Source organism: Rosenbergiella gaditana, assembly GCF_018494065.1.
GTDB lineage: Bacteria > Pseudomonadota > Gammaproteobacteria > Enterobacterales > Enterobacteriaceae > Rosenbergiella > Rosenbergiella gaditana.
In genome coordinates, this window is record NZ_JABBFR010000011.1 from 1 (window position 1) to 57,671 (window position 57,671).

The 57,671-nt window shown below is 46.5% G+C and carries 50 protein-coding genes and 1 tRNA gene (1 of these 51 running past the window's edge); 24 read left to right on the top strand and 27 right to left on the bottom strand.

The annotated features are described in order from the left end of the window. The first annotated feature begins 562 nt into the window (after positions 1–562). Both HH682_RS09185 and HH682_RS09190 read left to right on the top strand, forming a co-directional pair. Positions 563–1,888 carry an McrB family protein gene (locus HH682_RS09185; RefSeq protein ID WP_214237278.1) on the top strand — a complete coding sequence of 442 codons (1,326 nt, stop codon included), beginning with the start codon at positions 563–565 and terminating at the stop codon, positions 1,886–1,888. A 58-nt stretch (positions 1,889–1,946) separates the two neighbouring features. After that, positions 1,947–4,571: a restriction endonuclease-like protein gene (locus HH682_RS09190; protein WP_214237279.1), complete on the top strand. Its 2,625-nt coding sequence runs from the start codon at positions 1,947–1,949 to the stop codon at positions 4,569–4,571. A 281-nt stretch (positions 4,572–4,852) separates the two neighbouring features. Here HH682_RS09190 and HH682_RS09195 read toward each other — a convergent pair whose 3' ends face one another. From HH682_RS09195 to rlmE, 8 genes are all read right to left on the bottom strand, one after another. Continuing rightward, a complete protein-coding gene (locus tag HH682_RS09195) occupies positions 4,853–5,140 on the bottom strand; it encodes a hypothetical protein (RefSeq protein ID WP_250318643.1) in 288 nt (95 codons plus the stop codon). A 112-nt stretch (positions 5,141–5,252) separates the two neighbouring features. Continuing rightward, positions 5,253–6,518, bottom strand: coding sequence for a tyrosine-type recombinase/integrase (locus tag HH682_RS09200; protein WP_214237280.1), 1,266 nt, complete (start codon positions 6,516–6,518; stop codon positions 5,253–5,255). Between the two features lie 190 nt (positions 6,519–6,708). Further along, a tRNA-Leu gene (locus tag HH682_RS09205) sits at positions 6,709–6,795 on the bottom strand. A gap of 27 nt (positions 6,796–6,822) precedes the next feature. After that, positions 6,823–7,158 (bottom strand): preprotein translocase subunit SecG, encoded by a 336-nt coding sequence (gene secG, locus HH682_RS09210; protein WP_092671237.1) that lies wholly within the window; start codon positions 7,156–7,158, stop codon positions 6,823–6,825. 250 nt (positions 7,159–7,408) lie between these two features. After that, entirely contained in the window at positions 7,409–8,743 is a 1,335-nt protein-coding gene (gene glmM, locus HH682_RS09215) for a phosphoglucosamine mutase (protein ID WP_214237281.1), read from the bottom strand. Between the two features lie 3 nt (positions 8,744–8,746). After that, on the bottom strand, positions 8,747–9,580 hold the full coding sequence (gene folP, locus HH682_RS09220; protein WP_214237282.1) for a dihydropteroate synthase: 834 nt from the start codon (positions 9,578–9,580) through the stop codon (positions 8,747–8,749). Positions 9,581–9,686: 106 nt separating this feature from the next. Next, positions 9,687–11,597 carry an ATP-dependent zinc metalloprotease FtsH gene (gene ftsH / locus HH682_RS09225; RefSeq protein ID WP_214237283.1) on the bottom strand — a complete coding sequence of 637 codons (1,911 nt, stop codon included), beginning with the start codon at positions 11,595–11,597 and terminating at the stop codon, positions 9,687–9,689. 56 nt (positions 11,598–11,653) lie between these two features. Continuing rightward, positions 11,654–12,283 (bottom strand): 23S rRNA (uridine(2552)-2'-O)-methyltransferase RlmE, encoded by a 630-nt coding sequence (rlmE, locus tag HH682_RS09230; RefSeq protein ID WP_214237284.1) that lies wholly within the window; start codon positions 12,281–12,283, stop codon positions 11,654–11,656. Positions 12,284–12,408: 125 nt separating this feature from the next. Here rlmE and yhbY point away from each other — a divergent pair, with 125 nt between their 5' ends. After that, positions 12,409–12,702 (top strand): ribosome assembly RNA-binding protein YhbY, encoded by a 294-nt coding sequence (gene yhbY, locus HH682_RS09235; RefSeq protein WP_214237285.1) that lies wholly within the window; start codon positions 12,409–12,411, stop codon positions 12,700–12,702. 155 nt (positions 12,703–12,857) lie between these two features. Here yhbY and greA read toward each other — a convergent pair whose 3' ends face one another. Beyond that, positions 12,858–13,334 carry a transcription elongation factor GreA gene (gene greA / locus HH682_RS09240; RefSeq protein WP_214237286.1) on the bottom strand — a complete coding sequence of 159 codons (477 nt, stop codon included), beginning with the start codon at positions 13,332–13,334 and terminating at the stop codon, positions 12,858–12,860. A 239-nt stretch (positions 13,335–13,573) separates the two neighbouring features. On the opposite strand from greA, the gene dacB reads away from it, so the two are divergent. After that, positions 13,574–15,007, top strand: a complete 1,434-nt coding sequence (dacB, locus tag HH682_RS09245) for a serine-type D-Ala-D-Ala carboxypeptidase (protein WP_214237287.1) — start codon at positions 13,574–13,576, stop codon at positions 15,005–15,007. Positions 15,008–15,077: 70 nt separating this feature from the next. On the opposite strand, the gene HH682_RS09250 is transcribed toward dacB, so the two are convergent. Beyond that, positions 15,078–17,411 (bottom strand): TonB-dependent siderophore receptor, encoded by a 2,334-nt coding sequence (locus HH682_RS09250; protein ID WP_214237288.1) that lies wholly within the window; start codon positions 17,409–17,411, stop codon positions 15,078–15,080. A gap of 228 nt (positions 17,412–17,639) precedes the next feature. On the opposite strand from HH682_RS09250, the gene fes reads away from it, so the two are divergent. Together fes and HH682_RS09260 are read left to right on the top strand one after the other, a co-directional pair. Beyond that, the gene (gene fes, locus HH682_RS09255) at positions 17,640–18,860 is read left to right on the top strand and encodes an enterochelin esterase (RefSeq protein ID WP_214237289.1); all 1,221 of its coding nucleotides are present in this window, start codon (positions 17,640–17,642) and stop codon (positions 18,858–18,860) included. A gap of 1 nt (position 18,861) precedes the next feature. After that, entirely contained in the window at positions 18,862–22,830 is a 3,969-nt protein-coding gene (locus HH682_RS09260; protein ID WP_214237290.1) for a non-ribosomal peptide synthetase, read from the top strand. Between the two features lie 23 nt (positions 22,831–22,853). Here the strand turns inward: HH682_RS09260 and HH682_RS09265 are convergent, their stop codons facing one another. The 4 genes from HH682_RS09265 to fepB are packed head-to-tail and all read right to left on the bottom strand — an operon-like array spanning position 22,854 to position 26,605. Next, a complete protein-coding gene (locus HH682_RS09265) occupies positions 22,854–23,645 on the bottom strand; it encodes an ABC transporter ATP-binding protein (protein WP_214237291.1) in 792 nt (263 codons plus the stop codon). Beyond that, on the bottom strand, positions 23,642–24,625 hold the full coding sequence (locus tag HH682_RS09270; RefSeq protein ID WP_214237292.1) for a FecCD family ABC transporter permease: 984 nt from the start codon (positions 24,623–24,625) through the stop codon (positions 23,642–23,644). Before HH682_RS09270 ends, HH682_RS09265 begins: the two co-directional genes overlap by 4 nt. Continuing rightward, positions 24,625–25,644 carry an iron chelate uptake ABC transporter family permease subunit gene (locus tag HH682_RS09275; protein WP_338049330.1) on the bottom strand — a complete coding sequence of 340 codons (1,020 nt, stop codon included), beginning with the start codon at positions 25,642–25,644 and terminating at the stop codon, positions 24,625–24,627. Before HH682_RS09275 ends, HH682_RS09270 begins: the two co-directional genes overlap by 1 nt. Before the next feature lies 1 nt (position 25,645). Further along, positions 25,646–26,605, bottom strand: coding sequence for a Fe2+-enterobactin ABC transporter substrate-binding protein (fepB, locus tag HH682_RS09280; protein WP_214237293.1), 960 nt, complete (start codon positions 26,603–26,605; stop codon positions 25,646–25,648). Between the two features lie 165 nt (positions 26,606–26,770). On the opposite strand from fepB, the gene HH682_RS09285 reads away from it, so the two are divergent. The 5 genes from HH682_RS09285 to HH682_RS09305 are packed head-to-tail and all read left to right on the top strand — an operon-like array spanning position 26,771 to position 31,665. Next, positions 26,771–27,961 (top strand): isochorismate synthase, encoded by a 1,191-nt coding sequence (locus HH682_RS09285; protein ID WP_214237294.1) that lies wholly within the window; start codon positions 26,771–26,773, stop codon positions 27,959–27,961. A gap of 16 nt (positions 27,962–27,977) precedes the next feature. Further along, the gene (locus HH682_RS09290) at positions 27,978–29,597 is read left to right on the top strand and encodes a (2,3-dihydroxybenzoyl)adenylate synthase (RefSeq protein WP_214237295.1); all 1,620 of its coding nucleotides are present in this window, start codon (positions 27,978–27,980) and stop codon (positions 29,595–29,597) included. 37 nt (positions 29,598–29,634) lie between these two features. Further along, on the top strand, positions 29,635–30,483 hold the full coding sequence (locus tag HH682_RS09295) for an isochorismatase family protein (RefSeq protein ID WP_214237296.1): 849 nt from the start codon (positions 29,635–29,637) through the stop codon (positions 30,481–30,483). 12 nt (positions 30,484–30,495) lie between these two features. After that, on the top strand, positions 30,496–31,242 hold the full coding sequence (gene dhbA / locus HH682_RS09300) for a 2,3-dihydro-2,3-dihydroxybenzoate dehydrogenase (protein WP_420826201.1): 747 nt from the start codon (positions 30,496–30,498) through the stop codon (positions 31,240–31,242). Positions 31,243–31,245: 3 nt separating this feature from the next. Further along, positions 31,246–31,665 (top strand): hotdog fold thioesterase, encoded by a 420-nt coding sequence (locus HH682_RS09305; RefSeq protein WP_214237297.1) that lies wholly within the window; start codon positions 31,246–31,248, stop codon positions 31,663–31,665. Between the two features lie 38 nt (positions 31,666–31,703). Here the strand turns inward: HH682_RS09305 and cgtA are convergent, their stop codons facing one another. The 3 genes from cgtA to rplU form a co-directional block, all read right to left on the bottom strand. After that, complete coding sequence (gene cgtA, locus HH682_RS09310; protein WP_214237298.1) at positions 31,704–32,879, bottom strand: Obg family GTPase CgtA; 1,176 nt, start codon at positions 32,877–32,879, stop codon at positions 31,704–31,706. A 240-nt stretch (positions 32,880–33,119) separates the two neighbouring features. Next, on the bottom strand, positions 33,120–33,377 hold the full coding sequence (gene rpmA / locus HH682_RS09315) for a 50S ribosomal protein L27 (protein WP_048911377.1): 258 nt from the start codon (positions 33,375–33,377) through the stop codon (positions 33,120–33,122). A gap of 15 nt (positions 33,378–33,392) precedes the next feature. Further along, positions 33,393–33,704 (bottom strand): 50S ribosomal protein L21, encoded by a 312-nt coding sequence (gene rplU / locus HH682_RS09320; protein WP_029686306.1) that lies wholly within the window; start codon positions 33,702–33,704, stop codon positions 33,393–33,395. A gap of 329 nt (positions 33,705–34,033) precedes the next feature. Here rplU and ispB point away from each other — a divergent pair, with 329 nt between their 5' ends. After that, entirely contained in the window at positions 34,034–35,005 is a 972-nt protein-coding gene (ispB, locus tag HH682_RS09325) for an octaprenyl diphosphate synthase (protein ID WP_214237365.1), read from the top strand. A 19-nt stretch (positions 35,006–35,024) separates the two neighbouring features. On the opposite strand, the gene HH682_RS09330 is transcribed toward ispB, so the two are convergent. Further along, positions 35,025–35,633, bottom strand: a complete 609-nt coding sequence (locus HH682_RS09330) for a fumarylacetoacetate hydrolase family protein (protein ID WP_214237299.1) — start codon at positions 35,631–35,633, stop codon at positions 35,025–35,027. A 299-nt stretch (positions 35,634–35,932) separates the two neighbouring features. On the opposite strand from HH682_RS09330, the gene HH682_RS09335 reads away from it, so the two are divergent. Next, positions 35,933–36,232, top strand: a complete 300-nt coding sequence (locus HH682_RS09335) for a helix-turn-helix domain-containing protein (protein ID WP_214237300.1) — start codon at positions 35,933–35,935, stop codon at positions 36,230–36,232. 74 nt (positions 36,233–36,306) lie between these two features. Here HH682_RS09335 and murA read toward each other — a convergent pair whose 3' ends face one another. The 7 genes from murA to mlaF form a co-directional block, all read right to left on the bottom strand. Beyond that, positions 36,307–37,575: a UDP-N-acetylglucosamine 1-carboxyvinyltransferase gene (murA, locus tag HH682_RS09340; RefSeq protein WP_214237301.1), complete on the bottom strand. Its 1,269-nt coding sequence runs from the start codon at positions 37,573–37,575 to the stop codon at positions 36,307–36,309. Positions 37,576–37,643: 68 nt separating this feature from the next. Next, positions 37,644–37,898 (bottom strand): BolA family iron metabolism protein IbaG, encoded by a 255-nt coding sequence (gene ibaG / locus HH682_RS09345; protein ID WP_092671174.1) that lies wholly within the window; start codon positions 37,896–37,898, stop codon positions 37,644–37,646. A gap of 100 nt (positions 37,899–37,998) precedes the next feature. Next, entirely contained in the window at positions 37,999–38,298 is a 300-nt protein-coding gene (gene mlaB, locus HH682_RS09350) for a lipid asymmetry maintenance protein MlaB (protein ID WP_214237302.1), read from the bottom strand. After that, on the bottom strand, positions 38,295–38,960 hold the full coding sequence (gene mlaC / locus HH682_RS09355) for a phospholipid-binding protein MlaC (RefSeq protein WP_214237303.1): 666 nt from the start codon (positions 38,958–38,960) through the stop codon (positions 38,295–38,297). The genes mlaB and mlaC overlap by 4 nt, the downstream gene beginning before the upstream one ends. An 11-nt stretch (positions 38,961–38,971) precedes the next feature. Further along, positions 38,972–39,508: an outer membrane lipid asymmetry maintenance protein MlaD gene (gene mlaD, locus HH682_RS09360; protein WP_214237304.1), complete on the bottom strand. Its 537-nt coding sequence runs from the start codon at positions 39,506–39,508 to the stop codon at positions 38,972–38,974. Between the two features lie 4 nt (positions 39,509–39,512). Beyond that, positions 39,513–40,295: a lipid asymmetry maintenance ABC transporter permease subunit MlaE gene (gene mlaE, locus HH682_RS09365; protein ID WP_214237305.1), complete on the bottom strand. Its 783-nt coding sequence runs from the start codon at positions 40,293–40,295 to the stop codon at positions 39,513–39,515. A gap of 3 nt (positions 40,296–40,298) precedes the next feature. Continuing rightward, positions 40,299–41,114 (bottom strand): phospholipid ABC transporter ATP-binding protein MlaF, encoded by an 816-nt coding sequence (gene mlaF / locus HH682_RS09370; RefSeq protein ID WP_214237306.1) that lies wholly within the window; start codon positions 41,112–41,114, stop codon positions 40,299–40,301. A 205-nt stretch (positions 41,115–41,319) separates the two neighbouring features. Here mlaF and HH682_RS09375 point away from each other — a divergent pair, with 205 nt between their 5' ends. From HH682_RS09375 to npr, 10 genes are all read left to right on the top strand, one after another. Next, a complete protein-coding gene (locus HH682_RS09375) occupies positions 41,320–42,303 on the top strand; it encodes a calcium/sodium antiporter (protein WP_214237307.1) in 984 nt (327 codons plus the stop codon). Positions 42,304–42,313: 10 nt separating this feature from the next. Further along, complete coding sequence (gene kdsD, locus HH682_RS09380) at positions 42,314–43,300, top strand: arabinose-5-phosphate isomerase KdsD (protein WP_214237308.1); 987 nt, start codon at positions 42,314–42,316, stop codon at positions 43,298–43,300. A 17-nt stretch (positions 43,301–43,317) separates the two neighbouring features. Next, positions 43,318–43,881: a 3-deoxy-manno-octulosonate-8-phosphatase KdsC gene (gene kdsC / locus HH682_RS09385; RefSeq protein WP_214237309.1), complete on the top strand. Its 564-nt coding sequence runs from the start codon at positions 43,318–43,320 to the stop codon at positions 43,879–43,881. Then, on the top strand, positions 43,878–44,441 hold the full coding sequence (lptC, locus tag HH682_RS09390; protein ID WP_214237310.1) for an LPS export ABC transporter periplasmic protein LptC: 564 nt from the start codon (positions 43,878–43,880) through the stop codon (positions 44,439–44,441). Before kdsC ends, lptC begins: the two co-directional genes overlap by 4 nt. Further along, a complete protein-coding gene (lptA, locus tag HH682_RS09395; protein WP_214237311.1) occupies positions 44,425–44,976 on the top strand; it encodes a lipopolysaccharide ABC transporter substrate-binding protein LptA in 552 nt (183 codons plus the stop codon). The genes lptC and lptA overlap by 17 nt, the downstream gene beginning before the upstream one ends. 5 nt (positions 44,977–44,981) lie before the next feature. Then, complete coding sequence (lptB, locus tag HH682_RS09400; RefSeq protein ID WP_214237312.1) at positions 44,982–45,707, top strand: LPS export ABC transporter ATP-binding protein; 726 nt, start codon at positions 44,982–44,984, stop codon at positions 45,705–45,707. A gap of 43 nt (positions 45,708–45,750) precedes the next feature. Continuing rightward, positions 45,751–47,184, top strand: coding sequence for an RNA polymerase factor sigma-54 (rpoN, locus tag HH682_RS09405; RefSeq protein ID WP_214237366.1), 1,434 nt, complete (start codon positions 45,751–45,753; stop codon positions 47,182–47,184). Positions 47,185–47,343: 159 nt separating this feature from the next. Then, the gene (gene ptsN, locus HH682_RS09410) at positions 47,344–47,829 is read left to right on the top strand and encodes a PTS IIA-like nitrogen regulatory protein PtsN (RefSeq protein ID WP_214237313.1); all 486 of its coding nucleotides are present in this window, start codon (positions 47,344–47,346) and stop codon (positions 47,827–47,829) included. A gap of 46 nt (positions 47,830–47,875) precedes the next feature. After that, positions 47,876–48,736, top strand: a complete 861-nt coding sequence (rapZ, locus tag HH682_RS09415) for an RNase adapter RapZ (RefSeq protein ID WP_214237314.1) — start codon at positions 47,876–47,878, stop codon at positions 48,734–48,736. Next, on the top strand, positions 48,726–48,998 hold the full coding sequence (npr, locus tag HH682_RS09420) for a PTS phosphocarrier protein NPr (protein WP_214237315.1): 273 nt from the start codon (positions 48,726–48,728) through the stop codon (positions 48,996–48,998). Before rapZ ends, npr begins: the two co-directional genes overlap by 11 nt. Before the next feature lie 5 nt (positions 48,999–49,003). Here the strand turns inward: npr and mtgA are convergent, their stop codons facing one another. Continuing rightward, positions 49,004–49,726, bottom strand: coding sequence for a monofunctional biosynthetic peptidoglycan transglycosylase (gene mtgA / locus HH682_RS09425; protein ID WP_214237316.1), 723 nt, complete (start codon positions 49,724–49,726; stop codon positions 49,004–49,006). Positions 49,727–50,455: 729 nt separating this feature from the next. After that, the gene (arcB, locus tag HH682_RS09430) at positions 50,456–52,783 is read right to left on the bottom strand and encodes an aerobic respiration two-component sensor histidine kinase ArcB (RefSeq protein WP_214237317.1); all 2,328 of its coding nucleotides are present in this window, start codon (positions 52,781–52,783) and stop codon (positions 50,456–50,458) included. 630 nt (positions 52,784–53,413) lie between these two features. Here arcB and gltB point away from each other — a divergent pair. After that, a protein-coding gene (gene gltB / locus HH682_RS09435; protein WP_214237318.1) for a glutamate synthase large subunit crosses the window boundary here: on the top strand, positions 53,414–57,671 show its 5' portion. Its footprint extends 209 nt past the window's final position; 4,258 of the gene's 4,467 nt are visible here — the first part of the coding sequence; the start codon lies at positions 53,414–53,416; the stop codon falls past the right edge of the window.

The following is a 57,671-nucleotide window of genomic DNA, read 5'->3' on the forward strand; positions in this document are numbered from 1 at the left end:
ACAATGAACAGTAACGCTGGCCATGAGAAAACCTCAAAGCGATGATTATACATCAATTCAACTAATTGGATACATCAACGATAAGTCATAGCATGAATTTTGCGATGAAAACCTGATATCTCACTAGTTATTGATAACTTTGATCACCCTGAGTAGGCTGTTCATCTGAGAAGATCATGTTTTTTAGATGTAGCACATTATTATTTTTCAAATAGTAGGAAGATTATGTGTGAGAATTGAAGGCTTTCTAAATATCGATTAACTGACCATTGAAGGAGTTGGCCAGTAATCGGTGACTTACTCCTTATGTATGGATTTTACAAAAGTTTGGATGAGACCACTGAGTAAGTACGGATGCGAGTTTTTATATCTAAAATTAAAGATTAAAATAATTTAAACAATACTCCTCACAGGATGCCTAGATGAAACATTTAGGTTATTTATATTATTATAAAGAAGTTATCATCTAACCACACGGTAATGATACCAACTTGTTGATTCCGAGTTTTTACTGACATCAGGATCACCTGATGTTACAAGGATTGAATGACTGCAGATTCAAATGGCTATCAACAGGTTGGCAGCATCACCAAAAAATGTTAAAAATGAGCCCAACCATAACCGTTATAATGTAATTAATAAACCCTTTCTCATCCTAGCTGGTATCTCAGGCACAGGTAAAACTCGTTTTGTTCGAGAACAAGCAAAAACATCAGGGCAGTTTCCTGAAACCTACTGTTTAACTTCAGTTCGTCCAGATTGGCATGAGCCCAGCGATTTACTCGGGTATATATCTCGCTTAAATGGCTCTGCTGAATATATCACTACGGATGTGTTGCAGTTTATAGCTAAAGCATGGCGTGGCATTGTAAAAAGTGGTTTAAGTATTGAAGTGCAGGATATCGAAGAACAAGGAGAACGTTTGGTAGTGAAGGGGGATAGTAGTACCCTTAAACACGTATTGCCTTACTGGCTATGCTTGGATGAGATGAATCTCGCTCCCGTTGAACAATACTTTGCCGATTATTTGTCAGTATTAGAAACCCGCGAATGGAATTGGACTGGTGATAACTTTACTTACAGTAGTGATGCGTTATTAAAATGCACTACAATTAACGAAGTCGCTGATAAAAGCAAGTTACGTTGTGAGTTAGGTTTTGAAGCGTCTGAGTATGACGAGCTATGGCTGTCAATTTGCCAATATGGTTTGGCAATTCCGTTTAACCTGATAGTGGCAGGCACGGTGAATATGGATGAAACCACCCATGGTTTTTCGCGTAAGGTTATTGACCGTGCGTTAAGCTTTGATTTTGGAGCATTTTTCCCTAATGATTATCAAACGTTCTTTTCGCCAACCAGTTGTAATAAACGCTTAAACTATCCAATTTGGTCACAAGCTAGTGAAACAGATTTAGCCAATACCTTCGATACTGATGGTTCGCAGACAGTAGCGTTTTTAATGGCTGTCAATGAGGTGTTAAAAAACACATCCTTTGAACTCGCCTTCCGCGCACTCAATGAACTACTACTTGCTGTTGTGAGTAACCAACCCAAGAATGATCTAGCACTAAAAGCTGTGTGGGATGATTTTTTGATGTGTAAGGTGCTACCACGTATTGAGGGTGATAACGATAAACTCACCACAACAGATGGCAAAGAACTGTTAGCTGAATTGAATACGGTACTGGCTGCTCAATTACGCCCTATTTGGCAAGCCGATAAAAACGATAGTGCAAATCAGCGCCCTGATTTATATCGCGAAAAAGTAGTGGCAGAGGGCGCACTAGAAGATGAAAAAATACTGTGCATTCCATGCCGTTCAAAAGATAAATTAGCATGGATGCAACAACGTTTAGTGAGCGCCACCTTCACTAGTTTCTGGCCTTAATATATTGGCTTTCTTTTATGAATATAAGGCTAAAAAATTGCAATAGGAGTGCTAAGGAATGCCAGAGTTAATAAGATTACAGACACCCGACTTTGAGTTTTCTGTATGGGCAAATGATATTAGCCAACGGGTTAAAACGTACCATACTACGGTAGCAAACAGAATTAGTTCAACGTCTAATGCTGATGCTGATGCTGATGCTGATGGTCGAGTCGGTACTCTTAATTTCTGTGCTAACACTTCGAAGCTGAGTTACTTATTGCGTTTTTCTCCCCCAGTTCAATTGGACAATATTAATATTTTTCCTAGCAACAACAATCAACAGAGTAATATTGAACAAAGCAACAGTACTGAAAAAACAATTGAAGCCACACCAAAAGATTTAGTTGATGCAGCAAGTACAGATAAGTGCACTGAATTTACATTAACCTCACCGCTGTTTTTCGAAAATACCCAGTACCAATTTGAATGGGTGTTTTTTGGTGAAGTAACAGCAGCATGTTTAACACACCGAAACCAAAATGTGAATGACGCGTTTCGTTTTTCCACAGAAATGAAGACAGTAAGGGGCGTAGTGCCTGCCCGATTAACCGGCACCATTAATACCGGTAATGATGTGGGTTGGTTGCGTTTACCACTCTTCTTTGAGCTTAACGGCAAAACACATACTCAGCATATTGCATTTGAAGTGTTGCCAACTAAAATGGCACTACACCAAGACTTGCCCACCATGTACCAAGCTATTGATAAGGTTTATCCGCTTTGGCGTTTTAGTCTGGTAGAAAAAACTGAGCAAGATGCTGCGACCAGCCAACAACGAGGTCATTTCCCACTCATGTGGATGGCAAATTTTGCGGTGCTAAGAGAACGCTTTGAGCAAGGTTTAAAAGTAATTTGTGCCGCACCGCATAGTCGATTGCAACCAACGATCACCAACATTAAAGCGGCTAAACTAAAAGGCCCCTTGCCACATAAATTAGCAGAGCAGATCAAGCAAGATTTTGCTAATGGTCAATACGATAAACGCTATAGGATGGAAAAGAAGCAACTGAGTGTAGACACACCAGAAAACCGCTTTATTAAAATGGCTGTGGAACGAAGCAAACGACAATTAGCAGAGTTTGAAACTAGGCTACGGCAAAGCAACCAAGCACCAGAGCACCAACGGTTATCTGATTCATTTTTAAATGAGCTAAATAGCTGGCAACAACCGCTACAGAAAATATTAAGCCAAAGTTTTTTAAAAGACGTCGGTGGGTGCACAGGCTTATTCCGCGAATCGTTAGTGCTACAGCAAAAAACTGGCTACAGCACTGTGTATCGTGTTTGGCAGGAACTAAAATTTTATTTGGATATATTTGGCAGCCAGTCGAGCATTTCGATGAAGTCAGTGGCCGAAATTTACGAAGTGTGGTGTTTTTTGTGTCTGAAACAGATTTTAGAGCAAGATCTTGGTTTTGAATTGCTAGAAAACAATACCGCTAAGCTCACACAAAATGATTTTTTTGAATACCAACTAAAAGATGGTTTTGCTGGTGCATTTCGCTTTAAACGCTCAGATGGTGTGACGGCAAAACTGGCACATGAGCCTAAGTTTACAAAAAAAGGTAAATCAATACGCTCGTACTTGGTTAACCAAGAACCGGATATTGTTTTGGAAGTGACACTTCCTAAAAGCATAAACCCAGACTCAGGTTCATCGGAAAAGAAGCAATTTATTTGGTTGTTTGATGCTAAGTACCGCATTAAGACAGATAAAAACCGCTTTGATGATAGTTGCGAAGATATTGAGAGCATCGATTACGTACCAGACGATGCTATTAACCAAATGCACCGTTATAGGGATGCTTTAATTCGCTTATCTGAGCCGTTATCAAGTTCAACAGCTAGCCAACCCGCAAAGAAAAGCCGTCCTGTATTTGGCGCTTTTGCCTTATACCCAGGTTTTTTTGATCAAGCCACAAAACAAAACCCATACGCGACTGCGATAGATGAAGTTGGCATTGGCGCATTTGCATTGCTGCCTAGCCAGACTGAGCAGGATTATTCCGGTCGCCAGTGGTTGGTTGAATTTTTAAAAGTCCAAATAGGCATAATGCCAGACATACAAACAAGGCAAGCCAACGAGACCACGTACTCTATAGCTGGTATGGCGGAAAAGATCTACGTACAAGAAGCTGCGCGGATACCATATCACGGCATGCACCAAGTACTGTATACAGATTTAGTAATGACAGTAGCATTGGGGGGGCAACGTGGCCGTGACAATAGCTACTTTAAGGGATTTGACCAAGGTACGGCACAGTGGTATCACTTACCACAAAGCACATTTTTGCAAAAATTTAAGCAGCATGTCGCCGAGGAAATCCGCTATTTAGCGTTGGCATCAACCTCAGATATCCAAAGTTCAACCAAGCAAATTGACAAAATTTGGCCGATTAAACGTGTGACGGTGTTACCACGCTACGTCTTTACAGAAGCGCAAGCTGGTAAGAAATCAGACTCTACCGATCTTTATTATTTGTTTGAGTTAGGCAAGCCCCTATCACTTCAAACTGCAGTAACAAACGTACCACATCGCCCAATGAAAAATTCGATGAAACTTACAACACTAACTCGCCTAGAAAGCGTGACGGAATTTTCTGGAGTCGAAAAAGTGTACGAAGAAGCGATAGTATTGTAAGCGGTAAGTATCCCTACAGAAAGAACCATTCACTTTTAGAGATCTTCCGACATACTAAATATGTCTCCAGAAGAGATCACCATGCGTAAAGTGCGATTTACTGAATACCAGATTATCGCCGTTTCGAAGTTTGTCACACAGTCAACGATGCCTACCGTGAGACTGCCATTTCAGAAGTCAGCTATGATAACTGAAAAACGAAATATGGCCGTACGTCATCATGACCGTAAAACATGAAACTGTTGCCGAAACAGGCATCCCAAAGATGCCTGTTTATAAAATTAATCAAACGTATACTCGCAGTTCACACACTCATAGCGATCAAACACCACCCCATCTAAAGTAGCCCCCGACACAGCTCCAGCAACAGCCCCTGCAACAAACTGCCCAAATAACGCTCCTACCGCAGCACCAGTAATAGTTCCAACAACAGGAATCGCTGAACCGATAGCAGCCCCGCTTAATGCGCCTGAAACACCACCAGCAACAGCACCGCCCTTTTTACCAATATGACGTTCACGAATACGTGATGAATCGCAGATTGGGCAACAAATGTAATTTTCCATCATGATTTCCTTTTAGGTTGATAAAAAAGCAAAAAAGCCCCTGTCCGTGAGGACAGGGGCTTCAGTGGTATAGTTTTATTGAATAAGACGTATTACAATAAAGTTTTAACGATGATTATTTAAAAGGGTTATTCACTTTCGCATAATCAAAAGGTGAGATAGCTTTTTCTCTATTTGCATCAAGAAAATCAGCCCACCATTGCAGCATCAATCTACGCTCGTCGATAAATTCAGCTTTATGAACATAGGCCGCTCGCACACCATTACGTTCTTGGTGGCTCATTTGACGCTCAACAGCATCTCTAGACCATAGACCTGATTCAATTAGAGAACTACATGCCATAGTACGGAAGCCATGACCACAAATCTCTGTCTTTGTATCATAGCCCATCGATTGCAGTGCCTTATTTATAGTTGTTTCACTCATCGGCTTTCTTGACGAATGATCACCAATAAAGATAAGTTCATACTGACCACTTATACGTTGTACATTTCTGAATAACTCTAGTGCTTGACGAGACAAAGGAACTAGATGAGGTGTGTGCATTTTTGCTCCTCGTTCAGAGTATTTCACTCCGGGAATAGGTTCACGCTTAGGAGGAATAGTCCACATCGCTGACTCAAAATCAATTTCAGGCCATCGAGCAAAACGCATTTCACTAGAACGAACAAAAAGCATTAAGTTAAGATTGATAGCCCACTTGGTAAATTCTCTACCCTTATAATTATCAAGTCGGTTGAGAAACTCAGAGAGACGACTCAACGGTAACGCGGGGCGATGCTCAACCTTCCCAGCTAAAATGGCACCAGCCATGTCTTGAGCTGGGTTATAGTCTATCCACCCATTCTGCACAGCATACGTCATTATGGCCGTTGTACGTTGTTTTAAACGCATCGCAACTTCTAAACGCCCTGAGCGCTCAACGGCTTTGATGGGAATGAGGAGATCCTTGGTTTTAAGATTAGTGATCTGTATATGACCAATGGAGGGGAAAAGCTCAGATTCTAATCCTCTCAAAATACGATCACTATGCAGCTCTGACCATTTCTTATTTCCTGCATGCCATTCCCTCGCTACTGCTTCGAAGGTTCTAGCTTCCTCTTCCTGCTTTTCTTGTTCAGCTTTCTTGTGCTGACTAGGATCAATTCCACCAGCAATCAATTTTCTAGCATCCTCTCTTCGTTGACGAGCATCAGCGAGAGATACTTCAGGATAAACACCTAACGCTAGCATCTTTTGTTTACCGTCAAAGCGATATTGCAAACGCCAATATTTTGAACCGTTAGAGTGAACCAAAAGGTGCATCCCATCACCATCAGATAGCTTTATAGGTTTATCTCCAGGCTTAGCAGTTCTGACCTTTACATCCGTAAGTGGCATGGTAACTCCTCCTTCTGTTGGTACAAATTTATGCTAGTGGAGTCTGTACCAACATTTATACCAACAATGAGTACTTGATGTCGATTGAATTAGGTTGACGTCGGAAGAGTATGAGATAGGGTAAAATGCAGTAATGACGAGGCTTTCACAAACAAAAATGGACGTCAGTTGACGTCCATTCTATAAATATTGGTACCGAGGACGGGACTTGAACCCGTAAGCCCTATTGGGCACTACCACCTCAAGGTAGCGTGTCTACCAATTCCACCACCACGGCACTGCTGATCATTACAATCAGTTGGCGTTATTGCGGGATATCACTCGCTGGCGAAGAGGTTTTCGCTGGCTGTTGAGTTTGCTCAGACTTAGCTGGTGCGCTCAAATTATCCCACTCACTGCCTTTATGTGTTTTATTACTGTTTAGATTACCAAGCACCAGGCTAATAATGAAAAACAGCGCAGCAAGAATACCGGTCATGCGTGTCAGGAAATTACCTGAACCGCTTGAACCAAATAATGTTCCAGAGGCACCTGCACCGAAAGATGCTCCCATATCAGCGCCTTTACCTTGCTGTAACATCACCATAGCGATTAACGCAATAGCGACCAGAAGGAAAATAACTAAAAGAGCTTCGTACATAATTAACCTGTTTCCTTGTACATAATCGTACATTTAAAACGCATCTACCTTCACGAGGAAAGAACTCCCCTGAAGTGGATGTGAATACTAACCAAAGGCAACGCACTCTGCAAGTGCAATTTACGTTGCAGTATTTGATCGCGGAAAAAAGCAGCAACCGTATCAAGAGGCTATCAGTATTGCGCGCAAAAGGCCACTCAACCAGCCAAGGCACTGAGTCGCCGACGACTTGCTGCTACACGAAATAGCGTTATAAACGCTTCACAATTTCCGCAATAGACTGAGCCAGTCCAGTCACTTCCTCTTTATTTTCCCCTTCAACCATCACACGGATTAAAGGTTCAGTCCCAGATTTACGTAACAAGACGCGACCACGGCCTAAAATTTGCTGCTCAGCATGATGCAATGCGGCCAAAACGTCAGGATGTTGGAGTGGGTCACTGCCCGCTGAGAAGCGCACATTGACGAGAATCTGCGGTAAGAGTTTCATTCCACTGCATAAATCATGAAGGGATAGTTTGTTACCGACTACCGCCGTCAAAACTTGTAGTCCAGCAATAATACCGTCACCGGTAGTCGTTTTATCGAGTAATATTACATGCCCAGAATTTTCAGCCCCGACAACCCAACCGCGTTCTTTGAGTTTTTCCAACACATATCGGTCACCGACTTTAGCGCGTTCAAAGGGGATACCTAGCTGCTTAAGTGCTAGTTCCAGTCCCATATTACTCATCAGCGTCCCGACTACCCCACCACGTAGGTTACCTTGACGTAAACGTTCGCGGGCAATGATATAAAGGATTTGATCTCCATCGACTGCCTGCCCAAGATGGTCAACCATCATGATACGATCACCATCGCCGTCAAGGGCAATGCCGAGATCTGCCTTTTCAGCCACCACTCTCTTTTGAAGTTGGCCTAAATCGGTAGCGCCGCACTCTTTATTGATATTCATCCCATTCGGCGATGCACCAATAGTTATAACCTCCGCACCTAGCTCGCGTAGTACATTCGGCGCAATGTGGTAGGTTGCACCGTTTGCACAGTCGACCACGATTTTTAGACGGTTTAAGCTGAGCTCGCTTGGGAAAGTCCCCTTACAGAACTCAATGTAACGCCCTGCTGCATCAACAATACGGCTCGCTCGCCCCAGTTCCGCTGAAGGAACACAGGTGATTGCCTTTTCAATTTCGGCTTCGATCGCGGCTTCAACCTCATCAGGGAGCTTAGTACCCTCGGTTGAAAAGAATTTTATCCCGTTATCATCAAATGGATTATGAGACGCTGATATCACTACACCTGCTTCGGCACGGAATGTCCGTGTGAGATAGGCAATCGCTGGGGTTGGCATTGGACCCGTGAAGGCAGCGGATAACCCCGCTGCTGCTAAACCAGCTTCTAGGGCAGATTCCAGCATATATCCCGATATACGGGTATCTTTACCGATGATGACTATTTTTGAACCTTGTCCGGCAAGAACCTTGCCCGCTGCCCAGCCTAATTTTAAAACAAAATCAGGGGTTATCGGCGATTCACCCACCTTTCCCCGAATACCATCGGTACCAAAATATTTACGTTCACTCATGGATTATCCTTTTGCTCTGAGAGTCGCTTCGACTACGCGTATCGCCTCAACACTTTCTTTAACATCGTGCACTCGAATGATTTGTGCTCCCTGCATCGCGGCGATAACTGCACAGGCCAGACTACCACTCAACCGCTGAGTTGGCCCGACATTAAGGAGTTGACCAATCATAGACTTTCGAGACATCCCCACTAATAACGGCAAATCAAAATGGTGAAAATGTCCGAGATTAGCCAATAATTCATAATTATGTTGGAGGTTTTTTCCAAATCCGAAACCCGGATCAATAATAATATTTTCGCGACGTATTCCCGCTGCCACACAGTGCTCAATTTCGGTGGTTAAGAAGGTGTCGACTTCTGCAACAATCTGCTGATAGCTCGGGCTATGCTGCATCGATTTAGGCTCTCCCTGCATATGCATCAGGCAGACAGGTAGATCAACTTCAGCTGCGGCTTCACGCGCACCGGGTTCATTTAATGAGCGGATATCGTTGATCAAGTGTGCGCCTGCTGACGCGGCGGCACGAATGACCTCCGGTTTAGAGGTATCCACCGAAATCCATACTTCGAAACGTTGTGCTAATGCTTCCACCACAGGGATGACGCGCACCAATTCTTCTTCTACTGATACCTCATCGGCACCCGGACGCGTCGATTCTCCTCCAATATCGAGGATTGTCGCACCAGCAATAACCATTTCATTAGCATGGGTAATCGCATCGATCAGCGTTTTATGGCGGCCACCGTCAGAAAAGGAGTCTGGGGTCATATTTAAAATTCCCATTATATGGGGGAAAGAGAGATCTAACTCACTCCCTCGGGCGCGCAATTTCATTCAGTATCCTCTTTAACGCTTTATCGATGTGATGCAAAAAAAAGCCCCGCATTAGCGGGGCTTTATTGTAGCGCGAACTGACACTATTTATCGAATGATTCAGACATTACATTGGGTTGCCTGGATCGTTATTCTCTGGTGCATCGACAGGACGAGCTGCTTGCGGTGGCGCTACAGACTCTTCTTCTTTCACTGGCGACTCCGTCCAACCTGCTGGAGCACGAACTTCTCGACGCGCCATCAAATCATCAATTTGAGGGGCATCAATGGTTTCATACTTCATCAGAGCATCTTTCATCGTATGGAGGATGTCGATGTTCTCATTTAACAGTTGGCGAGCACGTTCATAGTTATTATCGATCAAGTGCTTAATTTCTTGGTCGATAATACGTGCTGTTTCGTCTGACATATGTTTGGCTTTAGCAACGGAACGACCTAAGAAAACTTCACCTTCTTCTTCCGCATAAAGTAGAGGACCTAATTTCTCAGAAAAGCCCCACTGGGTAACCATATTACGCGCGAGGTTAGTCGCCACTTTAATATCGTTGGATGCACCCGTAGAGACTTTTTCTGAACCGTAGATGATCTCTTCTGCCAAACGCCCACCATAAAGCGTCGAAATTTGACTCTCTAATTTCTGACGGCTAGCACTGATCGCATCACCTTCAGGTAAGAAGAAAGTCACACCTAGCGCACGTCCACGAGGAATAATCGTCACCTTGTGCACCGGATCATGTTCCGGTACGAGACGACCAATAATCGCATGTCCCGCTTCGTGATAAGCCGTCGACTCTTTTTGCGCTTCCGTCATGACCATTGAGCGGCGTTCTGCGCCCATCATGATCTTGTCTTTAGCCTTTTCGAACTCAACCATCGACACGACACGTTGGTTGCTACGCGCAGCAAACAATGCCGCTTCGTTAACGAGGTTCGCTAAGTCAGCACCGGAAAAGCCTGGTGTTCCACGTGCAATAATCGCAGCATCAATGTCTGTCGACAAAGGAACGCGACGCATATGCACTTTTAAGATTTGCTCACGACCACGTACATCAGGCAGTCCGACGACGACTTGACGGTCAAAACGGCCTGGGCGAAGTAGTGCTGGGTCAAGTACGTCAGGGCGGTTAGTTGCCGCAATAACAATAATCCCTTCATTACCTTCAAAACCATCCATCTCAACAAGCATTTGGTTCAACGTTTGCTCACGCTCATCGTGACCACCGCCTAACCCTGCCCCACGTTGACGTCCAACAGCATCGATCTCATCGATAAAAATGATACAAGGAGCCGATTTCTTCGCTTGTTCGAACATATCACGAACACGTGAAGCACCCACACCAACAAACATTTCAACGAAGTCTGAACCCGAAATTGTGAAGAATGGGACTTTAGCCTCTCCAGCAATTGCCTTAGCCAGTAATGTTTTACCGGTACCTGGAGGGCCCACCATCAGTACGCCTTTAGGAATTTTCCCGCCTAGCTTTTGGAAACGCGAAGGTTCACGGAGGTATTCCACCAGCTCGCTGACTTCTTCTTTCGCTTCATCACAACCTGCGACGTCGGCAAAAGTGGTTTTAATCTGATCTTCGGTCAACATACGAGCTTTGCTTTTACCGAAAGACATGGCACCTTTGCCGCCGCCTCCCTGCATTTGACGCATAAAGAAGATCCACACACCAATCAGCAGCAACATTGGGAACCAAGAAATAAAGATAGAGGTCAGTAGACTTTGACCTTCTGGTGGTTCACCAACAACTTTTACCTTCTTAGATAAAAGATTTTGCAGTAATTGCGGGTCATTGACAGGAATATACGTAGTGTATTTATTGCTATCGTTAGTGGTTACGTTAATCTCACGCCCATTAATACGCGCCTCGCGAATCTGATTTTGATTCACTTCTGTCACGAAAGTAGAGTAATCGACTTTCTTGCCATTTGACTCGCTGGGCCCAAAGCTTTGGAACACGGTCATTAGCACTACTGCAATGACTAACCAAAGAATTAGGTTTTTCGCCATGTCACTCAAGGGATTAACCTCTTATTTACAACGATGTTAACAGAAAGCGTAGGGAGCTATATTTTGCGCCCAGTCGCTACAATGTACACTTCGCGAGAACGTGAACGCGAAGCGTCTGGCTTACGAACTTTTACTTTCGTAAATAAGGAGCGGATTTCGCGTAGGTAATCATCAAAACCATCTCCCTGGAACACCTTTACTACAAAACTACCACCTGGTGCCAAAACATCGCGACACATTTCAAGTGCGAGTTCTACGAGGTACATCGCGCGAGGGATATCCACCGCGGGAGTGCCACTCATATTTGGTGCCATATCTGACATTACTACCTGCACCTTACCGTCACCGACACGATCGAGCAACGCTTTTAGTACAGCTTCTTCTCGGAAGTCACCTTGAAGAAAGTCTACACCAACAATTGGATCCATTGGCAAGATATCACATGCGATAATTCGGCCGCTTGCTCCAATCTGTTCAACCACATATTGTGACCAACCACCCGGCGCCGCACCTAAATCTACAACCGTCATGCCGGGTTTGAACAGACGATCACCTTGTTGCATCTCATCCAGTTTAAACCATGCTCGCGAACGTAGACCTTTCTTTTGTGCTTGTTGCACATATTTATCGCTAAAGTGTTCCTGTAACCAGCGGCTTGAGCTGGCTGAACGCTTTTTTCCCGTCATACTTTTTCCAACATTTTTGTATCGCAGCGATAAATCATTACGCAAAATGCTGCGTTGATTTGGCGATATACCAGAGATGGCGGTACAATGACCTGTTTTCAATCCCTGAGTAAGTAAATAATACGATGAATCTAAGTACTAAACAAAAACAGCACCTAAAAAGTCTCGCCCATCCACTGAAGCCAGTCGTGATGTTAGGCAACAATGGATTAACCGAAGGTGTTCTCGCTGAACTTGATCAAGCTCTAGAGCATCACGAACTGATCAAAGTGAAAATCGCGACTGAAGACCGTGAAAACAAAGCTCTGATTGTGGCAGCAATTGTTCGTGAAACCTCAGCGGCTGAAGTTCAGGTTATCGGTAAGATACTGGTGCTCTATCGTCCTTCTAAAGAAAAGAAAATTTCTTTACCACGGTAATTCTGGAAGAAAATATCACCATTTTACCTCCAGTTAAAAGGCTGTTTTACAGCCTTTTTCTTTTCTTAAGATATATTAGCACGGTTAAACCAGCTTGCGGGACCGAAATGGCGAAAAGCCCACTCCGAGTATAACATATCGTCGTATTCTGATAATTAGAGGTACTCGACCTTAATCACTTCATACTCAACATCTCCACCTGGCGTTTTCACAACCGTGACATCATCCACTTCTTTACCGATTAAACCCCGGGCCATTGGGGAATTCACAGAGATCAGATTTTGCTTAAAATCTGCTTCGTCATCTCCGACAATACGATAGGTCGATTCTTCTTCCGAATGTGTATTATAGACAGTCACCGTTGCACCAAAAATGACACGACCCGTCGCAGCCATTTTTGTCACGTCAATGATTTGAGCGTTAGATAATTTTGCTTCAATTTCTTGAATACGCCCTTCACAAAAACCTTGCTCTTCGCGTGCAGCATGGTATTCCGCATTTTCCTTTAAATCTCCATGCTCTCTCGCATCCGCAATAGAAGCAATAATACGAGGGCGCTTAACATTTTTAAGCTCATTAAGCTCTTCACGCAGCTGTTCTGCGCCGCGAAGGGTCATAGGAATCTGGCTCATCTTGTACTCCTCATTAATCTGTTATTCAGTCAATCATCCTGATTCGATACGAGCTTAACCGATTAAGCTGCACCTAAATTTGAAACAAAACAACCCCGCCTCAGATAGTTTGCTATCCAAGGCGAGTAAATTTTCAGTTTGATACATATTTTACCCGAGAGTTCCGCCCGGATCATCGTTTACTTTGCCCCTCAAGGGGACGTAGTATTGCGGGCTCAACTGTTAACGACGCCGAGATTATGCGACTTTCAAGACTCATTACAGCACTCACCTTTGCAGTAACGCTTCAAGCTTCTGCCACGCCAGTCGAGGATTATACCCAATACCTCCCTGATGGTACCAATCTCGCGTTCATGGCGCAAAGGGTAGGCGATACCACACCGATTGTCGATTATCACGGAAAACAAATGGCGCTGCCTGCCAGTACGATGAAAGTGTTCACTGCGCTTGCTGCACTATTGGAACTTGGCAAAGATTTCCGCTTTCAGACGACCTTTGAAAGCCACCAAAAAATAGCGGGTGATACCTTACAAGGTGATTTAGTCGCACGGTTTGGTGGCGACCCCACGTTTACCCGTCAAGACTTACGCAATATGGTGGCGCAGCTCAAACAAAAGGGTGTCACCCACATTCAAGGTAACTTAGTCATCGATACCTCGGTTTTCGCGAGCCATGATATGGCCCCTGGCTGGCCGTGGAATGATTTAACCCAATGCTTTAGTGCGCCGCCGGCAGCAGCTATCGTCGATAAAAACTGTTTTTCCATCTCGCTCTATAGCGCGAAAACGCCAGGCGAAAATGCCTTTATCCGTATCGCTTCTTACTATCCTGCGCATATGTATAGTAAGGTGAAAACGCTAGGCCCTAACTCAGGTGAAGCGCAATATTGTGAACTTGACGTGAACCCAGGTGAATTAAACCGCTACACCTTGACTGGGTGCCTGCGTCAGCGCAATGATCCTCTACCTCTCGCCTTCGCCGTACAGGACGGTGCCGCTTGGGCCGGGGAGATTTTACGCGATGAGTTACAAAAAGCCGATATCGACTATCGCGGCCATTTGGTAAGACAAACACAACCTAGTGAACCCGGTACTGTGCTGGCGATAGAACAATCCGCCCCACTCCATAGCCTGTTACATACGATGTTGAAGAAGTCAGATAATATGATCGCCGACACCGTTTTCCGTACTATTGGCCACCACTATTTTAACGTGCCCGGTACATTCCGCGCAGGGTCGGACGCGGTACGCCGTATCCTTCGTGAAAAAGCGGGTATGGATATGGGTAATACTATTCAAGTCGATGGTTCAGGATTGTCACGACACGATTTGGTTGCACCGGACACCATGATGCAAGCGCTACAGTTTATCGCTAAGAATGACAGTAGCCTCGATTTTATTAGCATGCTCCCTCTAGCGGGCTATGATGGCACTTTGCAATATCGTGGTGGTCTGCACGAAGCAGGGGTGGATGGAAAGCTTTCCGCGAAAACCGGATCGCTCCAAGGCGTGTATAACTTGGCGGGCTTCTTAACCACTTCACGTGGAACGCGTATAGCCTTCGTGCAATACCTTTCGGGATATGCGGTACCGCCTGAAGACCAGCGAACCCGACGAGTTCCCCTCGTCCGGTTTGAAAGTCGGCTCTACAGCGATTTATATCGGAATTATTAGCCATAAAAAACTGCACCTTACTCAGTTGGCTATCCAACTTTTGGGGTGCAGTCCATTACGCGGTTTTTTATTAGAAGTGCGTATTCAAACTCATATAGAAGGTTCGGCCTGACTCATTGTAAGTATATGCACCGGCTCCGTATAGGCTGCTTGTGATGCCTGTTTTCGAATTCAGAGTCCCTGTTGTTTGTGCGTTACCTTCGCGGAAGTGACGTTTATCAAAGAGGTTATCAATCCCTGCCGTGACACTGACATTCTTGGTGGCATCCCATGTCGCGCTAGCGCCAAAGATACTGTATGGGCTGACTTCGCGGGTATCAGGATAGCTAACAGTATTACCTTGATAATTACGGCTCTTCGGTTTCTGCTTACCGTACCAGGTCCACGTCGCTTGAACCGATAGGTCTTGGCGTATCTGCCATTCCACGTTGGAGTTAAGGGTAAATTGCGGGATAACGGAGAGACGATCATGGTTCGTCTTATCCTTACTTTGCAGCATCCACGTCATATTGTTATTCCACGTAACGGTATCAGTTACCGGTACATTGAAAGTTCCCTCTAGACCCTCAACCACCGCGCGCGGCACATTCTCCCATTGATAAACTCGGGTACCACTGCTATTTGTTGAAGTAACATCGTTACCCGATTCGATTTTATTATGGTAGTCATTGCGGAAGTAAGTGAGGCCAGCCTGCAGTCCAGCAAGGTCTTTATACTCCAAGCCAATCTCTTTGTTCACACTAGTCTCTGCTTTAAGGTCGCTATTACCTTGTAAATAACATCCAGTGCTGGAACTACCGTAACAACCTTGTCCTTTACTATAAAGAATATAGTTTGGATTGGTTTGATACAGATTTGGCGCTTTATAGGCACGGGCAATCCCCATCTTTAACGTCCACTCATTGGTGAGCTGCTGAGTCAAGTTAAGTGATGGGCTCCAATTGGTTCCAACAATGGAGTGGTGATCAAAGCGAATTGCCGGTGTCAGGACCGTGGAATCGGTAAGATCCATATTATCTTCAGCAAACATAGAGAAGATCTGCGCTTGGGAATAAGGAGAACGTGTACCGGTGCCGACGCCACTGATCGCCCCGCCGGTATTGGTGCCGGTAAGTGCTTGACCGGTCGAGGTACCATCTTTCATCTTCTGCTGGTTCCACTCAGTCCCCAAGGTGAGGTCCTGCTCCACCCAGGCAGTGAAAGGAATACTGACTTCGCTGTGCAACAGCACATCGCTGAGATCGATATCAGAGAACCCAGCATTATTATTGAAGATCCCCTCGGTTCCCCCTGCTAACCCTTCAGTAACCCTTGAGTTACGCGTTCGTTCATATTGTGCATAGGTGTTGGTAGTGACCCCGTTATCCCACACCCCAGTCCAGGTTAAGGCGTAATCTTGGCGGTAAATGCGGTTAGTTTCATCACCATATTTGCTTTTCACATAGTTTGACGTATTGGTATTCTGCGTATCGCCCGAATAAATATTCCCTTGTCGACTCGTTCCTGCTTCGAATTCAAGGTGCTGATTATGCGCAAATTCCCAATTCAGTTTACCGTGGAGGTCTTTATCTCTGATCCCTTCACGGCCAGCTGGAAAACTACCTATGTTCGTGCCTGTACGTTCCATAGTATGATTTTGGTTAATATCGTAAGCATCTGCTTGTGTCTTATCGATATTTCCCCAAATGCTTAATGTTAAGCTATCGGTCGCAGGGCCCATTAAACTGAAGTTAGTACGCTTGGTGGAGCCTTCAGATTTATGCTGAGGAACGTTGTAATACGTATTCCATGAACCATGCCACGCTGTGTTCGCTTGTTTGGTGATGATATTGACCACCCCGCCCATCGCGCCGCTACCATAACGTGCCGCAGCAGGTCCACGAATCACTTCGATGTGGTCAATCATTTCAGGCGGTACCCAGTTGGTATCACCGCGTGAATCTCGTTCACCCCGCCACCCATAGCGCACGGAGTTTTTACTGCTGACCGGGCGGCCATCGATCAGGATTAAAGTATTTTCCGGGCCCATGCCACGAATATCGATCTGACGATTATTCCCGCGCTGACCGCTGGTCGAGTTACCCGTTAAATTTACGCCAGGCATGGTACGAATAATTTCCGAGACATCACGAGCCGGTGGATGTTTACGAATGGCTTCGGCTGAAATAGTCGATACGCCTGGCGCTTGTAGCGTTTGTTGACGTGCCGTAACGACGATAGAATTGTGTGGACTGTCCTCGGTAGACAACGCCTTGTCGCCAGAGGTTTGGCCTGAGGTTTCATCTGATGTCGGGGAGTTAACGGTGACATCTGTTTGTGCCGCTGAAACCGGCACGCAATAAATAAAAAACGAGCTACCAAGCTCAAGGCAAATTGCAGCAGAAAGAAATGATAATTTTTTCATTTGTTATAATCCCAGTTCCCTAGGTCAATGCTGTGTATGTGTGTGTATTAATCCCAAGATCCCTTCAGTATTTGTTACTATTTTGCAATCAACAGAGCAATAAATGACAAACTACGTAAAGAGAGATTGCAATCTATTGCAGATGAAAATAATTATCAATACTATTATCAACAAATCTCGCTTCTAATGGCTATTCGCAGATAGCTTCTATAAAAGATAACTTTGCAAATGCTTATTCCTGAATGGTTTACCTCTGATACCGGTTCTGATCTGTGGTGGCAAGCGCAGCAACAGCAGGGTATTCCGCGTATTGAGCGAATTGATCCGCAGCAATGCCGCGTGACCTTTCTTTGGCGTCAACCCACTGATGCGACACACTCACAACAGGTACAAGCGGTATGGATCAACATTACGGGGATCACTGACCACCACCAGCCAAATCCCCCTACATCCTTGGTGCATTACTCCGCTACCGATGTCTGGTATCTCTCACTCACACTTCCTGCTAATTGGCGAGGGAGTTACTGCTTAATCCCTGATTCAAAAAAGGATGTGGGCTTACTAAGCCAAGATATCTTTCAACGTCGTGAATGGTGGCGAGAACAATTCCAGCATGCGCAACACGACAGCCTGAACATATTACGATCTTGGTCTGCTGGCCGGGGGATGGCGGTTTCCCCGCTTCACCTTCCTGATGCGCCGCCCCAAATCGAGTGGCAAGCATGGGATAAGGGTGAACAACAGCCCTTACCACTCAAGGTCATCACCTGGAACAGTACTCGGCTGGGTAATGAACGTCGAGTTTGGTGCTACAGCACGGCGAAGGGCGAAGCCGTGCCACATCAGTACTTGGCCGTGTTACTCGATGGTCAATTTTGGGCCAATACGCTACCTATCGCCGCGCCTTTGCAACAATTAACGGATAACGGCCAGCTTCCCGCTGCGCTCTATATCATGCCTGAGATTATTGATCGTGAGCATCGGGGACGCGAATATCCCTGTAATGCCGATTTTTGGCAGGCTATTAATGAAGAGTTACTCCCGTTAATCAGACAAACGTTTAATTGGCAACATGACCCTGCTCGTACCCTTGTCACCGGACAAAGTTTTGGGGGACTGGCTTCTGTCTACGCCTGTCTTAATTGGCCGGAATATTATGGTAAAGCGTTAAGCCTTTCGGGATCATTCTGGTGGCCGAACCGAGGCCAAGCTTCAGGTTACCTTCTTCAACAGTTACAGCAACAGGCCCCATCTATTGCCCCTCGACACATTATATTGGAGGCCGGTTGTCGCGAAGCATTAATTTGCGAGGCCAACCGTGAAATGGATAAATGGTTAAGTCACTACCATATCCCTCATCGTTTACGCTATATCGAAGGCGGGCACGATGCACTGTGGTGGCGGGGAAGTTTATTGGCTGGATTACAAGCGTTATGGCAGGACGAATAATATGATAAATATCGATGATAGCGTAGAACAACAACCTCTCAACGCTGAGCGTACCGCACCCTCATCTCGATTTAAGACCCGTCGATTACCGCTGGTGGCGGCACAACCGGGGATCTGGATTGCCGATCAGCTCTCCCCGTTTCATAATGCCTTTGCGGTAGCCCACTCGATTACTCTACCGGGAAGCCTTAACCTTGAGATGATGCAACATGCTATTCAGCAAGGTTTGGCAGAAGCTGACACCGTCAATTTCCGGTTTAAAGAGTGTGAGGGAGAAGCTTACCAATATGCAGATCCTGATACCACTTTTACGATTGAATGTATTGACCTACGTGAAGATCCTCAGGCTCTCGCTACCGCTCATGCCTTGATGGAGACTGATCTACAGAGCCCTTTACGTATTACCGATAATGGCGCTGCAGTTAGGCAAGTTCTGATGCGTATCAGTAATGAACAATGGGTGTGGTATCAACGTTATCACCACCTGATGGTCGATGGCTTTAGCTTTATTGCCCTCACCAAACGGATCAGCGAAATCTATGCGCATCTATGCCAACAGCAGCCGTTAGCTGCTACGCCTTTTACTTCGTTTGATGAAGTGGTTGAAGAGTATCTTGCCTATCAACATAGCGCGACTTACCAAAAAGATAAGCGCTATTGGCAAGAAAAAGTCTCGCAACTGCCTGATCCCTTGAGTCTTGCGCAAGCCCCGCTTAACGGAGAAATCGCCAGTCCACAGGTAATCCGCCACGCAATACATTTTTCTAGCCAGCAGCTTGCACCGCTGACCCAACACCTCGCTGAAACTGGCCTCACGCCTGTCGAGGGTGCCGTTACGCTGGTGAATACTTGGCTCGCGCATCTCACTGGTCAGCAGCCATTTAGCGCTGGCTTTATTTTTATGCGCCGGATGGGATCGGCAGCACTCAGCGCAGTAGGCCCTGTCATTAATGTCTTACCCATGAGCGTTGGGTATCAACCCACGTATAGGTTCACAGAGTTTGCCAGTCTGCTCAGCAAGGAGATTAAGAAGAATCGACGTCATCAGCGCTACGATGCGGAACAAATCAGTCGTGACTTAGGGATGACGGGGGATAGTGCACCGCTATTCGGCCCGGTATTAAACGTCAAACTTTTCGACTATCAATTGGTGTTTGAAGGACAAGAAGTCCACACCACTCATCTTGCCTCAGGGCCAGTTCGAGATATTGAAATAGCGTTAATACTGGATACTCAAGGTGCCTTAACCTTAGAGTTCTCAGCCAACAAAACGCGTTACGATGAACAAGCGCTGTTGACTCATATTCAACGCTTACCGCTGATTATCGAGCAATTAACCGCTCAGCCAGATTTACCGCTATGTGAACTCAATCTTCTTAGTGAGCAAGAACAGCATCAGCTCACGGCTATCAACGCTACAGAGGTGGAACTGAAAGACGATACCTTATGGTCGATGGTCGCAGAACAATGCCGACTCACCCCGGAAAATATAGCGCTCGCCGATACGCAGGCTGCGCTTTCGTATGCGCAGATGCAACAGCAGGTTATAGCCTTAGCGGCCACACTCCAACAGCAGGGTGTAGAAGCTGGCGATATCGTAGCCGTCGCGCTACCTCGTTCAATATACCTGTCACTGGCCCTCCAAGCGATTGTACGACTGGGCGCTATCTGGCTGCCGCTGGATACCGGCTATCCTGATGACCGCTTAGCTATTATGCTTGAAGATTCGACGCCTCGTCTGGTGATCACGGAACAGGCGTTAAGCGAAAGGTTTACACAGATCAGTGAAACGCCACACTATTATTATCAATCACTATTCACCAACGTCCCGTCACTTTCTGCACCCCTGCCCTTATCGACACAAGGGGCATACTTGATTTACACCTCGGGTTCGACTGGAAGACCAAAAGGCGTTCTGGTCGGCCATCAGGCTATTGTCAATCGCTTGAAATGGATGCAGAACCATTATCCGCTTCACCAACAAGATGTTGTCATTCAGAAAACCCCGAGTAGCTTCGATGTCTCAGTATGGGAATTCTTCTGGCCGTTGATGACCGGGGCAAAACTGTTTATGGCTCCCCCCGAATGTCATCGCGATCCTGAATGGTTACAGCAAGTAATGGTCGATCAACAAGTGAGCGTTACCCACTTTGTACCGTCAATGTTAGCCGCGTTCTTAGAGAGCCTCACTGAAACGACCATCGCAACTTTACAACAACGGTTACGCTTAGTCTTTTGTAGCGGCGAAGCACTCCCTACCGCCCTTGCACGCCAATGGGAACAGGACGTCACTATCCCTTGCCACAATTTATATGGCCCCACTGAGGCCGCCGTTGATGTCAGCTGGTTCCCCGCATTCGGCCCAGAACTCGCCGCGGTAGAAGGCCATAGCGTCCCGATCGGCTGGCCAGTCTGGAATACCCAACTCCATATTCTCGATAGCCAGCTCAAACCCGTCGCCTATGGTATCGCGGGCGAACTGTGGCTGGGTGGCGTACAACTGGCAGAGGGATATTTAGGTCGTCCAGAGCTTACCGCCGAGCGTTTTATCCCAGCGCCTTGGGATACTACGCAACGCTTATATCGTAGCGGTGATGTGGCGCGCCGGCTCGCCAAAGGTGAAATTGAATACTTGGGACGAAACGATGATCAACTCAAGATCCGTGGGCAACGCATAGAACTCTCTGAAATCGATGCAGTCCTGCTTTCGTTACCCGGAATTAAGCAAGCGGCATCTGTCGCCGTGAGTTTGAACCAACAATTGTCGGGACTGGCTGATGACCGACAATTGGTTAGCTATATCATTGTAGAAAGGCCACAAGAGACTGATCTCATCCGACAGCAATTGGCCGAACGATTACCGGCCCATATGGTGCCCGTCATTATCATCCCAGTGGACGCATTTCCCCTCAGTAGTAACGGTAAGTTAGACCGAAAAGCCTTGCCGGTCCCACAACTTGATGACCACAATAATACTCGTGAGCCTCAAGGTCAGTTAGAGATTCAATTAGCCGCCCTCTTTGCTGATCTATTGCAGTTACCCCATGTCGCGGCGAACCAAGACTTCTTCGCGTTGGGGGGACACTCACTCTTAGCGATGCGCTTAGCCGCGCAAATCCGCAAGCAGACAAATTACCCACTGACTGTTGGCCACGTCATGGTCAATGCCACCGTCGAAAAACTCGCGCAGATTATTCAACAGAGCCTCGAACAAGTGAATAGCGGTTTACAGACGCTGCTACCACTGCGCCAGACACAGGGGCCTCGCCTCTATTGCTTCCATCCGGCCTCTGGATTCGCCTGGCAATTTAGCGTATTACAACGCTATCTCGACCCGACCTGGTCGATTATTGGTATACAATCACCTGATGAGCAAGGCGCTCTGGGCGATGCCCAACATATTGACGATGTGTGTGAACGGCATCTTGAAACGCTTTTGGCAGACCAACCCACGGGGCCCTATTACTTTATCGGCTACTCGCTTGGAGGTACCTTAGCTCAAGGTATCGCCTCGCGGCTCGAAGCACGAGGTGAAGAAGTGGCGTTCTTAGGCTTGCTTGATACTTGGCCGCCTGAAACCCAGAATTGGGATGAGAAGCAGGGAAAGAATGTCTTGGATGTGCAAGTGATCGAAGAAGTTAACCGTGAGCGCGAGCAATTTGTTCAAAGTCAACGCCAACAAGCAGGCGAAGAACTGTCCCATCTTTTTGATCAGGTTGAAGCGAATTACGGCCACTCCGTGCGTTTATTGACCACCGCACGTAGTCGTAAAACCCGGGGACAAGCAACGCTCTTTTCTGCGCTAAAAACACAACAACCCGCCTTAAGCGCACAGCAAGCGTGGGCACCCTTTATTCAAGCTTTGGAGATTGTTCCCCTCGACTGTGCGCATGTGGAGATTATTTCAGCACCGATGTTTGAAACCATTGGACCTGAAATCAACCGTCGTTTAATGCGTCTACTCGGCTAACCTTTGAGGAGGCTTAGGCCTCCTCACTTTCCCACCGGCACGATCATCGGCGACCCTGCAATAGGGTCAGCGATGATCACCGCTTTCAATCCATAAACCTTTTCAATCAACTCTGCGGTAATGATCTCACTGGGTTTCCCTTCAGCAATGATCTCACCGGCACGCATCGCGATAAGATGGCTGGCATAGCGGCACGCTTGGTTCAGTTCATGCAGTACCACTACTAGGGTACGGCCATAGCATTGATTAAGCTCACGCAACAGTTCCATTAGCTCAATTTGATGAGTGATATCTAACCAAGTGGTGGGTTCATCTAGGAGTAACAGGGGGGTTTGTTGCGCCAGTACCATTGCAATCCAGACACGCTGCCGTTGTCCGCCGGAGAGCTGCTCGACCGGACGATCAGCCAGATGTTCGATATTGGTCGCAGCCATCGCTTGGGCCACAGCTTGACTATCCTCAGCACGCCAACCTCCGAACAGTGATTGATGAGGATAACGTCCTCGTCCGACTAAGTCAGCGACTGTGATCCCTGCCGGGGTGTGGCTATTTTGTGGAAGTAAACCGAGTTGTCGTGCCACCTCTTTCGCCGGTAATTGGTGGATTGCCTGCCCATCGAGGATAACTTGGCCTGCTACCGGTTTAATCACCCGGCTTAGCGCCTTTAAAAGCGTCGACTTACCACAGGCATTCGGACCGATGATCACCGTAAATTCCCCATCAGGAATAGTCACTGACAGTTGCTCTGCCACGGTTTTATTGTCGTAAGCCAGTGTGAGGTCTTTGGCTGCAAGACGGGAAGGAGATGAATTCATGAACGTCTGGCCTCTCTAACCAAAAGTGACAGCAGATAGATGCCGCCTACACTGACAGTAATCACGCCAACAGGCAGTTGATAGGGAAGGAAAGCGTGTTGCGCCAGATAATCGGCGGCCAACAATAATAGACTGCCACATAATGCCGTATTCCATAAAACGCCTGAGGGACTATGAGCCAGGCGCCGCGCAATTTGTGGCGCAACCAGTGCAACAAAGGAGACTGGGCCGATAACGGCTGTCGGTACGGCGGTCAGTAATATTGCTAATAGTAGAAGTCCTAAACGTGTTCGCTCAGTTCGGATACCCAGCGCACACGCCAAGTCGTCGCCCATTTCCAACAGTCCCATCCGTTTCGCTAAACTTGCGACGCCAAGCAATGCGATCACCACTGCGGGAAAAACCATCGATACACTTTGCCAATTTACACCATTCAACGACCCAGCACTCCATAATCCGGCGCTCATCGCGGTACTTAAGGAGGTTGACGTCATAACCCAGCCGTTAAAAGACATTAATAGTGCGCGAATGCCGATACCTATCAGGATTAATCGATAAGGTGTAATACCTTGACGCCACGCCAAGAGATAAATGATTACCCCGGTCAGCGCAGCGCTAATCAAAGATGCCAAGGCCATCGCAAAAAGGTTACTGGGCCACAGTAGCATTATCGCTAAGACCCCAGAAAAGGCGCCTGCATTGAGGCCCAGCACATCAGGGCTGCCGAGTGGATTGCGCAAAATAGACTGAAAAATAGCACCACTTATCCCTAGCGACGCGCCACACATTAGCGCGATCAGCACGCGCGGTAATCGCCACTCGACCACGACTAATCGCAAGCCTTCCGGTCCTTTTCCCCCTAAGACTTGCCACAATTCTTGTAGAGATAGGGGGATCGCACCACGACACAGTGCACAAGCCATCACAGTACTGACGGCGATCAATAAAAAGCAAAAAACAATCAGTGGACGTGTCTTCATTACATACCACGCCCTATCCGATGACGAACGAGAATAATTAATATGGGCGCACCAATCAGAGCAGTAATAATCGATACTCTAATCTCTCCCGGCGCAATGCTACGGCCAATAATATCCGCAAGTAGCAAGACTGCCGGAGTAATCAGTACCGTTCCAGGTAAAAAATAACGATGGTCGCTACCCAATACCCCACGCGCAAGATGGGGGGCAACGAGACCAATAAAAGCGATAGGGCCTGTCAGGGCGGTGGCGGAAGCAGATAATAATGCAATAAGCAGTAATCCAAGCAATTGCACAAGCCCGACTCGTGTCCCTAGGGTTCGAGCCAGATCTTCGCCCATACTGATCGCATTTAATGAACGGCTCAGCCCCAAGGTAATGAGGGTAGCCGCTGCTATCAATGGGCCAAGCAGTGTAAAGATCGTCAGTTGACGCACATCTAAAGACCCGGTCTGCCAGAAGCGCAAATGGTCGTAAATATCTGGATTTAACAGAGAAACTCCACTGGTGAGCCCTTCTAAAATCGCTGCCAACGAAACACCCGCTAACGTCAGACGGATTGGATTCAACCTTCCTCCTCGTCCTGCACCGGTAACCGCCACGATTATTGCCGCCAGAAGCGCCCCTAAGAATGCCAGGGAAAAACTCTGCCAAAAGGAAAGGGTTCCCCAGAAACTTAACCCTATCACGGTGACAAAACTGGCCCCCGAGTTAACCCCCAATAGGCCAGGATCGGCGAGAGGATTACGAGTGAGGGATTGCATCAGCGCGCCCGCCAGGCCAAGCGCACAGCCTGCCGCTAAGCCAGCCAGCGTACGGGGAAGCCGTGAAAATCGAATGATATCGCAATTCTCATTGTGGCAAGTATGCCACGGTGAGAGGCTTGTCCAGCTTTCTGATAGGGAAATCGTTTTTGCTCCCGTCAGTAAACTCACCATCACTAATCCGAGTAATACGATCAGCAGCACGGGGAACAGGCCAAACGAATTAGGCCACGCAGAAAATTGAGCCTTTTTCACCTTAATGCACAAAGCGTTTTTCTAATATTGCCAAGGTATGCGTCGCGCTGTAGTAATCTAAACGGAAATTGTCATTACCCAGCGGGTAGACATGTCCCTGCTTGACAGCCGGCGTCTGTTGTAAAAAACGATCGCTATTAACTTGGTTAACCGTATCCTCATCCGCCACAAACATTAACCAGCTCTTACCACTCAGTCCCTCACTCATTTTTTCACCTGAAAGCTGAATAATGTCTTTGCGCTGGCCCATACTATGGCTGGTCGCAAGTTGAGTAGGAGTTGGCGCTAACGTAAAGCCAAGCTGTTGAAGCAGTTTTCCTTGAGCAGAGTCAGCCGTCCAGAGATTCACTTCTTTCCCTCCGCCATTCCAGACAAAAGCAGAAACAGGCTGAGGCGGTAATTTAAGCGCCGGTTTTAATGCTGTAACACGCTGATCGAACTGATAAATAATGGTTTGTGCTTGGTCTTCATGCCCTGTTGCTTGACCTAAGAGAGTGACAACCTGTTGCCAACTCTTATCGTCGTAATTGACAACAATAACTGGCGCAATACTCGAGAGTTGATTGACCAGCCGTAGAGCACTGTCATGCCCGGTGGCACTGACAACAATTAAATCGGGGGCTTGTGCCGCAACCATCTCAGCATTGGCTTCACCAATATATAATCGTTGGACATGCTTTTGCTTAGCCACTGCGCCCCATTGGCTAAAAAATCCTTGGCTATCCGTAAAACGGCTATTGGGAACACCGGCTCCACTGGCAATGACTGGCGCATCAATCGCGAGTAGCGACCCGGTGAGCGTGACGCTGGTTGACACGATTCTTTTTGGCGCGCTTTTTAGGGTAATCGTTCCATTATCAGTAACCACTTGCCTTGGCCACCCCGCTGCTTGACTCAGCCCTGCTAAAGGTAATAACACACTGACTAAGAGAATATTTAGCAGTCTTGAGCTTCGGATCATAATGGCTTTCCTATATGAGCATCTAGTGCGTAATCGTAAGGTCGACATGAGAAGTTAACCTTAAGCTGGCTTCATCAGTTGACAGGTAAGGGAGTTAAGCGTAGCTTACCGCCAAAATTCAAATGATAATCATTATTAATTATCTTATCATTTAATGGTGCTATTATGGTCGAAATCACTGCCGTTGAAAATATTCTACACCGTAAAATTCAACAACAGAGCGCATTAAACGAACGTTTTCTGTTTACCTCTCCAGAAACTAGCCTGCTTACTGATGGCTGCTTTAAACGTATCACTCAACCTCTGCTTGATAGCGAAGGAAGCCAAGATGCTTTCCAGCAAACACTCCGTGAGCAATTTCGTCTTGCTCGCGCAGTAGGGATCAAAGACCCACTAGTCGTTGGGGCGATACCTTTTGATTCACATCAGCAGACAGCACTGTTTATCCCCCAACAAGTCATCCGTACCGATCGCAACCAGCTGGCCACAGAATTAATGCCTTATCAGCAGATGCCATTGACGCCAATTATCAGTCAGCAGCCTCATCCTGATAAACCGCAATTTATGGCGATGGTTAATGATGCCATTGCGGCGATGAACCGTGGTGAGTTAGATAAAGTCGTCCTCTCAAGACTGCTTAAACTGACGACCCAAGACAGCATCAATAGCACAACGCTGATGAGCCGTATCATGGCGCAAAACCCGGATAATTATCATTTCCATGTGCCCCTTACGAATAACGAGGTACTGCTGGGAGCAAGCCCTGAACTCCTCCTGCGCAAGCAGAAGAACCAATTTAGCTCTCGTCCCTTAGCCGGTTCGGCAAAACGTCAGGCAGACAGTGATGAAGATCATCGTGTAGGCCAGTGTTTACTGGCATCGACCAAAGATCGTCATGAACACCAATTAGTGATTGATGCGATGGCTAAAGTATTAGGCCCCGTCGCCGATCATTTGCAAGTCCCGCAGTCACCCGAACTGGTCACGACATCACAACTTTGGCACCTTGCGACCACCGTTCAAGGGACAATTAATAACGCTGAAGAAAATGCCTTAGCACTGGCGGGATTACTCCATCCCACCCCTGCGCTAAGTGGTTACCCGCATCAACTTGCTTGTCGTCTTATTCAACAGTTAGAGCCTTTCCCCAGAGAATTATTCGGTGGCATGGTTGGCTGGTGCGATGACAAAGGGAATGGGGAGTGGGTGGTGACGATTCGTTGTGCTCAACTAAGCCAACAACAGGTCACCCTGTTTGCCGGGGCAGGAATTGTCCCCGCTTCGGACCCGCTTTCGGAGTGGCAGGAGACCGGTACCAAACTCAGTACCATGCTAAAAGCTTTTGGTTTACATTAATTTTAGGTAATCATTCATGAGCATTTCTTTTACGCCTTGGCCCGCAGAGCTGGCGGCACGTTATCGTGAAAAAGGCTATTGGTTAGATAAACCTCTGACTGAAATTAGTGATCGCCACCGTGACAGCGATCGACCGGCAATCATCGATCCCGTGCAAACGCTCAGCTATCGACAATTGGCGCTATACAGTGACCAACTGGCTGCACAACTGCAAAAACGCGGCGTTATGCCCGGTGATACGGCATTAGTCCAGCTGGGTAATGGTTGCGAATTTTATATTGTCTTTTTCGCCCTGCTAAAATTAGGTGTCGCACCTGTCAACGCCCTCTTCAGCCATCAGCGCAGTGAATTAAATGCCTATGCTGCACAGATTAAGCCGCAGTTATTGATTGCTGACCGACAACATCCGGTATTTACCGATAATCGCTTCGTCGACGAACTGAGTGCGCACTATCCTGAGCTCCAACATCAACTCTGGCATAATCCCTTAGAAAACGAGAGTGGATTATTATCGCTCTATACTCAGAAAACCGAGGAGTTTGCACCGACGCCAAGTGCTGCCGATAAGGTCGCTTTTTTCCAACTGTCGGGAGGCAGTACAGGGACACCAAAGCTTATTCCTCGCACGCACAACGACTACTATTACAGTATCATCGGCAGTGTCGATATTTGCCGATTCACCGAGAATACTCGTTATTTATGCGCGCTACCGATTGCCCATAACTATCCCATGAGTTCACCCGGTATTTTAGGGGTTTTATACAGTGGCGGACTTAGCGTCTTAGCCCCCGACCCGAGCCCTACTACGTGCTTTAGCTTAATTGCTAACCATCTCATCAATGTCACGGCCCTAGTTCCCCCCGCGGTCAGCCTATGGTTGCAATCGATGCAAGAGTGGAACTGTGCGCACCAGCTCAGTTCGCTCCGTTTACTGCAAGTGGGTGGCGCGAAGTTAAGCGAAAGTTTGGCGGCTCGTATCCCCGCAGAAATCGGCTGCCAATTACAACAAGTCTTTGGTATGGCGGAGGGCTTGGTGAACTATACACGGCTCGATGATGATCTGCAGACCATCCTTACCACCCAAGGTTGCCCGATTTCTCCCGATGATGAAGTATGGGTTGCCGATGAAGAAGGCCATCCACTGCCAGTCAATACTACAGGTCGTTTAATGACGCGAGGCCCTTATACTTTCCGCGGTTATTACAATAGCCCTGAGCATAATGCTGCTTGCTTCGACCAACAGGGATTTTATTGCTCGGGTGATCTGATTTCAATTGACGAACGCGGCTACATTACCGTTCAAGGACGTGAAAAAGATCAGATCAATCGTGGAGGTGAGAAGATTGCAGCCGAAGAGATTGAAAATCTTTTACAACGACACCCAGACATTATCCACGCCGCACTAGTATCGATGAGTGATGAGTTATTAGGTGAAAAAAGCTGTGCCTATATTGTCGCAAAACAAGCAGTGAAAGCCGTACAACTGCGCCGTCATTTACGTGACCAAGGGATAGCCGAATTCAAATTACCAGATCGATTTGTATTCACTGACGCCCTGCCCCTAACTCCCGTTGGGAAAGTGGATAAAAAATTATTGCGTCAGCAACTTTCTGAAGATAATAAGAAAAATGCTTAATTCACCCTATTTATAGGGTATCGACTTTGGAGTTGTAATGAGTATCCCTAAATTAACGGCCTATGCATTACCTACAGCCGATGAGTTACCGAATAACAAAGTGAATTGGACCTTTGAGCCACAACGGGCAGCTTTATTGATTCACGATATGCAAAACTATTTTCTCAATTTTTGGGGAGAAAAGAGTGAATTTGTCGAGACTGTTGTGGCGCATATCGCGGCATTACGCCAACAATGTAAAGCATTGGGCATCCCGGTGTTCTATACCGCTCAACCGAATGAGCAAAGTGATGCAGACCGTGCACTACTGAATGATATGTGGGGACCGGGTTTAAACCGCCATCCAGAGCAACAAAAAGTGACTGCAGCTTTAGCCCCTGATGAACAGGATATCGTCTTAACCAAGTGGCGTTACAGCGCTTTTCAGCGATCTGATCTTGAGCAACAACTCAAGACGATGGGACGGGATCAATTAATTATCACCGGTGTTTATGCACATATTGGCTGCATGACCACGGCAACCGATGCTTTTATGCGTGATATTAAACCCTTCATGGTCGCCGATGCCTTAGCCGATTTTAGTCGAGAAGAGCATCTCATGGCGCTGACCTATACCGCCGGTCGCAGTGGCAAAGTGGTCATGACAGAGGATCTATTATTACTGCCAGCCTCTAAACAAGCCTTACGTGATGCGATCCTACCGCTACTTGAAGATGATGATATTCCTGAAGATGATGAAAACCTCATCGATTATGGACTTGACTCAGTACGAATGATGGCGCTGGCTTCGCGCTGGCGTCAGGCTATCCCCGGCATGGACTTTGTCACCCTAGCGAAAACCCCCACTTTCGATGCTTGGTGGTCACTACTATCAGGGGACAACTAACTGATTATGAATATGGATTTTCACGATAAATATGTCTGGGTTACCGGTGCAGGCCAAGGTATCGGTTACGATGCAGCCTGTGCTTTTCATCAGGCAGGTGCTGTGGTTATCGGCTTTGATAAACAGTTTCCCGGCGATCACTATCCTTTTAGCTGCCTAGTGATGGATGTGGCAAATCCGCAGCAGGTTACTGAAGTCTGCCAAGCCCAATTAGCGCTGCAGCCACGTCTAGATGTGTTAGTCAATGCCGCTGGTATCCTGCGTATTGGCACTACCGATGCCTTAAGCTTTGAGGATTGGCAAGCTTGTTTAAACGTCAACGCGGGTGGTGCCTTTAACCTCTTTTCACAAACGCTCCCCCTATTCCGTAAGCAAAGGTTTGGTTCTATCGTCAGCGTCGCCTCCAATTCCGCCCATGCCCCACGTCTCGGTATGTCTGCGTACGGCGCATCAAAAGCAGCCCTACGTAGTCTTTGTCAGACAGTTGGATTAGAGATGGCTCCTTACGGTGTGCGCTGTAATATCGTTTCTCCCGGATCGACAGATACCGCGATGCAACGAAGCTTATGGCATACCCCTGAAGCCGAACAAGAAATGATTAATGGATTCCCTGACCAGTTTAAATTAGGGATCCCTTTGAAAAAGATCGCTAAACCTCGCGAAATTACTAATGCGATCCTATTCCTTGCCTCGGATCTGGCGAGCCATATCGTGTTGCAGGATATCGTCATTGACGGTGGCGCAACCTTAGGCGCATAGCTCATGCAGACAATTTGGAAAAAAACGACCGATGTCGAGTCCCTAAATCAGATGGGGAAAAACTGTCTGATTGAGCATCTCGGTATTGTATTCACCGCGATTCATCCAACGCATCTCGAAGCGGAAATGCCAGTAGACAGCCGAACTTGTCAACCTTTTGGCCTACTGCATGGCGGAGCCAGTGTGGTGCTGGCTGAGTCGATGGGATCGATGGCTGGTTGGATGACCTGTCGCGAGGAACAAAATGTGGTCGGTATCGAAGTGAACGCTAGCCATCATCGTGCCGTGGCGAGCGGTAAGGTCATTGCGATATGTCAGCCTCTACATCTCGGCGGTCAGATACAAGTTTGGCAAATAGAGATCAAAAACCTACGGGGTAAACTCTGTTGTAGCGCTCGACTAACCGTTACCGTGCTGGGATAACATAAAACGGGGCAACACTTGGTTGCCCCGTTTTTTCATCAACGTTGATAGATAATTTCAACGCCTTCTTCATCTTCATCGTCCCAGTCATCCCAGTCTTCGTCATCTTCTTCTTCGACGGCATGCTGTTCGAGGGTTTCACGGTGATAGTCGTCCCACATAAATTCGACTTTTTCTGCCGCTTTCTCTGCCTTGGCTTCTTCTTTTGGCTGAGAATTAATAAACTTCATCACATCCCAACAGAGATCTTTAACACCTTGCTGGCTCGCTGCGGAGATCAGATAGTACTCACCTTCCCATCCCAGATCGTCAGCGATCTGTTTTGCTCGTTCAGCAGCTTCTTCAGGATCGAGTAAATCTACTTTATTGAAGACTAACCAACGCGGTTTTTGATAAAGTTTATCACTGTACTTTTCAAGTTCGCCAAGAATAATGCGAGCATTATCTACGGGGTTACTTTCATCGATCGGTGCAAGGTCGATAAGGTGAAGTAGGACACGACAACGCTCAAGGTGTTTCAGGAAGCGGATCCCGAGACCAGCACCATCTGCAGCACCTTCGATCAAGCCTGGTATATCGGCGACCACAAAGCTCTGCTCGTTATCCATGCGTACCACACCTAAACTCGGTACTAAGGTGGTGAAAGGATAGTCTGCAACTTTAGGCTTAGCCGCCGACACTGCACGGATAAACGTGGATTTACCGGCATTAGGTAACCCTAACATGCCAACATCAGCCAGGAGCATTAACTCCAGCTGAAGATCACGTTCTTCACCGGGTGTACCATTCGTTTTCTGACGTGGCGTTCGGTTAACGGAAGATTTAAAGCGAGTGTTTCCAAGACCATGCCAGCCGCCTTTTGCGACCATCAATGTTTGGCCATGCGTGGTCATATCCCCAAGTGTCTCGCCTGTACCTTGGTCGATCACGCGGGTTCCCATCGGGACCTTTACTGTCACGTCTTTACCGCGTTTACCCGTACAGTCACGACTTTGGCCGTTTTGGCCACGTTCCGCTCGAAAAGCTTTTTCGAAACGGTAATCAATTAAGGTATTTAGGTTTTCATCCGCGACTAGCCAGACATCACCACCATCACCGCCGTCGCCACCATCTGGGCCGCCTTTAGGGATATATTTTTCGCGGCGGAAGCTGATACAGCCATTCCCGCCATCGCCGGCAACGACAAGGATCGTTGCTTCATCAACAAATTTCATTTCTTCTCTCCGTCATGCATACGCCGTCCAGAATCAGGTCGGCGGGTCCGCCAGGGTCATATCAGCTGACCGGCAGCGGATCTTAGTGTTTGATCTCAATAATAGTGAGCAGGAATAGGCGATCAAACAAGGAATTCGTTCGTGTACTCAACGATCTTTTACAACAGAATGTAAAAAGCCCCGCAAAGCTGCGGGGCTTTAATTCTTCAGTCCTACAGGAAAACCTGCAGAGAGAACCAATTATTCAGCAACGATGCTGACGTATTTACGGTTTTCTGGACCTTTAACTTCGAATTTGATTTGACCTGTTGCGGTTGCAAACAGAGTGTGGTCACGACCACAACCTACATTGTTACCCGCGTGGAATTTGGTTCCACGTTGACGAACAATGATGCTACCTGCTAGTACAGTTTCTCCGCCAAAGCGTTTTACGCCAAGACGTTTAGCATTTGAGTCACGACCGTTACGAGTCGAACCACCAGCTTTCTTGTGTGCCATTTGTTAAATCTCCTCTTAAGCGCTGATGCCAGTAATTTTCACATCAGTAAACCACTGACGGTGGCCTTGCTGCTTACGATGGTGTTTACGACGACGAAACTTAACAATTTTAATTTTCTCGCCACGACCATGAGCTACGACTTCAGCTTTGATAACACCACCAGAAACTAACGGTGCACCAATAGTCACTTCTTCGCCATTAGCAATCATCAGAACCTGGTCAAACTCAACAGTTTCACCGGTTGCAATGTCTAATTTTTCCAAGCGAACGGTCTGACCTTCGCTTACTCGGTGTTGTTTACCACCACTTTGGAAAACCGCGTACATATAAACTCCGCTTCTGCGCTAGCCTTTTAGGTTAAATAGGCGGCGCGATAAAATATTCACATAGGGCGCGAATTCTACGCAACTATCCTGCAGAAAACAAGTTAACTTTTCAGGTATTGCAGAAAAAAAAGCCAAGTCACGCTCCAAGGTTTCGCAATACGAAATTTCTAGTACAATAAGTTTATTCTTAGTGATCGTTATTGATAAATAACCCTCGATTAGAGTGTTACACTAACTCTTTGGCGTGGTTCTGGACACCAGCAGAATTTCCGCGACTTTTACCCGAAATGCCGTTGAAGATGGCTCACAGAGATAAACTGACTAATTGTATGAATTTAGAGCAGATAACAGAACTTACCGCCCCAGATATGGCTGCGGTAAATCAAAATATTCTCAAGCAGCTTGATTCAGATGTAGTACTCATCAGTCAGCTAGGCCATTACATCGTTAGCGGTGGCGGTAAACGAATTAGACCAATGATTGCGGTACTCGCTGCACGAGCACTGAATTATGAGGGTGAGAAACATATCCTCAATGCCGCTCTGATTGAATTTATTCATACCGCAACCCTACTCCACGATGATGTCGTGGATGAATCTGATATGCGACGGGGCAAAGCCACTGCTAACGCAGCATTTGGTAATGCCGCAAGTGTGCTAGTCGGAGACTTTATCTACACCCGTGCCTTTCAGATGATGACTCAGCTAGGATCCTTAAAGATCCTTGAACTGATGTCAGAAGCGGTGAATGTGATCTCTGAAGGTGAGGTATTGCAGTTAATGAACTGTAATGATCCGGATATCACTGAAGAGAGCTACCTGCGCGTGATCTACAGCAAAACGGCACGGTTATTTGAAGCGGCCGCGCAAACTTCAGCGATTTTAGCGGACGCCACCCCCGCAGAAGAAAAAGCACTCAAAGATTACGGGCGTTACCTTGGCACCGCCTTTCAACTGATTGACGATCTTCTCGACTACAGCGCCGATAACGAAGCGCTAGGTAAAAATGTCGGTGACGATCTGAGTGAAGGCAAACCCACTCTTCCCCTGTTACACGCGATGCGCAATGGCACTCCTGAGCAAGCAGCCATGATCCGCAGTGCGATCGAGGAAGGTAATGGCCGCCATTTGCTGGATCAAGTACTTGAAACCATGCAGCAATGCGGCTCCCTTGCATGGACGCAGCAAAAAGCCGAAGAAGAAGCCGATAAGGCTATTCAAGCACTGGCGATTCTACCGGCGACTCCTTGGCGTCAAGCTCTCGAAGCCCTTGCACAAATGTCGGTGCAGCGCGACCGATAGCCGGTCATGAGCTACAAGCCTAATCAACTTGTAGCTCAGCCATCATCTCACCTTCCAACGATAGCCTGAGCTTGTCTCCCGTCTTAAGCTTACCAACGCCTTTAGGCGTTCCAGTAAAAATAATATCGCCAGGCTGTAGAGCAATATATTGACTGATAAACGCAATGATATACTTCATGCTGAATACCATTTCGCTGCTCACTCCTTGCTGAACCTTCTTACCATTAATCTCCAATGCAAAATGAATCGGCTCCGGTACTGCCTGTTTAGGCACAAAATCACTGACATAACAGGAGCCATTAAAACCTTTGGCCAGTAACCAAGGTAGTTTTTTATTTTTTAATTCGGCTTGCAAATCACGAGCGGTAAGATCGAGCCCGACAGCGATTTTATCGAAACACTCTTCTGCTTGATCGATATCGATCTGAAAAGCCGGGGCGGAGATCCTTATCACAATCTCTGTCTCGTAATGAACATCCTGGGAGAAACCAGGCAAGGTGATGGTATTGTCCGTGATTAATGAGCTATTCGGTTTACTAAATACCACAGGATCTTCTTCAACGCGATTACCCAGCTCTTGGGCATGCTCAGTATAATTACGGCCAATACAGTAGATGTTGTTGATCATTTATCGACTCCCGTTGAGGTGATAGAGCAGATTACCGACATTTTCCTGCCGCTTAGGTCTGAACATAGCAGAACAGCGCGATCCTTTCCTTACTCTTCTGCACCATAACAAGTAATAACTTCTTTTTTTTGGAATTAATAGGAATACTAACACCTTGCAGTAATTACAATAATTTTGAGACGTATTCTGCATCTATAAGTAAACCAATCATATTTATATGGAATTTTTAGGTAATTTTCTGCTATAAATTTCTATAGCATAAGAATTAAATGAATAATTCAAATAGCATGGAGAATGACATGGAAAAGTTAAAAAATGACTGGCACAGTGCAGACATTATTGCAGCATTACATAAGAAAGGTACTTCATTAGCCGCGGTATCGAGAAACGCAGGCCTCAGTTCTTCAACGCTTGCCAATGCCCTTTCGCGTCCCTGGCCCAAAGGCGAATTATTAATCGCACAAGCAATCAATATCCATCCAGCCGAAATATGGCCTAGCCGTTATTATCATCCCGTTACGAAAGAATTATTGGATAGATCACAATTGATTCGGACAAAAAGAAAAAAGAAGCGTAGCGAGCCAGACGTTAGCCCTTAATTCTCAGAACAACCTAGAAATAAAAAAAGCCCCGACACCTACTCGTGTTCGGGGCTTATTCTTAAATCACACCGCTATTCGTTGTCGCCGGGTACGCGATCGATCGTTGCACCCAATCCACGTAGTTTATCTTCGATATGTTCGTAACCCCGATCGATATGATAAATACGCTCTACGTAGGTCGTCCCTTCAGCGATACATCCAGCAAGGACTAAGCTTGCTGACGCACGCAGGTCAGTTGCCATCACCTGAGCTGCAGACAGTTTTTCAACACCGTGGCAAATCGCAGTGTTACTCTCAATCTCAGCGTGCGCACCCATACGAATTAACTCAGGGATATGCATGAAACGATTTTCAAAGATCGTTTCAGTAATGATCCCTGTGCCCTCAGCCACCAGGTTGAGCAGCGTAAATTGCGCTTGCATATCGGTAGGGAAGCCAGGATGGGGAGCGGTGCGGATATTGACAGCCTTTGGTCTACGCCCATGCATGTCCAACTTAATCCAGTCTTCGCCCGTCTCAACGGATGCACCTGCATCACGGAGTTTAGCCAAGACCGCATCCATCGTATCTGGACGTGCTTTCTTACACAGAATCTTTCCGCCAGAAATTGCCGCCGCGATAAGGAAGGTTCCCGCTTCAATACGGTCTGCAACGACGGTGTAGGTGCCTCCACCAAGACGTTCAACCCCTTCAATCGTAATTTTATCGGTACCCGCACCACTAATTTTCGCGCCCAGCGTCTTTAAAAATTCAGCCGTATCCACAATTTCTGGCTCACGTGCGGCATTTTCGATAATCGTGGTGCCCTCGGCGACAGTCGCTGCGCTCATAATAGTGACGGTTGCGCCAACGCTCACTTTATCCATGACGATATGTGCGCCCTTCAAGCGTCCATCGACCGTCGCTTTGACATAGCCTTCTTCAAGCTTAATCTGTGCACCCAGCTGCTCAAGACCTGTAATGTGTAAATCGACAGGACGAGCACCAATAGCGCAGCCGCCGGGAAGAGAGACTTGCCCTTGACCAAAACGCGCGACTAACGGTCCGAGCGCCCAAATTGATGCACGCATGGTTTTTACCAATTCGTACGGGCCGCAAAAGATATTCACTTGGCTCGCATCGACCAGAACCGCACCATTTTTGCGCTCGACCTTAGCCCCTAATTGGGTCAATAACTTCATCGTCGTATCGATATCACGCAGTTCAGGAACATTTTGGAGTGTTACAGGTTCCTCAGCGAGCAAAGCGGAAAATAAAATGGGTAGCGCCGCATTTTTTGCGCCAGAAATAGTGACTTCACCACTTAAACGTGAAGGCCCCTGTACTCGAAATTTATCCATTGATACGGTTCTCAATTAACACTCAATATGCAGGATAATGACCGCGGGTAATCCGCCATCATCATAGTTTAGAAGCCATTTAATTTGCGATCACGCGCCCATTCAGCTGGGGTGTATGCTTTAATTGAAACTGCGTGAATACGGTTATCTGCAATGTATTGCATTAAGGGCGCGTAAACAGCTTGCTGCTTCTTAACACGGCTAAGTTCTGTAAACATCTCGCCTACCGCTATCACTTGGAAGTGACTGCCATCGCCGGTGACATGTACTTCATCTAGCGTCAGTGCTTGCTCTAGCACCGCTTGGATTTCATTAGTTTCCATTGCGCTTTCCTACTCCTCAATTTAGGGCCGTTATCTTAGTCCAATTTGCCCTCATCATAAACAAGGAAAGCTCCTGAATCTATCAGCCAAATTTATTTGTCTACGCACTGACCTCATAGGGTAAAAGCCCTTGTAGGTTATAAAGTACAATCAGTGAGTGCAATGCTGGCTGTACACCTTGCAGCATTACTGAATCTTTCGCGTCATGAGACGATGAAAAGCGCACTAATAAAGCAAGTCCTGCTGAATCGACACGTGAAAGCTGCGAAAGATCGATAAAGCGGATCCCTTTTAATACCTGATGGCGCTGCTGCCATAAGTTAGCTAACGAGTTATGCACTAATTCGCCTTGTAAGGAGAGTATGCCCTCCTTACATTGCCAATGGAGTGTCTGGCTCATTTAGCGCCCTGACCTAAAGTAATAGGTTGGTTGGCATAGACTTTTAATTGTGCAGTGAGCCCATCAATTCCCTTAGTCCGCAGTAGATCTGCCCACTCATTTTGCTTAGTGGTAATCATACTGATACCTTCTGCAACCATATCGTAGGCTTGCCATTTACCACTTTGCGTATTCTTACGCCATTGGAAGTCTAAGCGAACCGGAGGACGACCATCAGAATCGATAATAGATACGCGGATCGCCAGCATTTTCGCATCGCCAACCGGTTGGGAAGGCGCAATTTGATAGGTCTGTCCATGGTACAGCGCCAACGCTTGACCATAAGCTTGTGCCAAGTAATCACCAAAAGCGTTAAAGTAGGCTTCTTTTTGCGCGGGTGTCGCTTGGCTGTAGTAACGGCCCAATACTAATGCCCCTGCATATTTTATTTGTACATAAGGCAGTAATTCTTGGCGCACAATATCGCGCAGATAGTTTGGATTTTGCTTAATCTTAGGCTGTTCGTCTTTCAAACGATTGAAGGTTTTCGCCGCAGCCTGATTCATTAAGGTGTAAGGGTTAGTTTGATCCACTTGCCCTTCCGTCGGCGCAGCAGCATAAACAGAACCTATTGTCATCGGCATTACAGCCAGTACGCCTGCTAGAAGTAGTGATTTAGACATCTTATTTCCTCTTAGTGAGCGACAGGAGTCGGTTGGGGAGCGGCATTATCTGACGCATTATTGTCAGAAGCTTTATTATCGTTACTCTTGTACAGGAATTGACCTATCAGGTCTTCAAGCACCATCGCCGATTTAGTATCCGTAATTTTCCCGCCATTCTGTAACATACTGGTTCCCAATTCAGGATCGCTAAACCCTAAGTTTAGCGCAAGATATTGCTCTCCCAGTAAACCTTGGGTTCGAATCGCCAAACTACTGCTGTCTGGGATCTTATTCAGGTATGGCTCATCAATCGCCAAGGTCACTGTAGGCGTTAATGTGGCATCAGCGAGAGAAATATGAGTAACCCGGCCAATAACAACACCGCCAATTTTGACGGGTGAGCCAGTTTTTAATCCACCAATATTGTCGAATTCAGCACTTAATGACCACGTCGGTGCGCTGTGCCAAGCGGTAATATTCGCGACCCGTAAGCAGAGAAATAACCCTGCAAGGATGGCCAATAATAGAAATAAACCTACCCAGATTTCACTTTTTTTATTTTGCATAACCTTAATTCCCAAACATCAGTGCGGTGAGCACAAAATCTAGCCCAAGGACTGCCAACGAGGCATGCACAACGGTTCGTGTTGTTGCACGGCTAATCCCTTCAGAAGTCGGTGTGGCATCGTAGCCATTGAACAGCGCTATCCACGTCACCGTGATAGCAAAAACGATACTTTTGATCACGCAGTTGACTAGGTCGGTCTGAAAATCGACACTACTCTGCATCGCCCCCCAGAAGAAACCCGCATCAATACCTTTCCATAGGACGCCGACTAAAGCCCCGCCTAGGATCCCCACGGCAGTAAACATGATGGAAAGAAGCGGCATACTGATGACACCCGCCCAAAAACGTGGGGCGACCACTCTACGCAGTGGATCCACCGCCATCATTTCCATACTGGATAGCTGTTCGGTGGCTCTCATTAAGCCCACTTCGGCAGTTAATGCTGATCCTGCGCGGCCAGCAAATAATAATGCGGTCACCACTGGCCCTAATTCTCGGAGTAGCGAGAGCGCAACCACCATGCCTAAACTCGTTTCGGCTCCATAGGTTTTCAATACCATATAGCCTTGAAGGCCGAGTACCATACCAATGAAAATACCGGATACGAGGATTATCAATAATGATAAAACCCCTAGACTGTAGAGCTGTCGGAGTAATAAACGGCCTTGTTGTAAAGGTTCAGGTTTACCAATAATGGCGTGGAACAGCATTAATCCGGCGCGGCCAAACGCCTGGCAGCGTGCAATTCCCCAGCGCCCAAGCCTCGCAAATACAGTTAATACCATGGTTTAAACACTCCTCGTTCCAACTAAATCTGTCAGATAATCTCCGGCAGGATAGCGGAAAGGTACCGGCCCATCAGCTTCTCCATCGATAAACTGTCGAACTTGCGGATTATCATTCGCGCGTAAGTCAGCCGGCGTTCCTTGGGCAACAATACGCTCCCCTGCCACGATATAAGCATAGTCAGCAATACTTAACACTTCGGGCACATCATGCGAAACCACGATACAAGTCACCCCTAAGGCTTGATTAAGCTCGTCAATCAACTTCACTAACACACTCATAGTGATGGGATCTTGTCCGACAAAAGGTTCATCGAACATGATTAAATCTGGCTCTAAGGCGATTGCGCGCGCGAGTGCAACGCGGCGAGCCATCCCGCCTGATAACTCTGCCGGCATCAGGTTTTCCGCTCCCCGTAAGCCCACTGCTTCCAATTTCATCATGACAGTTGTATGCAGTAATGCTGGCGGTAATTGCGTATGTTCACGTAACGGCCATGCCACATTGTCGTAAACGGTCAAATCGGTGAATAATGCCCCCGATTGAAAGAGCATACTCATTTTTTTTCGGGCTTGATAAAGCTTACGTCTTGATAGGGTCGGGATATTCTGGCCATGAAATAATATCTGTCCAGAATCGGGGGTTAACTGGCCACCAATTAAGCGTAACAAGGTGGTTTTACCAATTCCCGATGGCCCCATAATCGCGGTGACTTTCCCTTCAGGAACCGTTAACGAAATATTATCGAAAATAGTCCGGTTTCCCCGCTTAAACGACATATTACGAATATCCACAATGGGAGTTTGCAACTGCACCATAACGACCTCATTTCATGGATAGTGGTGATTAAGGCTAGCGTAATTTTAGCTAGATGAACGAATTCTACCGAAAGGAAAAAAATTTTTTTAATTAATTACGGCTTAAAATTTACTTTTAGGCAAAGTACCTTCAAAATTCTTAAAAATTAACCCGCTAAACGCTGCCATAACCCTCTCTTTTGTTTGCGCTTACCAAGGAATATTGATGTTAATCTCAGCCATGCTATTTATTGTTGGCTTAATTTTGCTCGCATATGGCAGTGATCGATTAGTCTTTAGCGCAGCGGTGTTAAGCCGCATGATGGGAATTTCTCCCTTGATCATTGGCGGAGTTATCGTTGGACTGGGTACTTCACTCCCCGAAATCATTCTCTCTTTTTCAGCATCACAACAGGGATTGAGGGAGTTAGCCGTCGGGCTTGCGCTAGGCTCAAATATTACCAATGTTTTATTAATTCTAGGTATTGCTCTGGTACTCCGCCCCATATCCCTATGCTCGGCGTTATTACGTCATGAATTACCTTTGATATTATTGGTGACCCTGCTCGCGGGTCTCGCACTGGTCAACCATCACTTAACCGTTTGGGATGGCGTAGCCCTGCTATTCGTCGCCATAGTGTACCTTTATGGCATGCTACATCTGATTAAACGAACCTCAACCGTTACGCCCGACCAACTCACCCGAGAACAACTTTCTGTCTTACCCGACCAGCAAATCTCTTTCACCGTTGCGCTATTATGGTTGGGTGTTGCGCTAATTCTATTACCTATTGCAACCCGTATGATTGTTGATAACGCCTTGGTGGTGGCAGATTTTTTTGGATTAAGCCAACGAGTTGTCGGACTTCTTTTCTTATCAGTAGGGACCAGTTTACCCGAATTAGCAACCGTTATTGCAGGCGTGACCCGTGGACAACAACATTTAGCAATAGGGAATTTAGTCGGCGCGCATATTTATAATCTCGCCATTGCTTTAGGATTACCTGCTGTACTCGACCCTGGCATAATTTCCGAAAAAACCGTTAATCACGATTTTTGGCTAGTATTTATCGCCAGTTCACTATTAACTTTACTTTGCCTTAACCAAAATAAAATTAATGGGCGTATCATAGGGGTAATACTGCTAACTGGATTTTTAGTCTGGGCATTTTGGCTATGCTGTCCACTAATGCCAGCGATGACATCTTAAGGATAATACTATGGGTTTTCAGCCTGAACAAAAAAACATCAATTTTATTGATGCGGGCAAGAAAGTGCTGCGTATTGAGCGAGAGTGCTTAGAGCAACTGGAAGAATTTATTAATCAAGAGTTTGCCATCGCCTGTGAAATGATTTTCCGCTGTTCGGGAAAAATCGTTGTAATGGGAATGGGAAAATCTGGTCACATTGGGCGAAAAATTGCTGCCACGCTAGCCAGTACCGGTACCCCGGCTTTTTTTGTTCATCCTGGCGAGGCCAGTCATGGCGATTTAGGAATGATTAGCCAAAATGATATCGTATTGGCGATTTCCAACAGTGGAGAATCACAAGAAATCCTTTCCCTGATCCCTGTAATTAAGCGATTAGCTATCCCTTTACTCTCCATGACAGGTAGGCCTGAAAGTACTATGGCGCGTGCTGCACAAGTGCATCTTTGTATTAAGGTCCCTTTTGAGGCTTGTCCATTGGGACTCGCCCCTACCAGTAGTACGACAGCCACCTTAGTCATGGGTGATGCCCTCGCGGTTGCCTTGTTAGAAGCAAGAGGATTCACGCAAGAAGATTTTGCGCTGTCACATCCAGGCGGGGCTTTAGGGCGAAAACTACTGCTTCATGTCAGTGATATTATGCACTCGGGCGATGAAATCCCCATCGTAACGGAACAGGCCTCCCTGCGAGATGCGCTTTTTGAGATTACGCGAAAAAAAATGGGAATGACCGTGATTATCCATGCTGATGGGCACATTGCCGGTATTTTTACGGATGGTGATTTACGCAGAGTGATCGATATGAATATCGATCTACAATCTACCCCTATCGCTCAAGTAATGACTCATGGGGGGGTTCGCGTACCTCCACAGATATTGGCGGTGGATGCACTGAATATCATGCAACAAAAAAATATTACCTCTCTACTCGTTGAGGAGCAGGGAAAGTTGATGGGCGTTGTACACTTGCACGATATGCTGCGTGCTGGCGTTGTATAAACAGGACAAATTATTTAATGAATGTAGAAAGCCATTTCGACTCATGCTACGGCCCCATTTCCCATGACGTTATGGAACGCGCAGCGGAGATAACCCTTCTGATCTGTGATGTGGACGGCGTTATGTCTGATGGCAATGTCTATCAAGGAAATTCTGGTGAAGAACTCAAAGCCTTTAATGTTAGAGACGGCTATGGGATTCGCTGCCTGTTAACCAGTGAGATTGAGGTTGCGATTATTACTGGGCGAAAAGCAAAATTACTCGAAGACCGTTGCGCCACCCTCGGTATCCAGCATTTATATCAAGGGCAATCCAACAAAGTTATTGCCTATCAGCAGTTATTGGAAAGTCTTCAGTGCGCACCACACCAAGTCGCTTACATCGGAGATGATCTGATCGATTGGCCAGTCATGAAGCAAGTGGGATTAAGTGTTGCGGTTGCCGATGCTCATCCGCTGATTCAACAACGTGCACACTACACAACAGGTATTGCCGGCGGACGGGGCGCAGTCAGAGAACTTTGTGATATCATCCTTATGGCACAAGATAAATTTGAACAAGCCGAAGGGTTATCAATATGAGTAACGCGCGTAAATGGATAATAGGTCTTCTCGCGGTGATCGCACTGGTTCTAATCGGCTGGAATATTACTTCATCGGATAATAGAAATACGTCCAAGGCCGTTAACGATCAATCCCCGACCTATACCAGTGAAACATCGAAAACGACTGTCTATAATCCACAAGGGACTTTGGCGTACCGGTTAGTATCAAAACAAGTCGAATATTATGACGCACAACAACTGACTTGGTTTACACAACCCGAACTAACAACGTATGACGATACAAAGCGTGCTACTTGGATATTAACCGCCGATAAGGCAAAACTCACGCAAGACAGAATGCTCTATCTTTATGGGCATGTTGTCGTGCAATCTCAACTTTCAGACTCGCGCTTACAACGTCTTACTACTGATACCGCCCAAGTTAATTTAGTGACCCAAGATGTCACCTCTAATGATAAAGTGAATCTTCAAGGCATTGGATTTGAGTCTAACGGAATGAAATTACGCGGTAATTTACGCGCTAAAACAGCCGAGTTGCTTGAAAAGGTAAATACTTCTTATGAAATTCAAAAATAAATCTTCATTAAATCTGCTTCTAGCTAGCGGATTGCTCGCGCTGAGTCTCCCTGCATTAGCCGTTACTGGCGACTCAGATCAGCCTGTTCATATCAACTCTATTAATCAATCCTTGGATATGGACGGTAATATTGCCACCTTCACCGGTAATGTCGTCATCACGCAAGGGACAATTAAGATCCAAGCCGATAAAGTCGTGGTCACTCGCCCTGGTGGTGATAGCAAGAAAACCTTAGTCGATGCTTACGGTAACCCAGCAACGTTCTACCAAATGCAAGACAATGGTAAACCGGTTAAAGGTAGTGCCAGCAAACTTCACTATAATTTAGCCGCTGACTCAGTCGAACTGACGGGCAAAGCCCACGTTCAACAGCTTGATAGTAATATCAATGGTGATCGCATTACTTATTTGGTTAAAGCGCAGAAAATGCAAGCTTCCAGCCAAGGCCAATCAAAACGTGTCACTACGGTGTTGATTCCGTCTCAATTACAGGATGACAAAAAATCCTCCACCCCTAAAACCAGAGGTCAATAAGTCCTATGGCAACGTTAACTGCAAAAAACTTAGCGAAGTCTTACAAAGGCAGACAAGTGGTGGGCGATGTCAGCCTAGACGTCAAATCGGGTGAAATCGTCGGCTTATTAGGGCCAAACGGTGCAGGGAAAACCACGACATTCTACATGGTTGTCGGCATTGTCCAGCGTGATGCCGGGCGAATCATTATTGACGATGAAGATATTAGCTTGCTGCCTTTACATGCGCGCGCACGTCGTGGGATAGGTTACCTTCCGCAAGAAGCCTCAATCTTCAGACGGTTAAGCGTTTATGATAATTTAATGGCCGTGTTACAAATTCGCGACGACCTGAATAATGAACAGCGTAAAGCGCGAGCCGAAGAGCTTTTAAAAGAGTTTCATATCGAGCACTTAAGCAAGAGCTTAGGCCAATCATTGTCCGGTGGTGAGCGCCGTCGCGTAGAAATCGCTCGTGCATTAGCAGCTAATCCTAAATTTATTTTATTAGATGAACCCTTTGCAGGTGTTGACCCGATCTCGGTGATTGATATAAAAAAGATTATCGAACATTTACGTGATAGCGGCCTAGGTGTATTGATTACAGACCATAACGTGCGAGAAACCCTCGCGGTGTGTGAACGTGCCTATATAGTAAGCCAAGGACAACTGATCGCTCACGGCACTCCAGAAGAGATTCTCGAGGATGAGCAAGTAAAACGGGTTTATTTAGGAGAGGAATTCCGACTGTAGTCTCAGGCTGTTTTTTTACTTTCTGGCAATTGGGTCTATGATGATGAAACAAAGTCTGCAATTCAGACTCAGCCAGCAGCTGGCGATGACTCCACAGCTGCAGCAGGCGATTCGCTTGCTGCAGCTCTCTACTCTTGAGCTGCAACAAGAACTGCAACTCGCCTTAGAGAGTAATCCATTGCTTGAGCAAACCGACTCTCTCTCGGAGATTGATGCGGTAGAAGATTCAGAAAGTGCCTCGCTCGATACGCGTGAAGCTTTAGAGCAGCATGATATGCCATCTGAACTTCCTCTTGATACCGAATGGGATTCTATCTATACCGCGGGCACCCCTTCCGGTACAGGGAATGATTATCATCAAGATGAACTGCCCGTGTACCAAGGTGAAACCACACAATCTCTTCAAGATTACCTGACGTGGCAAGCAGAACTAACACCTTTTACCGAAACAGACCGCGCGATAGCCACCTCGATTATTGATGCTATTGATACTACTGGATATCTCACCCTTCCACTTGACGATATCTTAGAAAGCTTGGGTATCGATGACTGTGATATTGAAGAGGTCGAGGCAGTTTTAAAACGTGTCCAACACTTTGATCCGATCGGCGTTGGCGCACGCAACCTACAAGAGAGTCTACTGATACAGTTATCACAATTCTCAGCCGATACACCTTACCTCGTTGAAGCGCGTAGTATTATTCAACAACACCTCGACCTCCTCGCCAATCACGATTTTAGAGGTTTGATGCGGGTAACCCGGTTAAAAGAGGAGGTACTGAAAGGGACTATGCAACTGATTCAATCACTGGATCCTCGTCCAGGTCAGTCGGTAAACACCGGCGAGTCAGACTACGTTATCCCTGATGTATTGGTCAAAAAAATTGGCAAAAAATGGGAAGTCGACCTCAACTCGGACAGCCTACCGCGCCTAGGAATCAATCAGCACTACGCATCAATGAGTGGCGGATCCACTAACGAGATTGATAATCAATTTATCCGTAGCCACCTACAAGAAGCCCGTTGGTTAATTAAAAGTGTGGAAAGTCGTAACGAGACCCTACTTAAAGTCTCTCGTTGTATTGTCGAACAGCAGCAAGCTTTCTTTGAGCTAGGAGAAGAGCATATGCGTCCGATGGTATTAGCCGATATTGCCGAAGTTATAGAGATGCATGAGTCGACAATTTCGCGAGTCACTACACAGAAATTTTTACACAGCCCCCGAGGCATATTCGAGCTTAAATATTTCTTCTCAAGCCATGTCAATACGGATAATGGTGGAGAAGCCTCATCGACGGCCATTCGAGCGCTAGTCAAACGCTTTATTGCCGACGAAAACCCGGCTAAGCCACTCAGTGATAGTCGACTGACCACCTTACTGTCTGACCAAGGGATTATTGTCGCCCGCCGAACTGTTGCAAAATACCGTGAATCCTTGACTATCCCTCCCTCAAATCAGCGGAAACGATTAGTCTAAGCATATTGCGCAACGTTTATAAAAAGCGCATAGTGATCTTAGCTATGTAAATTATTTGCCTGCATTAAGTGTTCTGTTACCATGCAGGCCAATCAATGATCGTCATTAACCACGGTGTATGTGTCTGGCTCATCGTCAAACCGTCAGCAAGTGAATACTATGAATAGCGACCTCCCTTTAGAATTAGGTAATGTGCTAACGCTTGATTGCACACGCAATAATGTTAACTGCCAAAGTAAAAAACGAGCGTTAGAGATAATTAGCGAGATTGCGGCGAGCCAGCTTAATCTGCCTCATCAACTTATCTTTGAAACGATTCTCAATCGTGAAAAGATGGGGAGTACTGGAATTGGTGGTGGGATCGCCATTCCTCACGGTAAACTTGAGCAAGATACGTTACGCTCAATCGGCGTTTTTATTAAGCTCGAACACCCCATTGCTTTTGATGCTGTGGATAATCAACCCGTCGATCTGCTTTTTGCACTATTGGTTCCTGCAGGACAGTGCAAAATACATCGTCATACACTATCGTTAATCGCTAAACGCCTAGCGAATAAAGCCGTCTGTAGACAACTTCGTCAAGCCGAGAGCGATGATATGCTCTATCAAATTTTGATGGGCGGTGTGGAAGATGAAGAGTTATAACCCCTAACCCAGATTGACTCGTAAAGGTTCGCAGGAGAAAAAAGTCATGGCACTGATGATCGTCAGCGGTCGTTCCGGCTCGGGTAAATCGGTTGCGCTACGCGCATTAGAGGATATGGGGTTCTATTGCGTCGATAACCTCCCCGTTGAACTCTTACCGGGACTTGCGGCAACCTTAGCCAAAAGAGAGATTTCTGCTGCGGTGAGTATCGATATCAGGAATATGCCAGAGTCGCCGCAGCTATTTGAAGCCGTATTAGATCGGCTCGAGTTGGAATTTTCTCCTCAACTTCTGTTCTTTGATGCCAATACCAATACGTTGATCCGTCGCTATAGCGATACCCGCCGACTGCACCCTTTAACCGCGCGTAATCTCTCGCTGGAAGATGCCATTCAACACGAGTCCGAGCTGCTCGAACCTTTACGGTCCAGAGCCGATCTTGTTGTCGACACGTCAGAAATGTCGGTCCATGAACTCGCTGAGATGTTACGCACTAGGCTTTCAGGCAAGCCTGAGCGAGACCTCACTATCGTGTTTGAATCCTTTGGCTTTAAGTATGGTTTACCCGTCGATGCAGATTATGTGTTCGATGTAAGATTCCTTCCTAACCCTCACTGGGATGCAAAACTTCGCCCGATGACTGGATTGGACCGTCCTGTCTGCCAGTTTTTGGAACGCCATACGGATGTCCATCAGTTCATTTACCAAACGCGTAGCTATCTAGAATTATGGCTACCGATGCTGGAACGGAACAACCGTAGCTACCTTACTGTAGCAATAGGCTGTACCGGAGGAAAACACCGCTCCGTCTATATTGCCGAACAACTCGCCGATTACTTTGCCTCTCGCGGTAAAAATGTTCAACGTCGACATCGTACCTTGGAAAAGAAAAACCATGACCGTTAAGCAAACTGTTTCAATTCAAAATAAGTTGGGCATGCATGCGCGTCCTGCAATGAAGCTGTTTGAATTAGTTCAGAGCTTTGATGCTGACGTCCTATTGCGAAACGAGGCGGGTACCGAGGCTGAAGCAAACAGTGTCATTGCCCTACTGATGTTGGATTCAGCCAAAGGAGGTAAGATTGAGGTTGAAGCCAGTGGCCCACAAGAAGCTGAAGCCCTGCAGGCCGTCGTAGAACTCTTCGCCTCAAGGTTCGACGAAGAGTAACCCTTTTAGTTAAGATGATGCTGTGTTAAAAAAGACTGCCCACCCAGTTGGTGCATTTGACGCATAATCCATTGCTGTCTCATTTGTATATAGCGTGAAGGGGTTTGTGCTTTATAGCGCAAAGGTGAAGGGAGTACTGCAGCGAGTAGAGCGGCTTGCCCTTCTGTCAGTTGCCTAGCCGGCTTATGGAAATATGCTTGCGAAGCGGCTTCCACCCCAAATATTCCTGGACCGAATTCAGCCACATTAAGATACACGGTGAGAATTCGCTTTTTACGCCAAATCGCCTCAATACCGAGGGTCATACCGGCTTCTATCGCTTTACGCATCCAACTTCGACCCTCCCACAGAAACATATTTTTGGCCGTCTGTTGTGATAATGTTGAAGCCCCACGTAAATGAGTCTCTCCTTGCTGCGTCAACACCGTTTTGACTGCCCCAATATCGATCCCCCAATGCTCAGTAAAACGCTGATCTTCGGACGCAATAACGGCTAAAGACATCCAAGGAGATATTTCATCGATACCTACCCAATCAGAATGCGCACGGTATGCAAAGTTCCCTGATGCCCAAGCACCGATTTGTCGCTCAGCCATCACGGCGGAGAAAGGTACCGGAAGAAAAGTCCATAATAAAACAGCTAATAACCAGAGCCCTATGCAGGCCAGACAGCATCGAAGTAAGGCCTTTTTTATCGAACTTAACCTTGTTGTACGTTTTGATTTCATTGTCTACGGTCGTCCTAGCAGGGAGTCGTCAATTTCCAATTGACCCATTATAAAAGATTAGCGGTTCTTCGAGGTATCCCTGCCATCAACTTTCACATTGGAAAAAAGGGAACGATTCCATCGATGCATGAATCAACCGCCTGTAGAGAGACAATCTGCAAAATATGAGGAAAGTTTAAGCATATTGAATTAAATGTCGCCAATGGGAAGTTCATTTGGTACACTTTCAATTAACAATTTAGTAACCTTACAGCTCATATTCTGATCTACTTCATCAAAAGAGAGCGTTTGCCGATCATTTCGCTGAGAAAGGTTAACTGTTTTTATAAATTTTATATTTCAATGCTTAAAATCATTAGCAAAATATATCTATTTTCTAAGCTTAAAAGGTTTAACCTTGAAAATACTCGTCATTCTTAGGTGAAAAGAGTTGCCTACCTTGTATATCCCTTGATAGTATAAGGTTATTAGGCATTAGCAAGGCTTGAGTATCTAACAAATAGTGCTCAAAAATGCTTTTTCAGCCGTTTTCACATTAAATGCATTACTTATGCTAATGTTTTCTAGAAATCGGTACCATTTGTTTGTTACAGTAGTGCCCAGTACCCAATACCACTAAATAGCAACGCGATTACTCTCAAAAACGAATAATTTTTAGGCTATTTAGTTTATTTTCCCTGGTGTTGGCGCAATCTTCGCGCACCCCGGTTTATCCGGGGTAATTTTTCTCTAAGATTGTCTACTCAACCACAACTTCAATACTTCAATATCGTTCTTCCAACTGCTGTGTAGTTCATCTACCCAATCTTGAACATTATCCCACCATGCGGGTAATTCAGGTGACTGTATCTGTTGAGCAACCTTCTGCAGATGCTTAAGACCAATAGCCCCTGCTGCCCCTTTAATTTTGTGCCCCTGTTCAGTAATCTCATTTTGATCGCGCGCCAACATGTTGGAATCGAGCACCTCAAGATAGTCCGGCATCATTTTCTCGAACATGGCAAGCCCATCGCGAATAAGAGATGGGCCGACTAAACTTAAGTACTGTTCTAACATTTCTGTATCGAGCTTATCGCTGGACTCCGGCATGAGTGGCGTGACCGGTTCACAAGCTTCACTCGCATGGGGATCCCAGAACTGTTTGATCGTGGCCGTTAGAGCGGGGACTGAAAGCGGCTTGCTTAATACCCCGTCAAGTCCAGCATTGAGATACTCGCTTTTATTCTTTAAAACATTAGCGGTTAATGCGACTAGCGGAGGCAGTTGTTGGGCAGTGAAACGTTGTTTTAACTCTCTTGCTACCTCTAATCCCGTCATATCCGGCAGTTGGATATCAAGTAAGACCATATCAAACTCATCAGGCTCGAACAGATCTAAAGCCTGTTGTCCCGTCATCGCCACCTCAATGGAACAGCCTAAATTTTCGAGTACTGAGCGCGCAACAACGACATTTAGCTCAATGTCTTCGACGAGTAGAATATGTAGAGCCGGTAATAGCCACTCCTCTTCTTCCAGCGTTTCAGACGCTTCACTAACAATCTCTGGTGCACAGACATCTAGTGTAAAACATGCCCCATGGTGAGGTTCACTCTCGACGCGAAGACTTCCTCCCATCGCTTCAGCAATACGGGCGGACACCGCAAGACCAATCCCGGTTCCAGTCGCCGGTTTACCACCATGCTCATCTTCAACTTGATAATACATTGCAAAGATCTTGTCCTGTTCAGATTGAGGAATACCTATACCCGAATCTTGAACTGCGAACGTAAGATGCTGTGATTGATAACTGACACGGATAGAGATTTCCCCTTCTTTAGTGAACTTGACCGCATTACTGATCAAATTCCACAAAATCTGGCGCAGACGGGTCCCATCAGTCAGTACAGTTTGTGGCAAGAGTGCATCCGCCTGCATCGTAAATATCAGTCCTTTGGGTTGGACCAAGAGCCCTGCTAAATTTTCAAGATCGGCGATAAAATCTGTAAAATTGATCGGCTGGCGATCCAGTTTAATATTCTGACGTTCGATTTTATCCATCTCGATAACGTCGTTAAAAATATTCCCCAAAGTGATCGCAGAAACATGGATGGTTTTCAAATAATTCAACTGATCATGATCTAACTGGGTATCTAATAGAATCCGGCTTAATCCGACAATACCGTTCAATGGTGTTCGCAGTTCATGGCTGATGGTAGAGATAAAGGTTGTTTTATCACGGCTAGCATTTTCTAACGCTTCTTGGTAACGCTTACGCTCGGTAATATCTCGGCCAAAACCCATTAAGCCGTTGCGCTTACCTATACGGTCGTAATAGGGCACCTTACGGACTTCAAAGCAGGACTTTTTACCGTCAGGGTAATGTAGCCATTGCTCATAGGTGAGTGCGATATTATGACGAAATACTTTTTCATCGGTGGCCAAGATTTTCTCCGCCGCCTCCGGCTCGTAGACATCTTGCGGGGTTAACCCAATAAGTTGCTGTTCACTTTTTCCGGTTAATAGCTCCAATGCACGGTTACAACCTGAAAATTGACGATCAATGTTGCGGTAAAACACTAAGTCGGGCGAAGCATCTAAAAAAGAACGCAAAAATGAGGATTGTTGCTCCAACTCGGTTTGCGCTTTGATCCGGCCTTCCATCTCTTCTTCTAACTTGAGGATTGCGCGCTCACGAGCTTGTTCAGCATTACGCCGTTCAGTAATTTCTTGGTTAAGTTGCGTGATGGTTTGTTGCATCTGTTGATTGAGCTGTAAATCGCGATCACGCATCTCTTCTAATTTATCCACCAATCTCGCCAAGCGCTGACGAGACTCTTCTAGTTGATCAACCACCACCGAGAGAAAATATACTGCCCAAGGCGTGATTAATAACCCAAAGAAGATAGAGCGTACGACATCAATTGATTCGACATGACCATGCAGGAGAAGGGTTACCGCCATTTGCACAATCATCGCCAATACCACTAACGCGGAGGCGAGAAGAAGGGAAAAACGAACGAGGCCAAGTTTGACCATTAAATCAACGTAATACTGCGCTAGTAGGCGAATATGTTTCATAACCACTCCATCGTCGAGGAGTTAACATAATAGCGTAAAAATAAAGGGGGTAAGCAGAAGATTAGCGTATGAATTTAAATGCTAATCATTTTCATTTAAATTCATAATATTTGTGTACATTGCAGGATTCGTACAGTGAATAAAATAAAAAAAACTACAATGATTAAAATAGTCGAAAAATACCTTTAAAGTCGATTAATCGATATATATCACTGATATTTTACTATGTAACAGAATGCATAGCTCAATTTCGGGCTGCACCATAGTGATACAGCTCACCTAAAACCACTGCACCATAACAATGCAAATCGAATGGAATTAGATAAAAAGTAAATATAATCATTATGATACAACAAAATCATCAATGAAACATTTGTTACCTTATCAATTTGACCTCGGTCATAATTCCCGATAAGTTGGAATTAAACTGGTAACTATCTGTGCGGAGTGCACTATTCCCGCTAAATTTTCAGTAATTAAACGTTCCCTGCTGGCATCGTAATTTAGGTCCGCCAACGCCACAGGGGCTAACGCGAATTTACTCTCCTAACCATTACCCTAGCCCATGCAGCGTTACCTGTAGCAAAGTGCTGGAAGAAAAGGGCCGCAGAGCCCGTGGAGGTTGACTCAATGTTGTATGATAAATCCTTTGAGAAGGATAACTGTGGCTTCGGACTTATTGCCCATATAGAAGGCGAACCCAGCCATAAAGTTGTCAGAACGGCCATCCATGGTCTCGCGCGTATGCAACACCGAGGCGCAATTCTTGCCGATGGAAAAACGGGTGATGGATGCGGACTGTTGCTGCAAAAACCAGACCGCTTCTTTAGGTATATTGCTGAAACGCAAGGTTGGAGGCTAGCTCGTAACTATAGCGTCGGCATGCTTTTCCTCAATAATGATCCCGAAAAAGCCGCTATTTCACGTAAAATTATCGAAGAAGAAGTCCTACGTGAAACCCTCTCTGTTGTCGGTTGGCGTGAAGTGCCCATTAACCGCGATGTACTTGGCGAAGTCGCCCTCTCTTCCCTACCCGTTATCGAGCAGCTTTTCATTAATGCTCCTGCTGGTTGGCGCCCACGTGATATGGAACGCCGCCTTTATATGGCGCGCCGTCGTATCGAAAAACGAGTGGAGGCGTTAGGGGACACTGAATTCTATATTTGTAGCCTCTCTAACCAAGTCAATATTTATAAAGGCTTGTGTATGCCTGCCGATCTACCGAGATTCTATCTCGATTTGGCTGACTTACGCCTAGAGTCTTCTATTTGCTTATTCCACCAGCGTTTTTCTACCAATACCGTTCCGCGCTGGCCATTAGCTCAGCCATTCCGTTATATGGCTCACAACGGTGAAATCAATACCATCGCGGGTAATCGCCAATGGGCAAGAGCGCGCGCTTATAAATTTAATACACCATTGATTCCTGATCTGCAGACTATCGCCCCGTTTGTGAATGAAACAGGCTCAGACTCAAGCTCGATGGATAACATGCTGGAGCTATTTTTAAACGGAGGGATGGACTTGATCCGTGCCATGCGTTTGTTGGTTCCGCCCGCATGGCAAAATAACCCAGATATGGATCCCGATTTACGTGCCTTCTTCGATTTTAACTCCATGCATATGGAGCCTTGGGATGGGCCGGCGGGGATCGTGATGTCGGATGGTCGTTACGCTGCCTGTAACCTTGATCGTAACGGTTTACGCCCCGCTCGTTACGTGATCACTAAAGATAAACTCATCACTTGTGCATCTGAAGTCGGTATTTGGGATTATCAACCCGATGAAGTGGTTGAAAAAGGCCGCGTTGGCCCAGGCGAATTGATGGTCATTGATACGCGTAATGGGCGTATCCTGCACTCGGCAGAAACAGACAATGATCTAAAAAGTCGCCATCCATATAAGACCTGGATGGAGAAAAACGTTAAGCGCTTGGTCCCTTTTGAAGAGCTTCCTGAAGACCAAGTGGGTAAACGTCAACTTGATGATGTACAGTTAGCCACTTGGCAAAAACAGTTCGGCTACAGCAGCGAAGAGTTGGATACCGTCATTCGAGTGCTTGGCGAAAATGGACAAGAAGCCGTAGGCTCAATGGGCGACGATACCCCCTTTGCCGTACTGAGCAGTCGTCCACGTATCATTTATGACTATTTCCGCCAGCAATTCGCGCAAGTGACTAACCCACCTATCGACCCTTTACGTGAGAGTCACGTAATGTCGTTGGCAACCTGTATCGGTCAAGAGATGAATGTCTTCTGTGAGGCAGAAGGCCAGGCACATCGTGTGAGTTTCAAATCACCCATCTTACTCTATTCAGATTTTTCACAGCTGACACAATTAGACAGTCAATATTACCGCGCTGATACGATAGATTGTACGTTCAATCCGGCTGAAGAGACGTTAGAGGCCGCTATCCATCGCTTAAATGATCAAGCAGAAAATAGGGTTCGCGAAGGTACGGTGTTACTCGTACTGTCCGATAGACATATTACGGCAGAAAGGCTCCCTGTTCCTGCCCCAATGATCGTCGGGGCGGTTCAAGCCCGCCTGGTGGAAAAAAGTCTTCGCTGTGATGCCAATATCATTGTCGAAACTGCTTCGGCCCGCGATCCACACCACTTTGCTGTCCTGCTTGGCTTTGGCGCAACGGCTATCTATCCATGGTTGGCTTATGAAACCTTAGCAAAAATGGCTGACAGTGGCATCATCGACCACGATTATCGTAAAGCAATGTTGAACTACCGTAATGGTATCAATAAAGGCTTATACAAAATCATGTCGAAAATGGGTATTTCAACTGTTGCCTCCTACCGTTGCTCGAAATTATTCGAAGCCGTGGGTCTGCACACTGATATTACTCAGCTCTGCTTTCAAAATGTGACCAGCCGTATCGGCGGTGCGAATTTCAGCGACTTCGAACAAGATCTGTTGAATCTATCTAAACGTGCGTGGTTAGCCCGTAAGCCTCTCGATCAAGGCGGGTTATTAAAATACGTCCACGGCGGCGAATATCACGCTTATAACCCCGATATCGTTAACAGCTTGCAGCGTGCGGTAGAGAGTGGCGAATATGCCGACTATCTCCACTATGCCCAGCATGTGAATAATCGTCCTGCTGCGACGTTGCGTGATTTACTGGCGCTTAAGCCGAGTGAAAACGTCATCAGTATTGATGACGTTGAACCGGCAACTGAACTCTTCAAACGCTTTGATACCGCAGCAATGTCGATTGGGGCCCTCAGCCCTGAGGCCCATGAAGCTTTAGCTGAGGCGATGAACAGCATCGGTGGCTTCTCTAACTCTGGCGAAGGCGGAGAAGATCCGGCTCGCTACGGTACCAACAAAGTCTCTCGGATTAAACAAGTTGCTTCCGGACGTTTTGGTGTGACACCAGCCTATTTAGTCAACGCTGATGTTATTCAAATTAAGGTTGCGCAAGGAGCCAAGCCAGGCGAAGGCGGCCAATTACCGGGCGATAAAGTCACCCCCTATATTGCACGGTTGCGCTATTCAGTTCCCGGTGTAACCCTAATTTCACCGCCACCTCACCATGATATCTATTCAATTGAAGATTTGGCGCAGCTGATTTTTGACCTTAAACAAGTGAATCCTAAGGCGCTGATTTCCGTAAAACTGGTATCAGAGCCAGGCGTTGGGACAATCGCAACCGGTGTAGCAAAAGCCTATGCCGACTTAATCACGGTTGCCGGCTACGACGGAGGAACCGGTGCAAGCCCGCTTACCTCGGTAAAATATGCGGGTTGCCCTTGGGAACTTGGTCTAGTGGAAACTCAGCAAGCGCTAGTTGCCAATGGTTTACGTCATAAAATCCGTCTACAAATTGATGGCGGACTAAAAACCGGCCTCGATATCATTAAAGCGGCAATTCTCGGTGCAGAGAGCTTTGGTTTTGGTACAGGACCCATGGTGGCTTTAGGCTGTAAATACCTTCGTATTTGTCACCTAAATAACTGTGCGACAGGCGTTGCAACACAAGACGAGAAATTACGTAAGAATCACTATCATGGTTTACCGTTCAAAGTGACCAACTACTTTGAATTCATTGCCCGTGAAACCCGTGAAATCATGGCATCTTTAGGGGTGAGTCGTTTAACGGATCTGATTGGTAGGACTGACTTACTGACTGCATTGAACGGTTTCACGGCAAAACAACAAAAGCTTAATTTAGGCTCGCTGCTCGAAACCGCAACCCCGGTTGCAGGCAAGGCATTACATTGCACAGAATCGAATCCACCTTTTGATAAAGGAACGCTTAACAAAGCTCTGTTAGAACAGGCCCTTCCTTACATTGAGACTAAGCAAAGTAAGCATTTTTACTTTGATGTCAAAAATACTGATCGCTCAGTTGGCGCGACCTTATCCGGTGCTATTGCCCAGCGCTACGGCGACCAAGGGCTAGCCAGTGATCCGGTTCAAGTTCACCTAAACGGTACCGCAGGACAAAGTTTTGGTGTCTGGAATGCTGGTGGGCTCGAAATGATCCTGACCGGGGATGCCAACGACTATGTTGGAAAAGGGATGGCTGGCGGCCTCTTGGCCATTCGTCCTCCTATTGGGTCAGCCTTCCGTAGCCATGAAGCCACTATTGCTGGCAATACCTGTTTATATGGCGCGACGGGTGGGAAACTATTTGCTGCGGGTCGTGCGGGCGAACGTTTTGCAGTACGTAACTCTGGTGCAATCACCGTTGTCGAAGGAATTGGCGATAATGGCTGTGAATACATGACAGGTGGCGTTGTTTGCGTTATAGGTCGCACAGGCGTCAACTTCGGTGCTGGCATGACGGGTGGTTTCGCATACGTTCTGGATGAAGATGGTGAATTTCGCAAACGCGTGAATAGCGAGTTAGTCGAGGTCCTTGATGTCG

What these genes read in the sequence shown, in the direction of transcription:
- HH682_RS09185 (WP_214237278.1), top strand. Translation starts at nt 563, where the DNA reads ATGGCTATCAACAGGTTGGCAGCATCACCAAAAAATGTTAAAAATGAG.
- HH682_RS09190 (WP_214237279.1), top strand. Translation starts at nt 1,947, where the DNA reads ATGCCAGAGTTAATAAGATTACAGACACCCGACTTTGAGTTTTCTGTA.
- HH682_RS09195 (WP_250318643.1), bottom strand. Translation starts at nt 5,140, where the DNA reads ATGATGGAAAATTACATTTGTTGCCCAATCTGCGATTCATCACGTATT.
- HH682_RS09200 (WP_214237280.1), bottom strand. Translation starts at nt 6,518, where the DNA reads ATGCCACTTACGGATGTAAAGGTCAGAACTGCTAAGCCTGGAGATAAA.
- secG (WP_092671237.1), bottom strand. Translation starts at nt 7,158, where the DNA reads ATGTACGAAGCTCTTTTAGTTATTTTCCTTCTGGTCGCTATTGCGTTA.
- glmM (WP_214237281.1), bottom strand. Translation starts at nt 8,743, where the DNA reads ATGAGTGAACGTAAATATTTTGGTACCGATGGTATTCGGGGAAAGGTG.
- folP (WP_214237282.1), bottom strand. Translation starts at nt 9,580, where the DNA reads ATGAAATTGCGCGCCCGAGGGAGTGAGTTAGATCTCTCTTTCCCCCAT.
- ftsH (WP_214237283.1), bottom strand. Translation starts at nt 11,597, where the DNA reads ATGGCGAAAAACCTAATTCTTTGGTTAGTCATTGCAGTAGTGCTAATG.
- rlmE (WP_214237284.1), bottom strand. Translation starts at nt 12,283, where the DNA reads ATGACGGGAAAAAAGCGTTCAGCCAGCTCAAGCCGCTGGTTACAGGAA.
- yhbY (WP_214237285.1), top strand. Translation starts at nt 12,409, where the DNA reads ATGAATCTAAGTACTAAACAAAAACAGCACCTAAAAAGTCTCGCCCAT.
- greA (WP_214237286.1), bottom strand. Translation starts at nt 13,334, where the DNA reads ATGAGCCAGATTCCTATGACCCTTCGCGGCGCAGAACAGCTGCGTGAA.
- dacB (WP_214237287.1), top strand. Translation starts at nt 13,574, where the DNA reads ATGCGACTTTCAAGACTCATTACAGCACTCACCTTTGCAGTAACGCTT.
- HH682_RS09250 (WP_214237288.1), bottom strand. Translation starts at nt 17,411, where the DNA reads ATGAAAAAATTATCATTTCTTTCTGCTGCAATTTGCCTTGAGCTTGGT.
- fes (WP_214237289.1), top strand. Translation starts at nt 17,640, where the DNA reads ATGCTTATTCCTGAATGGTTTACCTCTGATACCGGTTCTGATCTGTGG.
- HH682_RS09260 (WP_214237290.1), top strand. Translation starts at nt 18,862, where the DNA reads ATGATAAATATCGATGATAGCGTAGAACAACAACCTCTCAACGCTGAG.
- HH682_RS09265 (WP_214237291.1), bottom strand. Translation starts at nt 23,645, where the DNA reads ATGAATTCATCTCCTTCCCGTCTTGCAGCCAAAGACCTCACACTGGCT.
- HH682_RS09270 (WP_214237292.1), bottom strand. Translation starts at nt 24,625, where the DNA reads ATGAAGACACGTCCACTGATTGTTTTTTGCTTTTTATTGATCGCCGTC.
- fepB (WP_214237293.1), bottom strand. Translation starts at nt 26,605, where the DNA reads ATGATCCGAAGCTCAAGACTGCTAAATATTCTCTTAGTCAGTGTGTTA.
- HH682_RS09285 (WP_214237294.1), top strand. Translation starts at nt 26,771, where the DNA reads ATGGTCGAAATCACTGCCGTTGAAAATATTCTACACCGTAAAATTCAA.
- HH682_RS09290 (WP_214237295.1), top strand. Translation starts at nt 27,978, where the DNA reads ATGAGCATTTCTTTTACGCCTTGGCCCGCAGAGCTGGCGGCACGTTAT.
- HH682_RS09295 (WP_214237296.1), top strand. Translation starts at nt 29,635, where the DNA reads ATGAGTATCCCTAAATTAACGGCCTATGCATTACCTACAGCCGATGAG.
- dhbA (WP_420826201.1), top strand. Translation starts at nt 30,496, where the DNA reads ATGGATTTTCACGATAAATATGTCTGGGTTACCGGTGCAGGCCAAGGT.
- HH682_RS09305 (WP_214237297.1), top strand. Translation starts at nt 31,246, where the DNA reads ATGCAGACAATTTGGAAAAAAACGACCGATGTCGAGTCCCTAAATCAG.
- cgtA (WP_214237298.1), bottom strand. Translation starts at nt 32,879, where the DNA reads ATGAAATTTGTTGATGAAGCAACGATCCTTGTCGTTGCCGGCGATGGC.
- rpmA (WP_048911377.1), bottom strand. Translation starts at nt 33,377, where the DNA reads ATGGCACACAAGAAAGCTGGTGGTTCGACTCGTAACGGTCGTGACTCA.
- rplU (WP_029686306.1), bottom strand. Translation starts at nt 33,704, where the DNA reads ATGTACGCGGTTTTCCAAAGTGGTGGTAAACAACACCGAGTAAGCGAA.
- ispB (WP_214237365.1), top strand. Translation starts at nt 34,034, where the DNA reads ATGAATTTAGAGCAGATAACAGAACTTACCGCCCCAGATATGGCTGCG.
- HH682_RS09330 (WP_214237299.1), bottom strand. Translation starts at nt 35,633, where the DNA reads ATGATCAACAACATCTACTGTATTGGCCGTAATTATACTGAGCATGCC.
- HH682_RS09335 (WP_214237300.1), top strand. Translation starts at nt 35,933, where the DNA reads ATGGAAAAGTTAAAAAATGACTGGCACAGTGCAGACATTATTGCAGCA.
- murA (WP_214237301.1), bottom strand. Translation starts at nt 37,575, where the DNA reads ATGGATAAATTTCGAGTACAGGGGCCTTCACGTTTAAGTGGTGAAGTC.
- ibaG (WP_092671174.1), bottom strand. Translation starts at nt 37,898, where the DNA reads ATGGAAACTAATGAAATCCAAGCGGTGCTAGAGCAAGCACTGACGCTA.
- mlaB (WP_214237302.1), bottom strand. Translation starts at nt 38,298, where the DNA reads ATGAGCCAGACACTCCATTGGCAATGTAAGGAGGGCATACTCTCCTTA.
- mlaC (WP_214237303.1), bottom strand. Translation starts at nt 38,960, where the DNA reads ATGTCTAAATCACTACTTCTAGCAGGCGTACTGGCTGTAATGCCGATG.
- mlaD (WP_214237304.1), bottom strand. Translation starts at nt 39,508, where the DNA reads ATGCAAAATAAAAAAAGTGAAATCTGGGTAGGTTTATTTCTATTATTG.
- mlaE (WP_214237305.1), bottom strand. Translation starts at nt 40,295, where the DNA reads ATGGTATTAACTGTATTTGCGAGGCTTGGGCGCTGGGGAATTGCACGC.
- mlaF (WP_214237306.1), bottom strand. Translation starts at nt 41,114, where the DNA reads ATGGTGCAGTTGCAAACTCCCATTGTGGATATTCGTAATATGTCGTTT.
- HH682_RS09375 (WP_214237307.1), top strand. Translation starts at nt 41,320, where the DNA reads ATGTTAATCTCAGCCATGCTATTTATTGTTGGCTTAATTTTGCTCGCA.
- kdsD (WP_214237308.1), top strand. Translation starts at nt 42,314, where the DNA reads ATGGGTTTTCAGCCTGAACAAAAAAACATCAATTTTATTGATGCGGGC.
- kdsC (WP_214237309.1), top strand. Translation starts at nt 43,318, where the DNA reads ATGAATGTAGAAAGCCATTTCGACTCATGCTACGGCCCCATTTCCCAT.
- lptC (WP_214237310.1), top strand. Translation starts at nt 43,878, where the DNA reads ATGAGTAACGCGCGTAAATGGATAATAGGTCTTCTCGCGGTGATCGCA.
- lptA (WP_214237311.1), top strand. Translation starts at nt 44,425, where the DNA reads ATGAAATTCAAAAATAAATCTTCATTAAATCTGCTTCTAGCTAGCGGA.
- lptB (WP_214237312.1), top strand. Translation starts at nt 44,982, where the DNA reads ATGGCAACGTTAACTGCAAAAAACTTAGCGAAGTCTTACAAAGGCAGA.
- rpoN (WP_214237366.1), top strand. Translation starts at nt 45,751, where the DNA reads ATGAAACAAAGTCTGCAATTCAGACTCAGCCAGCAGCTGGCGATGACT.
- ptsN (WP_214237313.1), top strand. Translation starts at nt 47,344, where the DNA reads ATGAATAGCGACCTCCCTTTAGAATTAGGTAATGTGCTAACGCTTGAT.
- rapZ (WP_214237314.1), top strand. Translation starts at nt 47,876, where the DNA reads ATGGCACTGATGATCGTCAGCGGTCGTTCCGGCTCGGGTAAATCGGTT.
- npr (WP_214237315.1), top strand. Translation starts at nt 48,726, where the DNA reads ATGACCGTTAAGCAAACTGTTTCAATTCAAAATAAGTTGGGCATGCAT.
- mtgA (WP_214237316.1), bottom strand. Translation starts at nt 49,726, where the DNA reads ATGAAATCAAAACGTACAACAAGGTTAAGTTCGATAAAAAAGGCCTTA.
- arcB (WP_214237317.1), bottom strand. Translation starts at nt 52,783, where the DNA reads ATGAAACATATTCGCCTACTAGCGCAGTATTACGTTGATTTAATGGTC.